Source organism: Streptomyces sp. NPDC001406 (assembly GCF_042895285.1).
Lineage (GTDB): Bacteria > Actinomycetota > Actinomycetes > Streptomycetales > Streptomycetaceae > Streptomyces.
This window is the reverse complement of record NZ_JBIAWG010000006.1, coordinates 30,306-87,976: the sequence shown is the minus strand read 5'-3', so window position 1 is coordinate 87,976 and position 57,671 is coordinate 30,306. Positions and strand designations below refer to the sequence as shown.

The window sequence follows — 57,671 nt, the reverse complement described above, 5'->3', positions numbered from 1 at the left end:
CGTCTGCGCGAACCCGACGCGGGGGACGGCTTCCTGCTCGACGGCTTCCCCCGGACCGTACGGCAGGCCGAACTCCTGGCGCTGGCCCTGGGGGAGGACGAGACCGTGCTCGACGCGGTGATCGCCCTCGACCTGCCGGACGAGGAGATCGTGCAGCGGCTGACGGGCCGGCGCATGTGTCCGGCGTGCGGGACGACCGTGCACACGGTGTTCTCCCCGCCCCGCGTCCCGGACCGCTGCGACGGGTGCGCGGGCGCCCTCGTCAGGCGCGCCGACGACACCGAGGAGACCGTTCGGCGGCGCCTCGCGGTGTACGCGGAGCAGACCGTCCCGCTGCTGCGGTGGTACGCGGACCGGGAACTGCTGTTTCCCGTGGACGCGACGGGCACGGTGCCGGAGGTCTCCGACCGGATGCGCTCGGCCCTGGCGGCGGTGACGCGGTGAATCCCTACCCCCGACCCGCCGCGCACCGCGAACCGGGCGGCACCCCGGCGACGGCGGCCCAGTCCGGGCCGCCGCCCGCGGACCTGCGCGAACTGCGCCGCCTCCGCCTCGCCTTCGGGATACCGGCCGGGGTCACCGTCGTGGGCAGCTATCTGCTCCTCATCCTGCTGTCCGGCTTCGCGCCCGGGTTGATGGCCGCTCGACTCTGGGGACATCTCACCTTCGGACTGACGCTGGGCCTGGCGCTGTTCGCCGCCCTGTTCCTCACCGCGTGGCGCTACGACCGGCACATGCGCACCCGGTTCGACCCGCTCGCCGGCGAACTGCGCGCGCACCGCGACCGGACGGGCGCCGGAGGGGGTGAGCGGTGACCCTCGCCTCGGGCGCCATGCCCCTCAGCCAACTGCGACTGCCGCTGGTGCTGTTCCTCGTCTTCCTCGCCGTCACCATGTTCACGGCCATCATCAACAGTCCCCACCGCGACGAGGTCGGCGAGTTCTACCTCGGCAACCGCAAGCTGTCGCCGCTGCGGTACGGCATGGCGATGTGCGGTGACTACATCTCGGCCGCGACGCTGCTGGGCAGCACCGGCCTGGTCTGCCTGACCGGCTACGACGGCCTGCTGTATCTGGTGGGCACCGCCATCGGCTGGATCATGGTGCTGCTGCTGATCGCCGAACCGCTGCGCAACACGGGCCTGTTCACCCTCGGCGACACCGTCGCCCTGAGGTTGCGGGACCGGCAGCGCCCGGTCCGGCTCGCCCTCGGGGTCTGTGCCCTCGTCGTGTCCGTCCTGTACCTGGTGGCCCAGCTGGTGGCGAGCGTCGCTCTGCTGGCGCAGTTCACCGGGATGCCCGGGAGCACGGCGCGTGTCCTGTGCGGGCTCCTCGTCGGCTGCCTCGTGGTCTTCTACGTCGCGGTCGGCGGGATGCCCGGCACCACGTTCATCCAGATCGCCAAGACGGTGCTGCTGGTGGTTGTGGTCGCGGTGGCCGTCGTCCTGGTGCTGAGGCACTTCGCCTGGAGTGGTGACGACCTGCTCGGTGCGGCCGCCGCGCACAGCGGGCACGGGGACGCCTATCTGCGGCCCGGTCTGCAGTTCGGGGGCAGCACCGCCAGCAAGCTGGACTTCTTCAGTCTCGCGCTGTCCATGGCCCTGGGCGTCGGGGGGCTCCCGCACATCGTCATGCGCCTGCTGTCGCCGGGTACCGCGCGCCAGTTGCGGAGGGCGGTGCTGTGGACGGTCGGCCTGGTGGGAGCCGTGTGCCTGGCGGTCGGCGTGCTGGGCCTGAGCGCGGCCGCGATCGTCGGCACCGACACCGTCAGGGCCGGTGACTCCACCGGCAACTCCGCGGTGCTCCTGCTCGCGCAGTCGGTGGGTGGGACCCTGCTGATGGCGGCCTTCTCGTGCCTCGTCTTCGCCACGATCCTCTCCGTGGCCGCCGGCGTCACGCTGGCGGCGGCCTCGTCGCTGGCCCACGACGTGTACGCGCACGGCATCCGCAGGGGCCGGGTGGAGGACCGTCAGGAGGTGGCCGTGGCGCGCATGTCGGCGGGCGCGGTCGGCGTGCTGGGAATCCTCATCGCCCTGCTGGCCGGGGACTGGAACGCGGCCTCGCTCGCCTTCCTCGCCTTCGCCATCGCCGCCTCCTCCCTCGTGCCGACCATCGTGTACACGCTGTTCTGGCCCCGCTTCACCGCGGGCGGTGCGCTCCTCGGTCTCTACGGCGGCCTCGGCTGCTCCCTCGTGCTGGTCGCCTTCAGCCCGCTCGTCTCCTCCACGCCGGCGTCCCTGCTGCCCTCGGCGGACGTCGCCTGGTTCCCCCTGCAGAACCCGGGCATCGTCTCCGTCCCGGTCGGGTTCCTGCTGGGATGGCTCGGCACCGTCCTGAGCTCCAAAACGACCGACGTCGCCGCGTACCGCGCGTTCGAGGAGCGCTGCCTGACCGCCGCGGAGTGACGCGGGGGACGACCCTCACCCGGACGGCGACAGGGCCCCGGGCACCGTCGAAGGGCTGGCGACGGCGCCCGGGGCCCTGTCCCCTTGCCGCAGGCCGGTTCGCTCCCAACAGCCGCTCCCGCACCCTCTTCAGATGCCGCTGGAACACGTCCCGTGCCTGCGGCGTCATGCGCCACCAGCGCCGTGAGCCACGTCGCACAGCTCCGCCTGCACGTCCTCCCAGCCGTGGGTGACGCCCTTGCGCGGGTTCTGGCCGGTTGCCCAGATCACCGCTTCCGCGACCTCGCCGACCTCTTCCGACAGCTTCAGGATGCGCAGGAGCAGGCCCCTCCCGGCCCGCGTGGGCGCGGGTGACCTCCAAGCGCGGCCAGAGCTCGTCGACGGTCGGCCAGAGGGCGGGGCCGGGGTGCTCATCGGGCATGCCCCAGAGCCGGCCATGCGGCCCAGGGCCGTACCGGCTACTCCTCGAACTCCTCTTCCCGTTCCGTGTCGACGTGCAGCCGCTCGGCCAGTCGGCGCGCGATCCCGCTCGGAGATGGTGAGCTCCTCCCGCTCACCGCGTACCTTCTGAAGCTGCTGGCTTCAACTCCTCTGCCTGCGCCTCCAGCTCGGCCCTGCGGGCCGTGATCAGCTCACGAAGGTCCGATTCCACATCCTGGGCCACCCGATGCACCTCCCGCCCGGATCACACGGACAGGTGCCTCGCGCAGGCCGGGGAATCCGCGGATCCGTGATCGCCGAGGAGGCAGACGATCTTGAGCTCCGACAACCACCCGCGACCAGCACAAGAACACGATCAACGACTGACGCCAGACCCATGACCAGCGATTTCACGATGGCGGATCTTCAATGGGCAGGCCAGGGGCGACCGGCTGTCCTGCACGCACAGCAGGTGGTGGGTGTGGCGGTTCGGCGAGGTAGCGGGCGTCTCGGTGCCGTGTTGAACTGAGCAGAGTGCGCGTCACTACGGCGCCGATCAACGCCGTCGTATGGTATCGGTCAAGTTCGGGTGTACGTCACAAAGCATGACATTGAGGATGTGGAGGCGGCTCATGGCGGAGTCGCGAGACGACGAGCAGCTCAGTCTGCGCCTGACGGCCGTAGCGGCGTTGGGGTTCGTGCTGATCGTTCCGCCGTTCCTGGCGGTGTTCGATCGCATGGGCATGGTCTTCGGCGTCCCCGTTCTCGCGGCTTACCTGTTTCTCGTCTGGGCGATCGTGATCGCTCTGGTCGCCGTGATCGGTGGCAGATCGAGGTAGGCCGTGCTCCAGACCTGGTTCATCGTCGCTGTTTCGGCCGGGTACCTGGGCCTGCTCTTCGCTGTGGCCTTCTACGGTGACCGGCGGGCGGATTCCGGTCGGAGCATCATCAACAATGCCACGATCTACGCGCTGTCCTTCGGCGTGTACGCCACCTCGTGGACGTACTACGGCAGTGTGGGCTGGGCCGCCAGGGCTGGAGTCGGCTTCCTGCCGATCTACCTGGGGCCGACGCTCATGCTCGCGCTGGGCTGGCTGGTGCTGCGCAGAATCATCCGGATAAGCCACCGGCACCGGGTCACCTCGCTGGCCGACTTCGTCTCCGCCCGCTACGGCAAGAGCACCGCGCTGGGTTGTCTGGTGACGATCATCGCTGTGGTGGGGGTTGTTCCCTACATCTCGCTGCAGCTCAAGGCGGTCTCCATCACCTTTGCGGTCATTCGGCGGCACCCCGAGGTCGCCTCCGGACCGAAGCTGAGCCATATCCCGCTGTTGCAGGACACCGGGTTGTACGCGGCGCTGGTGCTCGCCGCGTTCGCCATCGTCTTCGGCACACGTCATCTGGACGCCACCGAACGCCACGAGGGCATGGTCGCCGCCATCGCGTTCGAGTCCGTGGTCAAGCTCGTGGCGTTCCTCTCGGCCGGGATTTTTGTGGCCTTCTGGATGTTCGGGGGGCTCCACGACCTGTTCTCCCGGGCCGCGGACGCCGGCCTCACCACGCTGTTCACGCTGCGCGAGCAGACCGGCTACGGCATGTGGGTCTGGCTCACGGTGCTGTCCATGCTGGCGATCGTGCTGCTGCCCCGGCAGTGGCAGATCAGCGTTGTCGAGAACGTCGACGAGAGGCACCTCAAACGGGCGATGTGGCTGTTCCCTCTGTACCTGCTCGCGATCAGCATCTTCGTGCTTCCGATCGCAGCCGGTGGGCTTCTGCGGTTCGGAAAGGCCGTCGACGCCGACACCTATGTGCTGACCCTGCCGATGGCCGGAGGTCAGCAGGCACTCGCACTGCTCGTCTTCATCGGCGGCCTCAGCGCGGCCACCAGCATGGTCATCGTCGAGACGACCGCGCTCAGCACCATGGTGTCGAACTCACTCGTGATGCCGCTGCTGCTGCGCAGCAAATCCCGGCTGGCGCACCGGGACAACCTCGCCGGGCTGGTGCTGGGCATTCGCCGGGCGACCATCGTGCTGGTCCTGCTGCTCGGGTACGCGTACTTTCGGGTTGCAGGCGAGCAGACGGCATTGGTGTCGATCGGCCTGGTGTCGTTCGCGGCTGTGGCACAGTTCGCGCCCGCCATCCTGGGCGGCCTGTTCTGGAAGGGTGGTACCCGCCGGGGCGTGCTGGTCGGCCTGGTGGCGGGGTTCGCCGTGTGGGCGTACACCCTCGTGCTGCCGACCTTCGCCGATGCCGGGTTGCTGTCTGCTTCCTTCTTGCGGGAGGGCCCGCTCGGCATTGGGCTGCTCCGGCCACAGCAGCTGTTCGGCCTGGCGGGAATGGACCCGATCAGCCATGCGATGTTCTGGAGCGTACTGCTGAACTTCGGCGGGTATGTCGCAGTCTCCCTCGTGGACCGACCGGACGCTGCCGAGCGGGCGCAGGCGGAGCAGTTCGTCGAGATCCTCGAAGAGCCCGTCAGGGAGCGGCGCTGGCAGGTCCGTGCCACGGTCGGCGAACTGCAGACCCTGCTGGAGCGCTTCCTCGGGCGCGAGGGCGCCCAGCGGGCGTTGCGCTCCTACCCTGGAAGGAGGCCCGACTCACTGGCAGCCGAAGCGCCGCCGGAGCTGGTCCATCACGCGGAAGCCCAGCTCGCTGGTTCGGTAGGCGCTGCGTCCGCGCGGCTTGCGGTCGCCGCGGTGGCCGGAGAGGAGGAGGTCGGCACCGATGAAGTGATGGAGATGATCGGCGAGGCGTCGCAGCGGGTCGAGCTGGTCCGGTGGCGGCTGAAGTTGCTCTACGACGCGACCGGCGGCATCGGCACCACCCTCGATGTGACCCGTACAGCCGAAGAGCTGACGCAGGTCGCGGTTCCCCGCTTCGCCGACTACGTCACCGTCGACCTTGCCGAGTCCGTGTTGCGCCATGAGGAACTGGGGACGAACGGCACAAGCACCGGCAGTAAGCGGATGCAGCGCGCGGCCGTCAGCGGCATTCGCGACGACGCTCCCTTCTTCGCCGTCGGCGACCTGATCACTTTCGGGCCGTCCTCGCCACAGGCCCGCAGCGTCGAGAGCGGGCAGGCGGTCCTGGTGCCTCGACTGCGTGATGCCACGCGATGGCAGGAGGTGGACCCCGCGCGGGGCTCCCGCATCATCGACTACGGGATCCATTCACTCATCACGGCGCCGCTGTCCGCCCGGGGCGTGCTGCTGGGCGTCGTCCACTTCTGGCGCTCCGAGAAGCCCGAGCCCTTCGATCAGGACGATCTCTCCCTCGCGGCCGAACTGGCCACCCGAGCCGCCGTGTCCCTCGACAACGCACGCCGCTACACCCGCGAGCACGGCTTGGCCGTGGCGCTGCAGCGGAGACTGCTGCCCCGCGCGCTGCCCGAACAGAACGCCGTCGAGGTCGCTTCCCGTTACCTCCCCGCGCAGGCAGTCGGCGGCGACTGGTTCGATGTCATCCCGCTGCCGGGCGCCAGGGTGGCGCTGGTCATGGGCGACATCGTCGGGCACGGACTGCACGCCGCAGCCACCATGGGGCAGCTGCGCACCGCCGTGCACAACTTCTCCACCCCCCTGGACCTGCCGCCCGACGAACTCCTCAGCCACCTCGACGAGTTGGTCACCCTTATCGACCAGGACGCGATCGCGGCCGGCGACAAGACCACCGTAACCGGCGCCACCTGCCTGTACGCGGTCTACGACTCCGTGTCCGGCAACTGTGCCATCGCCAGCGCCGGACACCTGGCGCCCGCGCTCGTACAGCCCGACGGGACGGTGGAGTTCCTGGACGTGCCGTCCTGCCTTCCCCTCGGCATCGGCGGACTGCCCTTCGAGTGCGCCGAGTTGCATCTGCCCGAGCGCAGCAGGCTCGTCCTGTTCACCGACGGCCTCGTCGAGCGCCGCGACCTGGACGTCGACACCGGGCTCCGGCTGCTCCGCGAGACGCTGGCGCGCGCGGACCAGTCGCCCGAGGAGACCTGCGACGCCGTGCTCGACGCCCTGCTCCCGGAGCTCCAGAGCGACGACATCGCGCTGCTCGTCGCCCGTACGCGGGTGCTGGGGCCCGGGCAGGTCGCCGAGTGGGCCGTGGAGTGCGACCCTGCCGCCGTTCGCCGCGTACGCGCTGCCGTCTCCGCCCGGCTCATGGAGTGGGAGCTGGAGGCCCTCGTGGACACCACGGAGCTGATCTGCAGCGAACTGATCACCAACGCCATGCGCCACGCCACCGGACCCATCAAGGCGCGGTTGATCCGCGACCGTGCGCTCATCTGCGAGGTCTCCGACCACAGCAGCACCTCGCCGCATCTGCGCCATGCGGTCAGTACGGACGAGGGCGGACGGGGCCTCTTCCTCGTGGCCCAGTTCGCCGAGCGCTGGGGCACGCGCTACACCAAGGACGGCAAGGTCATCTGGGCCGAGCAGGCGACACCGGGGACGCTCGGCAGCTGACCGGCGCCGCCCACGGACCCGGCCGCCCGCCCAGCCGCCGGAACCGGTTGGAACTACGCGGTGACCGGTGGCCGGATGGCCGACCTGCCGGAGCAGATGGCCCAGGCGGCCACCCGCAGCCCCGAGTTGGTGACGGTGATGATCGGTGCGAACGACGCATGCCGCTCGTCGTCCCGGGGACCAGGGATCCTGATCGACCTGAGCATGGGGTGGCGAAGCATCTGTGGTGATCGTCACGGAGGCCCTCGGGGGCCGTTGCGTACGCTGTTCTCGGTAGTACGGAGGGGCGACCCGGGGAGTGACACCGATCCCGAGTAGCCCTTCCGGGCGTCTGACGCCCCACCAGGAAAGGCGCCATTCGGTCAGCATCAGTCCTGAGAAACCCGGGGAAAGCTGCCCGAACATACGACTGGCTGTAGTGTGTGGAAACAGCCCTTGACCTGCAAAAACGCAGGCAGGGAGCCTACTTTCAGGAGTACCCCGATGTTGCGTACCATGTTCAAGTCCAAGATCCACCGAGCCACCGTCACCCAGGCCGACCTGCACTATGTGGGATCGGTGACCATCGACGCGGACCTGCTCGACGCGGCGGATCTGCTGCCCGGCGAGCTCGTCCACATCGTCGACATCACCAACGGCGCCCGCCTGGAGACGTACGTCATCGAGGGCGAGCGCGGTTCCGGTGTCATCGGCATCAACGGCGCGGCCGCCCACCTCGTCCACCCCGGCGACCTGGTGATCATCATCAGCTACGCCCAGGTGACCGACGCCGAGGCGCGGGCGCTGCGGCCGCGGGTGGTGCACGTCGATGGGGACAACCGGATCGTGGCCCTCGGCGCCGACCCGTCAGAGCCGGTGCCGGGCTCTGACCAGGAGCGCAGCCCGCAGGCCGTCCCGGCCTGACCGGCGGACGGACGACCAGGAGCGTGCGTGGCCATGAGTGACATCGGGATCCGGGACGACCGGGCGGCGGGCCGCCTGGAAGCCGTCGGCGACGGCGAAGTGGTCGGACGGATCGAGTACTTCGTCCTCGAATCCCCCGAGCGCGCCCTGGTTCCCGTCCACACGATCGTGGAACCGGTCCACGAGGGGAAGGGCATCGCCGGCTCCCTGGCCCGTGAGCTGTACGCCCTCGCCGCGCGCGAGGGCGTACCGGTGGCGCCCCTGTGCCCGTACGTCACCAAGTGGGCCGAACGCCACCCCGACGTGGCCCCGACGCCCGATCCGGAGCTGCGGCGGGCCGCGAAGGAGTGGCTGGTGGCGCGGCCGGGCCGGTTCTGATGCCCGCGGCGCTCGCTCTTCTGCACACCTCACCCGTGCACGTCCCGGTCTTCGACGCCCTGCGTGACGAGCACCACCAGGGCCTGGAACTACGGCACTTCGTCGACGAAGGCCTGCTGGAGCGGGCCCGGCGGGACGGTCCGGAGGCGGTGGCGCCGGAAGTGGGTGCCCTGGTGGAGCGGGCCGTCGCCCACGGGGCACGGGCCGTGCTGTGCACCTGCTCGACCATCGGCGGGGTCGCGGAGGCGGCCGCCGCCGGGGCGAGGGTGCCGGTGCTGCGCGTCGACCGGCCGATGGCCGCCGCGGCCGTGGCGGCGGGCCCCCGCGTCGTCGTCCTGGCCGCCCTCGAGAGCACGCTCGGCCCGACCGCGGCCCTGGTCGATGAGGAGGCCCGCCGGGCGGGGCGGGACGTCACCGTGCGCACCCTGCTCGTCGAGGGTGCCTGGGCCCGCTTCGAGGCCGGCGACGACGCAGGGTACGTATGCCGGGTGGCGGCCGCCGCCGACGCCGTCACCGGCGCCGACGTGATCGTCCTGGCCCAGGCCTCGATGGCCCCGGCCCAGCGGCTGACGACGACCGCGCTTGCGGTGCTGTCGAGCCCGCGGCCGGGTCTGGCGGCGGGAGCCGAAGCGGTGGCGGCGGCCAGAGCCGGAGCAGCGGTCCGGGGCTACCCGAACTCCTGAGCGTTCTCTCCCCGGCAAGCCCACCCGGGCCCCCGCGGTGCCGCCCACGGGTGAGTGGCGGAGCGGGCGTCGGGTAGGTGGGGGATGAGTCCAGAGGCGATGTCGAGCGACTGGCCGGAGGACACCATGACGACCCCCTATCCGGAACCCGTCGGGCCCGGGCCCACCCCCGGCCCGGACCCCCAGCACCCGGAGCCGCCCCCCAACCCGGTCCCGGCCCCCGAACCACCGCCGGCGCCCCAGCCGCCGCCCCCGGAGCCCCCGCCCGGCCCCCGGCCGACCCCGCCCCCGGAGCCGTCCCCGTCGCCGATCCCCCCGGGCCCCGAACCGGTCCCGAACCCCGAACCGGGCCCACCGCTCACGTGAAACACACCCGGTCCCGTGAAACACACCCGGCCCCGCGCCCCGGAAGGGGGCACGGGGCCGGGACGCCGCAGGGCCGCGCCGGGCGGTCCCTACGCGGACACCTCGGACCGGTCCCCGCCCCACAGCGTGTGGAAGGAGCCGTCCCGGTCCACCCGCCGGTACGTGTGCGCCCCGAAGAAGTCGCGCTGCCCCTGCGTGAGGGCGGCGGGCAGGCGCTCGGCGCGCAGCCCGTCGTAGTACGCGAGGGCCGCGGCGAAGCCCGGGGTCGCCACGCCCTGGCGGGTGGCGGCGATCAGGACCTCGCGCCAGTCGTCCTGGGCGGCCGCGATCTCCTGCGCGAACGTCTCGTCGGAGAGCAGGCTCGGCAGGTCGGGCCGGGCGTCGTAGGCGGCGCGGATACGGTCCAGGAAGGCCGCGCGGATGATGCAGCCGCCCCGCCAGATCGAGGAGACCGCGCCGAGGTCGATGTTCCAGTCGTACTCGTCGCTGCCCGCGGCGATCTCGTGGAAGCCCTGGGTGTACGACACGATCTTCGAGGCGTACAGCGCCTGCTCCACCCGGTCGGCGAAGGCCGCCGCCTCGGACTCGGACAGTGCCGTGGGCTTCGGTCCGGCAAGGCCCCGCGAGGCCTCGCGCAGCGCCGCGTGGCCGGACAGCGAGCGGGCGAAGACCGCCTCCGCGATTCCGGAGACCGGGACGCCGAGGTCGAGGGCGATCTGGACGGTCCAGCGGCCGGTGCCCTTCTGCTCGGCCTGGTCCACCACGACGTCGACGAACGGCTTGCCGGTCGCCGCGTCCACGTGCGACAGGACCTCCGCCGTGATCTCGATCAGATAGGAGTCCAGACGGCCCGTGTTCCAGGTCCGGAAGATGTCCGCGATCTGTGCGGGGGAGTACCCGGCGACATCGCGCAGCAGCTGGTAGGCCTCGCCGATCAGCTGCATGTCGGCGTACTCGATGCCGTTGTGCACCATCTTCACGAAGTGACCGGCGCCGTCCGGGCCGACGTGCGTGACGCAGGGCGCGCCGTCCGCCGCCTTCGCCGAGATCTTCTCCAGCATCGGGCCGAGCGAGTCGTACGACTCCTTCGGGCCGCCCGGCATGATGCTCGGCCCGTGCAGCGCGCCCTCCTCACCGCCGGAGACGCCCATGCCGACGAAGTGGATGCCCTGCTCGCGCAGCGCCTTCTCACGGCGCCGGGTGTCCGCGAAGTGCGCGTTGCCACCGTCGATGATCATGTCACCGGGCTCCAGCAGCGGGGCGAACTCCTCGATCACCGCGTCCGTCGGGCCGCCGGCCTTGACCATGATGACCAGCCGGCGCGGCCGCTCGAGGGCCGCCACGAACTCCTCGGCGGTCTCGGCCCCGATGAAGTCCCCCTCGTTCCCGAACTCCTCCACCAGCGCCTTCGTCCGCGACACCGTACGGTTGTGCACGGCGACCGTGTAGCCGTTGCGTGCGAAATTCCGCGCGAGGTTGCGGCCCATGACCGCGAGACCCGTGACGCCGATCTGCGCTGAAGTGCTCATACCGCCTGCTCCTCAAAGATCCGGTGGATCCGCTGGATCCTGCAAAACAACAAGGGTGGTGCCGGGCGTGCTCGTCAGTATTGCCCTGCGACCATCCTGACGTGCCGGTACGGCGACCGCACATCCGACCCGCCAGGCTTGAGTACGCACGGAAGGCGCCCAGTGCCTCAGCCGGTTCGGCCGATCCGGCCAACGAGGGCCGATTCCTGGCCACTTGCGGTGACCAGTGGCCCGATTGCCGTCTTGTCATGGCCTGTTCGCCGCGCTTACTTTTGCCCCTCCTGACGCATGTCGAGGGGGCTCTCCATGGCCGCACGCGGCCGGCACCGCCGGTACCAGCCGAACAGGATCAACCGCGCCTCACTCACCGTCACGGCGGGCGGCGCCGGCATGGCGATCCCACTGGTGGCCGCCGGGACCGCCGGCGCGGCCGACGCGGCCACCTGGAACAAGGTCGCCGCCTGCGAGTCCAGCGGAAACTGGAGCATCAACACCGGCAACGGCTACTACGGCGGACTGCAGTTCACCGGGTCCACCTGGGAGGCGTACGGCGGCACCAAGTACGCCCCGCGCGCGGACCTGGCCACCAGGGACCAGCAGATCGCGGTCGCGGAGAGGGTGCTCGACGGGCAGGGCCCCGGCGCCTGGCCGGTGTGCTCGGTGCGCGCCGGACTCACCCGGGACGGCTCCGCCCCCGACGTCCACACCGAGAGCGTCTCGACCCGGCCCACCAAGAGCGCCCAGGGCGCCGGGAGCGCGGTGCGCGACGTACAGCCGCAGACCACGCCCCAGTCCCGGGCGGGCAAGGCCGAGATGTACACCGTCGTGCACGGCGACACGCTCTCCGGCATCGCCGAGGAGCGGCACGTACCGGGCGGCTGGCACCGGCTCTACGCCGCCAACCGCACGACCATCGGGTCCGATCCCGATCTGATCCTGCCGGGTCAGCGACTGAACCTGCGCGGCAAGGCCGCCCCGGCGGCGGGCAACGACACCCACACCCCGGCCAAGCCCTCGACGAAGAAGCCTGCTTCGAAGCACCCTTCGAGGTCGGCTCCGGGAACGAAGAAGTCCTCGTCCGAGGGCACCCGCACGACGTCCACGAGCGGCCACTCCCTGGTCGCCCCGGTCCACGCCGCCATGGGCACGCCCTACCACCAGGCAGGTTCCCACTGGTCGAAGGGCTACCACACCGGCGTCGACTTCCCCGTGCCCACCGGCACCTCCGTGCGGGCGGTCGCCGCCGGACACGTGGTCGCGGCCGGCTGGGGCGGCTCCTTCGGCTACCAGGTCGTCATCCGGCACGCCGACGGGCGCTACACCCAGTACGCCCATCTGTCGGCCATCTCCGTGAAGGCCGGGCAGCCGGTCTCCGCGGGGCAGCGCATCGGCCGTTCGGGCTCCACCGGAAACACCACGGGCCCGCATCTGCACTTCGAGGTGCGGACCGGACCCGGTTTCGGCACGGACATCGACCCGGTCGCCTATCTCCGGGCCGGCGGCGTCAGGATCTGACCCTGATGCGGTGCCGCTCCACGCCGGTGCGGTGCCGGTTCACGACGGGCAGCGGTACGTAGACGCCCGTGTAGAAGGGACTGTAGGCGGGCACGAGGAGGTAGGGGTCCGAGGGCTCCTCGGTGTTGTCGCCGCGTGTCCCGTCCGCCGCCGGCACGAGGACGTCGTCCAGGGCGGTGTCGTCCAGGATCTCCTCCAGGTCCGCCATCTCCTCCAGGTCCGCCATCTCCTTCAGCTCCTCCAGGGCCGACGTGACCCGCTGCTGGGGCAGGACGACCGACGGTGTCCCGGCGGGTGCCGGCTCGGCGAGGGCGAGGGCGGGCGCGGCCGGCGCGAGCGGGGCCGGTCCGGTCTCGGGCAGCGGCTCCGTCGTACGGGGGGCGTGCTCCAGCCGCTCCGTGGTCAGCAGGATCAGACCTCCCGCCGCCACCACACCGCAGCTCAGGGCGAGCGCGGTGCCCGTGGTGCCGTGGCGGAAGGTCTCGCCGAACATCGTGATGCCGACCGCGGCCGCGAGCACCGGGTTCACCACGGTCAGGGTGGCGAGCGGCGCCGCGAGGCCGCCGCCGCGGTAGGAGGCCTGCGACAGCAGCACGCCGGCGACCGCGAACACACCGATCACGGCCAGCGACGGCAGTTCCGCGAGGGAGACACCGCCGGTCCAGTCGACGGCCACGGTCTTGGTGAACACGGACGACATGCCGAACGCTATGCCGGACGCGGTGGCGAGCAGCACGCTGCGCACCGCCGGGTGCCGGTGCGCGGCCCGGCCCGCGAGCATCAACGCGACGACCGCGCCACCGGTGACCAGGGCCACGGCCACGCGCTGGGCGGCGTCGAGGGACGTGGCGTCGGACGAGCCGACCAGGGAGAGCAGACCGGCGAGGCCGACCGTCGCCATGATCGCGCCCCGCCAGGCGGTCGCCCCGGCCTTGCGGCCGACGAACAGGGCCGCCATGGGCAGCGCGAACACGATGGTCAGGGCGCCCAGCGGCTGCACCAGACTGAGGGGGCCATAGGCCAGCGCCACCACGTGGAGCAGCCCGCCGAGCCCGTTCAACGCCACGGCCGCCCACCAGCTGAGGCGGCGCAGCGGCGCATACTGCTCGTCGGGGGAGGACACCGCGACCTGCTCCTGCACGATCGCTCCGCCCGCGTACGCGACGGCAGAGACGAACGACAGCAGCACGGACACCGCGAGGGCGCTCATGAGCTGTTCCTCTGCGTGAGGCCGGGGCCCTGGGCCCGGTTCGACGAACGGTCTGCTTCCATGCCCAACACTCTGCCGTGTCGAGTTCTTCCCGTCGTCGTACCTGAGCAGGCAATGGGTCCTACTGCCGATGGAGTACGCCTGGACCCCGATCATCCCCAGGGTGGGCGACACAGGGTGGAGACCCTCGGGGACGCGCTGCCGGCGCCCCTGGTACTACTGCTGCTCGTGGACCACGCCCCGGATCTTGCCGCGCTCCGCCCGCTCGGCGGTTTCTTCGTCCTGCGCACCGCAGGAGGAGCGGCCGGGGCAACACCGGGAGGGCTGCCCACACTTGCCGAAACCTACGAAAAAGCGACGGCGGACGTCGATGACAACGCGCTGACGTTCCGCGTCGAGACGGTCGCACACCGCCTCCGCACCCGGGAGTCCCGGGTGGCGGCGTCGATCGCCCACCAGGCGCTCGCGGCCCGCCTGTGGTCGCCGGCCCTCGGCTGCGCCGCCCTGTACGGCCGCCTCCCCGACCTGGACCCCCACCTGCTGCGCTGGGACCCGGCCGCCGTCGCCCCCGACGACCTGTGGCTGACCGAGCCGGGCTCGCTGACCGGGAACCCCGGGGACGCCGCCACCCTCGCCGCCGCCGTGCTGCGGGGCCATCTGGAGCCCCTAGGGGAAGCCCTGAGAGCCCGGTACGGCCTCGCGGCCGGACTCCTGTGGGGCAACGCGGGCTCGGCGCTCGCCGGAGCGGCCCGCGAGCTCGACCGCTGGGCCCGCGGCAACGGCCGCGGCGACGTGGCCGACCGGGCCCGCACACTCACCGCCGAACTCTTCACCCACCCCCTCCTGACGGACACCGGCACCCTCACCGGCACCTCCTTCCGGCGCCGCAGCTGCTGCCTCTACTACCGGGTACCCGGCGGCGGGGTCTGCGGTGACTGTTGTTTCACGCGGCCACCGTGCTCTTCCCCGGGCGCCGCATCTGGGTGACCATGAGGGGACCGGCCGGTGAGACCAGGGGGTTGCAGGTGCGAGTGGGACTGCTGAGCCGGGAGTACCCCCCGGACGTGTACGGCGGCGCGGGCGTCCATGTCGAGTTCCTGGCACGGGAGTTGAGGCCGCTGGTCGACCTGGAGGTGCACTGCTGGGGCGAGGGCCGCGCAGTGGGCGTCGTACGCCACCGGCCCTGGTCCGCGCTCGACACTGCCAACGACGCGCTGCGCACCTTCTCCGTGGATCTCTCCATCGCCGCGGCCCTCGAAGGCCGCGAACTCGTCCACTCCCACACCTGGTACGCCAATCTCGCCGGCCACGTCGCCAAGCTCATGTACGGCGTCCCGCACGTGCTGACCGCCCACTCGCTGGAGCCGCTGCGCCCCTGGAAGGCCGAGCAACTCGGCGGCGGATACGCCCTGTCCGGCTGGGCCGAGCGCACCGCGATCGAGGCCGCCGACGCCGTGATCGCCGTGTCGGCTGCGATGCGCGAGGACATCCTCGGCTGCTACCCCGCGCTGGACCCGGCGCGGGTCCACGTCGTGCACAACGGTATCGACACCACCCTCTACCGGCCGGACCACGGCACCGACGTCCTCACCCGCCTCGGCCTGGACCCGGACCGTCCCTATGTGCTGTTCGTCGGCCGGATCACCCGGCAGAAGGGCGTGCCCCATCTGCTGCGCGCGGTGCGGAACATCGACCCGGCGGCACAGGTCGTGCTGTGCGCGGGCGCGCCCGACACCCCGGAGATCGACCGGGAGTTCCGCGACCTGTTCCAGGAGCTGAGCCGGGTCCGCGAGGGCGTGCACTGGATCCCGCAGATGCTGCCGCGCGCGGACGTCATCCAACTCCTCACGCACGCCGCCGTGTTCGCCTGCCCCTCGGTGTACGAACCGCTCGGCATCGTCAACCTGGAGGCGATGGCCTGCGGCACGCCCGTCGTGGCCTCCCGGGTCGGCGGGATTCCCGAGGTCGTCGAGGACGGTGTGACGGGCCTGCTCGTCCCCGTGCACAAGGAGGGCGAGGACGCCGGGGAGTTCGAGGCGGGCCTGGCCCGGGCGCTGGACGCGGTCGTCGGCGACCGGGAGACGGCCCGGCGGATGGGGGAGGCCGGACGGGAGCGCGCGGTGGGCGAGTTCGGCTGGGACGCGGTGGCCCGGCGCACGGTCCGGCTGTACGAGGAGATCCTCAAGCAGGCTTAGCCCGCGGCCTGTGGGGGCAGGCATGGGGCAACCAGGGTGAGGGGGAGCGGCCATGCGTCGTGGCGGACCTTCAGTTCTCGGAATCGTGCTGGCGGGCGGCGAGGGCAAGCGGTTGATGCCCCTGACCGCGGACCGGGCCAAACCCGCGGTCACCTTCGGCGGCACCTACCGGCTCGTCGACTTCGTGCTCTCCAACCTCGTCAACGCCGACATCCTGCGCATCTGTGTGCTGACCCAGTACAAGTCGCACTCGCTGGACCGGCACATCACCACCACCTGGCGGATGTCCAGCCTGCTCGGCAACTACATCACTCCGGTGCCCGCGCAGCAGCGGCTGGGCCCGCGGTGGTACCTGGGCAGCGCGGACGCGATCCTGCAGTCGCTCAACCTCGTCCACGACGAACAGCCCGACTACGTCGCCGTGTTCGGCGCCGACCACGTGTACCGCATGGACCCGCGCCAGATGCTGGCGCAGCACGTCGAGGGCGGCGCGGGTGTGACGGTCGCGGGCATCCGCGTGCCGCGGGCGGAGTCCTCCTCCTTCGGGGTGATCACCCCCGGCTCGGACGGGCAGAGTGTGGAGCGCTTCCTGGAGAAGCCCGCCGACCCGCCGGGACTGGCGGACGACCCGGAGTGCGTCTTCGCCTCGATGGGCAACTACATCTTCACCACCAAGGCGCTGATCGAGGCGTTGCAGCGGGACGCCGAGGACGAGCAGTCCGTGCACGACATGGGCGGTTCGATCCTGCCCCAGCTCACCGCCCGGGGCGAGGCGCAGCTGTACGACTTCAGCGACAACCACGTCCCCGGCGAGACCACCCGGGACAAGGGCTACTGGCGGGACGTCGGCACCCTCGACGCCTACTACGACGCCCATATGGACCTGATCGCCGAGCGCCCCGCCTTCAACCTCTTCAACCGCAGCTGGCCCATCTACACCCACTCGGGCCAGCTCTCCCCGGCCCGCTTCAGCGCCGGCGGCATGGCGAGCGAGTCCATCATCAGCTCGGGCTGCCTGATCCGCGGTCAGGTCACCCGGTCCGTCCTGTCACCCGGCGTGGTGGTCGACCCGGGCGCCGTCGTGCAGGGCTCGATCCTGCACGACAACGTCCACATCGGCCGGGGCGCGGTCGTGCGCGGTGCCGTCCTCGACAAGAACGTGGAGGTGCCGCCCGGCGCGGCCATCGGCGTCAATCCCGAGCGGGACACCGAGCTTTACACGGTCTCCAAGGGCGGGGTCATCGCGCTCGGGAAGGGGCAGCGGGTCCCGTAGGTCTCGTACGCCTGTTTGGTGGCTCCCTCTTCTGACGCGACGCGTTTTGTTCAATTAGCCCTGGATGCCCGGGTTTCGGATCTCCGACCCTCACGATGCAGACAGCGATGTCGAACCATCGGAGGTCATCCGACATGAGACGGACCCGGCACCCGCGGCTGTGCCTGGCCGGGGTGATGACAGCGTCCGCGCTGCTCGCCGCCCCTGCCGCAGGTGCCGCCGAGCCGACCGGCGATCACCTCACCGACCTGGTGAACCCGTTCATCGGGACCCAGAACGAGGGCAACACCTTCCCCGGCGCGGCCATGCCCTTCGGCATGGTGCAGCTCTCGCCGGACACCGGGCACAGCACCGGCTACGACTACTCCCAGAACCGCATCCGAGGCTTCTCCCTGGTCCACCTCTCGGGCGTCGGCTGCCGGATCGGCGGTGACCTGCCCGTCCTGCCGACCACCGGCGACGTCACACAGACGGACAACGCGAAGTACGCCGCCGCCTTCCGGCACGAGGACGAGACGGCGAGCCCCGGCTACTACCGGGTGGGCCTGGCGTCCGGCATCGGAGCCGAACTCACCGCGAGCGCGCGCACCGGCGTCCAGCGCTTCGCCTTCCCCGCCACCGACAAGGCCAATGTCCTGCTGAACGCGGGCCAGTCGCTGCACAAGAAGGTCTCCGCCAAGGTGGAGGTGCTGGACGACCGCACGGTGCGCACCGCCGTCACCGGCCACGGATTCTGCCGGGACACCCTGCCGTACACGGTCTACACGATCACCCGCTTCGACCGGCCCTTCACCGCGTACGGCACCTGGGACGGCAAGGCCGTCACGCCCGGCTCGCGGACCGGGAAGGACGGCGCCTACGTCCGCTTCGACGCGACCCGGGACCGTACCGTCACGGCGACCACCGCCCTGTCCTACGTCGACGCGAACGGAGCGGCGGTCAACCTCCGCGCGGAGGGCGGCCGTTCCTTCGACGCCGTACGCGACGCGGCCCGGCGGGCCTGGGAGGAGCGCCTCGGCACCGTCCGTGTCCAGGGCGGCGGGCAGACCCTGCGGCGCACCTTCTACTCGTCCCTGTACCGGTCCTTCCTGGCCCCGAACACCGGCAGCGACGCCGACGGCCGCTACCGGGGCTGGGACCTGCGCGTCCACCGCGCCCAGGGGTTCACCTACTACCAGAACTGGTCCCTGTGGGACACCTACCGCACCCAGTGCCAGCTCCTCGCCCTGCTCGCGCCCCAGGAGGCCCGCGACATGGCGCTGTCGGTGCTGAAGGTCGGTGAGGAGGGCGGATGGCTGCCCAAGTGGGGCTACGGCACGGTCGAGACGAACATCATGACCGGCGACCCGGTCACCCCGTTCCTGACCACCGCCTACCAGCAGGGCCTGCTGAAGGGGCATGAGGAACAGGCGTACCGGCTGCTGCGCCGCAACGCCGACGGTGTGCCGCCCGCCGGCCTGCCGATCGCGGGCCGCGAGGCGAACGCCGAGTACATCGCGAACGGCTTCGCGCCCTACGTCAAGGGCCGCCCGCAGACCAAGCTGGGCGACTCGGACTACCACCAGGGGGCGTCGGTCACCCTGGAGTACGCCCTGTCCGACGCCATGCTGGCGCAGATGGCGCGCGGCCTCGGCCATGTCGCGGACGCCGAGCGGTATGCGGCCCGCTCCCGCAACTACCGCAACGTCTTCGACCCCTCGACCGGGTTCTTCCGGGCCCGGGACGCCTCCGGTGCCTTCGCCGGACCGGACGACCCGGCCCTGAGCGTGGGCTTCCACGAGGGCACCGCCTGGCAGTACCAGTGGCTGGTGCCGCAGGACCTGCCGGGCATGATCGGACTGATCGGCGGCGAACGGGCGGCGAACGACCGGCTCGACGCGTTCTTCGCCTATGACCGGCTGCCGGCCGACCCCGAGCGCACCGCGCGCGAGGCGTGGGTGCACGGCAACGCGTACGCCTACTACAACGCGGCCACGTACAACCCGCAGAACGAGCCCGACCTCATCGCCCCGTACACCTATCTGTCGACCGGGCAGCCCTGGAAGACCACCGACGTGGTGCACGCGGCACTGACGCTCTTCACGGACTCGCCGACCGGCATGACCGGGAACGACGACCTGGGGACGATGTCCGCCTGGAACGTGCTGTCGTCGATCGGGCTCTTCCCGGTCCAGCCCGGATACGGCACCTGGGGTCTGTCCACGCCCGTCTTCGACCGGGTCGACCTCGCCCTGGACCGCCGCTACTGGCCGGGCGGCCGGCTGACCGTGACCGCGCCCGGCACCTCGGCCACCGACCGCTACGTCCAGTCGGCCCGCACGGACGGATCGCCCTACGGCCGGACCTATCTGACGACCGATGCGCTGCGCTCCCTGCGCCAACTCGCCTTTACCGTCGGCCCCGACCCGTCCGAGTGGGGTACGTCACGAGAGGCGGCGCCACCGGTGCTGAAGTGACCTCAGGCGGCTCTCGAGTCCCGCCCGTTTCACTGAGGGCGGGACTTAATCTGCTGTTAACTGAGCGTAGCGTGATCGTACTTGACCGTAATTGCTTGTGGGGGGTTGACTTCTTGCCCACCCACCGTCGACGCGAGGCAAGCCCTTGACTGCTGACCTGCTCGCTCCCCTCGACCTGGCGTTCTGGAACATCGAGTCCGACCGGCACCCGATGCATCTCGGCGCACTCGGTGTCTTCTCCGCGCACTCGCCCACGGCAGGCGCCCACGCGGCCGATCTGCTCGCCGCCCGTGCCGCGGCCGTGCCGGGACTGCGGATGCGCATCCGGGACGTCTGGCAGCCACCGGACCTGCGCCGGCCCCTGGCCTTCGGCGGCGCCACCCGCGAGCCCGACCCCGGCTTCGACCCGCTGAACCATGTCCGGCTGCACGCCCCGACCGCCGACTTCCACGCCGCCGCGGGCCGGCTCATGGAGCGCCCGCTGGAGCGCGGCCGGCCGCCGTGGGAGGCCCATGTCCTGCCCGGGGAGGACGGCGTCTCCTTCGCCGTGCTCTTCAAGTTCCACCACGCCCTCGCCGACGGCCTGCGCGCGCTCAAGCTCGCCGCCGGAGTCCTGGACCCGGTGGAGCTGCCGGCGCGCAGTCCCCGCCCGATCGAGCCGCCGCGCGGTGTGCTGCCCGATGTGCGCAAACTGCCCGGCCTGCTGCGCGGCGCGCTGTCCGACATGGGCCGGGCCCTCGACATCGGCGCCTCCGTCGCCCTGTCCACCCTCGGCATCCGCACCTCCTCCGCACTGACCGCCGAGCCCAGCGGCACCCGGCGCACCGCCGGAGTGGTCCTGGACCTCGACGATGTGCACCGGATCCGCAAGGCCGTCGGCGGGACCGTCAACGACGTGCTCATCGCCGTCGTCGCGGGCGCCCTGCGCCGCTGGCTCGACGAGCGCGGCGACGGCAGCGAGGGCGTCGCGCCCCGCGCCCTGATCCCCGTCTCCAGGCGCCGCCCGCGCACCGCGCACCCACAGGGCAACCGGCTCTCCGGCTATCTGATACGGCTTCCCGTCGACGACCCCGACCCCGTCAGCCGCCTCGGTACGGTCCGCACGGCGATGAACCGCAACAAGGACGCCGGCCCCAACCGGGGCGCGGGCGCCGTCGCCCTGCTCGCCGACCACGTGCCCGCGCTCGGCCACCGCCTCGGCGGCCCGCTGGTCGGCCAGGCGGCCCGGCTGTGGTTCGACATCCTGGTCACCAGCGTGCCCCTGCCCGGCCTCGGGCTGCGGCTCGGCGGCCACCCGCTGACGGAGGTCTACCCCTTCGCGCCGCTCGCCCCCGGCCAGTCCCTGGCGGTGGCGATCTCCACCTACCGCGGCCGGGTGCACTACGGGCTGGTCGCCGACGCACGGGCGGTGCCGGACCTCGACGTGCTCGCACGGGCGGTGACCGACGAACTGGAGTCACTGATCGTCGCCTGCGACCCCTGAGGGACCGGCCTGCGGACCGGGTTTGGCGGTTCGTCCCGGCGCTCCGTAAAATTCCCCGTTCGAAAGCGGGCGCGAGTCGGAGCGCCGCGCAGTGATCAGGGAAGCGGCAGCGCGATGACGGTGACACAGGACGGCCTGATGGCCGAGGACGAGGCGGTCCACGGCCCCGGCATCGACCCCGAGCGCCTGGCCGTCTGCCTCAGTGTGCTCGACGAGCTCGACCAGCTGGACGTCGACCACCCCGACGCCATCGCGGTACGCAGGGCCACCGCCGGCATCTACCGCACGGTCAAGCAGCGCCGCCGCCAGGAGCGCCGGGCCGCCAAGACCGCCCACGACAAGGCGGTCACCGAGGCCACCGCGACCGGCTCCGCCCAGCGTATCGACGACGAGACCGAGGGAATCCTGCCGTCGTCGATCACCGAGGAGGGCAGGATCGCGGGGATACTCCAGCGCCCGCGCTCCTGCTACACCTGCAAGGCCCGGTTCGTCGAGGTCGACTACTTCTACCACCAGCTCTGTCCGGACTGCGCCCGGACGAACCGGGCCAAGCGCGACGCCCGCGCCGACCTCACCGGCAAGCGCGCGCTGCTCACCGGCGGCCGCGCCAAGATCGGCATGTACATCGCGCTGCGGCTGCTGCGCGACGGCGCCCACACCACGATCACGACCCGCTTCCCCAAGGACGCCATCCGCCGCTTCAAGGCCATGGACGACTCGGCGGACTGGATGCACCGGCTGGAGGTCGTCGGGATCGACCTGCGCGACCCGGCGCAGGCCGTGGCCCTTGCCGAGCAGGTCGCCGAGGCGGGTCCGCTCGACATCCTGATCAACAACGCGACGCAGACCGTGCGCCGCCTGCCCTCCGCCTACGCGGCCCTGGTCGAGGGCGAGAGCGCCCCGCTGCCCGCCGGGGAACTGCCCGCCCACCACGTCATCGGCGCCTTCGGCTCCGGCGCCGTCGACGGCATCGCGGCACTGCCCCTGGGCACCGGCGGCCTGGACGCGCAGAAGGTCGCCGACCTCGCGCTCGTCGCGGGCAACGCCAGCGTCGCCCGGCACCTCGACGGCACCGCCATCGACGCGGGCGGCCTCGTCCCCGACGTCGTCGAGAGCAACACCTGGGTGCAGACCATCGACCAGATCTCGCCGGTCGAACTGCTGGAGACCCAGCTGTGCAACTACACGTCGCCCTTCATCCTGATCAGCGCCCTGCGCCCGGCGATGGCGGACGCCGCGAGGAAGGCCGCCAGCGGCCGTGCCTACGTCGTCAACGTCTCGGCGATGGAGGGCGTCTTCGGTCGCGGCTACAAGGGTGCCGGGCACCCGAACACCAACGCCGCCAAGGCAGCCATGAACATGGTCACGCGGACCAGCGCCCAGGAGATGTTCCAGACCGACGGCATCCTCATGACGTCCGTCGACACCGGCTGGATCACCGACGAGCGTCCGCACTACGACAAGCTGCGCCTGGCCGAGGCCGGCTTCCACGCCCCGCTCGACCTGGTCGACGGCGCGGCCCGCGTCTACGACCCGATCGTGCGCGGCGAGCAGGGCGACGACCTGTACGGCGTGTTCATGAAGGACTACGCGCCGGGCAAGTGGTGACACCCGCTCCCGGGCGGTGTTCCGGTGGCCGGTGTGCGGGTCACGCTCACATTCCACCGGGCGGGCCCGCGGCGGGTCCGTCGCCCTTCACGGGCGCCCGCGCGGCCGATTCGACCTCGGGCCCCCGCCGCAGCCGCTCGTGCACGGCGTACGCCCGGGCAAGTGGTGACGCCCGCTCCCGGGTGGTGATCCGGTGGCCGGTGTGCGGGTCACGCTCACATTCCACCGGGCGGGCGCGCGCCGGGTCCGTCGCCCTTCACGGGCGCTCGCGCGGCCGACTCGATCTCGGGCCCCCGCCGCAGCCGCTCGTGCACGGCGTACGCCCGGGCAAGTGGTGACGCCCGCTCCCGGGCGGTGATCCGGTGGCCGGTGTGCGGGTCAGGCTCACATTCCACCGGGCGGGCGCGCGCCGGGTCCGTCGCCCTTCACGGGCGCTCGCGCGGCCGATTCGACCTCGGGCCCCCGCCGCAGCCGCTCGTGCACCGCGTACGGCCCGGAGCCGGACGCGGCCCGCACCCGGGTCCCGCCGTCCACCAGCAGATCGGCGCCGGTGACCCAGGCGGCCGCGTCCGAGACCAGCCACAGCACCGCCCGCGCGACGTCCTCGGGCTCCCCGATCCGCCCGAGCGGCAGCCCCGCGGCGATCTCCTCCTCGCCCGCCTCCCACACGAACCGGGCCATGTCCGTGCGGACGAGGCCGGGAGAGACGGAGTTGAGCCGCACCCGGGGCGCGAGCTCACCCGCCAGTTGCTGGGTGAGATGGACCAGGGCGGCCTTGCTGGTGCCGTAGGCCCCCACATGCGGCCCGACGTGCCCCGCGCCCTCCGTGCAGATGTTGACCACCGCGCCGCCGTGCTCGCGCATCCACCCCCGCCACGCGCACTGCACCAGCCGCAGCGGTGCCTCGACATTCACCGTGAACGCCTCCCGCCACGCCTCGGGGTCGACGTCCATGAGCGGCCCGTACGGCTGGTTGGTCGCCGCGTTGTTGATCAGGACGTCGAGCCGGCCGAACTCCCGCAGGGCCAGCTCCGTCAGCCGCCGCGGCTGCTCCGGGTCGGCCACGTTCCCGGCCAGCCCGATGCCGCCCAGCTCGGCCGCCGTACGCCGCACCTCGTCCGGGTCCCGCGCGCTCACGCACACCAGCGCCCCAGCGGCGGCGAGCGCCCCGGCCACGGCGCGCCCGATCCCGCGCGTGCCGCCGGTGACGACGGCCGCCCTGCCCTTGAGCCCGTACGACGACGTCATCGCCGTACCGTCTCATGACGGACCGTCAGTCGACAGCCCCCAGCGGCGAGTTCCGGGCCGACACCAGTTCCAGCACGGTGCGCCAGTCCTCCAGGACCCCGGCGTCGAATCCGGCGGTCCGGCTCTCCTCGTCCGCCTGGCGCAGCCGATGCAGATCGTCGTCGGCGGGGCCGAGGGGCCCGCGGTGGTGGCGTACGAGGTGGGAGACGCGCTCGCCGAGCAGGGGACGTACCGCGTCGGCCGCGCGGTCCGCCTGACCGGTCTCGTGGCCCGGTCCCAGCAGCCGGCCGATGCCGTGCACCAGACCGGCCACCTGGAGCTCCTTGTCGGCGGGACGGCTGCGGCGCAGCAGGGCGGCGGTCCGCAGCGCGTGCTGGTGCCGGCCGGCATACAACAGGTCCATCAGCTCCTCGACGCTGCGCAGCTCCATGCGTCAGTCCTCCCGCGAGACAGCCGTTGCGGTACCTCAGCAGATCATGGCGAGCTTGCGGCGCGGCCAACGGCAACTGAACTGCACGACGTGGTCGCTCATGTACGCCAAGTGGGTGATCCGAACCAAGCAATATGTAATGAATAGTCCCAGAATGGTGCTGATGGAGTACCGAGCGACTCGAGATAGTTACACCTTGTTTGCACTCCCGATCGAGCGGACCCCCGCTCATTTGGTTACTCTGTACTCCGACGGGCAGCAGTACGGGGTCCCACCCACACCCACGGTCCGTCCCGGGACAAGCCGGTTCACCACGGCCTGCCCTTGCGAGTAACCGGCGCCACCGCGTCCGAACTGGCCTTCAATCCAGACCCGAGCGGGCGTCAGGCACCGGATCGCAGACTGACCGGTACGCCCCGAGGGTGACCCGACACATAAGGAGTGCGCGGTGACACCGGAGAAGACGAATCGCGATCAGCGCCCCAAGGAACGCACGGAGCGCGCGGGCCGCAGGCCCGGAGAGCTCGGCAGCCTCGACGTGTGGGCCCGGTCCGCCCCGATCCGCCTCGCGGGCTACGAGGACGACCTCGCCGAACCCCACATCCTGCCGAGCGTGGACTGACCCACCGGTCGGCCGCATCGCGTTCGCCTGGCATGGGCGTGCGAGACTCACGCCCATGCTGATCAGAGAAGCCGTGGCCGACGACTGGCCACGGATCTGGCCCTTCTGGCACCGGATCGTCGCCGCCGCCGAGACATACGCCTGGGACCCGGACACCTCGCAGGAAGCGGCCCGGTCCCTGTGGATGGGTCCGGGAAAGCGGGTCTACGTCGCCGAGGACGACACCGGCGCCGTGGTCGGCTCCGCGTATCTCACCCCGAACTACGGCGGCCCCGTCGCGCGCGTCGCGGGCGCCGGGTTCATGGTCGACCCGGACCGGGCCGGCCGCGGCATCGGCCGTGCCCTCGCCGAACACCTCCTGGCCGAGGCCGGGACGCAGGGCTATCGCGCGATGGTCTTCAACGCCGTCGTGGAGACCAATCCCGCCGTGAAACTCTGGACCTCCCTCGGCTTCACGATCCTGGGCACGGTGCCGGAGGCGTTCGACCACCCCCGGCACGGCCGGGTGGGGCTGCACATCATGTACAAGGCACTGGGCTGACGGCGCGGGACGCGTGCGCTAGTCGAGAGGCGCCGTGCGCTGCCACGGGTGCAGCTTCTCCAACTGCTCGGCCAGCTCCAGCAGGGCCGCCTCGGTGCCCGGCCGGCCCACCAGTTGTACGGCGCAGGGGGCGCCCGAGGGCAGGGTGCCGAACGGCACGGACATCGCGGGCCAGCCCGTGAGGTTCCACGGTGGCGTCAGCGGCGAGTAGTTGGTGTTGGCCAGGACGTTGGGCAGCCAGCCCCGCTCGTGCCAGGGCACGGACCGGGGGGAGCGGCGGGCCAGGGCCGGGGTCAGCAGAACGTCGTGCTCGGTGAAGAAGGGGGTCAGCCGGCTCCGGAGGCGTTCGCGCCGCTCGCCGGTGCGCACTCCGCGTACGAAGCGGCGGCCGACGGCGGCGTGCACCCGGGTCCGCCGGGCCAGCCGCGCCGGGTCGAGGCCCTCGGCGTCCACCGCCGTACCCGCCGTCCAGTGCTGGAGCGCGGTGACGCCGAGCGAGAGGGGGTACGGCGGATTCGCCCGCCGCACCTGGTGACCGGCCCCGGAAAGCACACCCGCCGCCTCGCGGACCGCGGTCGTATACGGCTTGGTGACGGTGACACCGGCGAGGGGGCTGCGCAGCGAGACCGCGATCGTGCGGGTGGTGGGCTCCTCCCGGCGGATGAACTCCTCCTGGGCCAGCACCGAGAGCACCAGGCGCAGATCCTCGACGGTGGTCGCCAGCGGTCCGTTCTCCGACATGCCGAACCAGTCGCCGTTGCCGATCCCGGCCGGCACCACCCCGTGGCCCGGCTTCAGCGTGACGAGGCCGCAGTTGGCCGCGGGTATGCGCAGCGAACCCATGCCGTCGTTGCCGAGGGCGACCGGGACCATCCCGGCGGCCACCGCGGCCGCGCTGCCGCCCGAGGAACCGCCCGCCGTGCGCGAGGTGTCCCACGGGTTGCGGGAGGTGCCGAGCACGCCCTCCGTGGTACCGAAGATGCACAGCTCGGGCACATTGGTCAGGCCCACGACCACCGCGCCCGCCGCCCGCAGCCGGGCCACGGTGACATGGTCGTCGTCGGCCGGTGTGTCCGGGGTCGCCATCGAGCCGATGAGGGTGGACTCGCCGCGCACGGCCAGATTGTCCTTGACCGCCACGGGCACGCCCGCCAGGGGGAGTTCGGCCAGATCGGAGCGGTTCGCCAGCTCGTCGGCGGCCGTGAGCGCCGAGTCGGCCAGCACCTTGCGGAACGCGCCGATGCGGCCGTCGAGGCGGTCGATCCGCGCCAGGTGTTCCGCCACCACCTCCCGGGGAGTGACCCGCTTCTCGCGTACGGCGGCGGCGATCTCGGCGGCGGTCCGGCCGATCCAGCTGGTCACGGGCGCTCCTAGGGAGGGTGCGGGGTGGTGCGCGGGCGCGTACCGGTCGGTACGTAGGGAGAACTGTGCACGGTTGCGCGCGGCGCGTCGAGAGGTCGTCGGGGCCGGGGTGCCTGTCGAGCCGCCGGTCATCCCCTGCGCTCGACGTACGCCCGCAGGTCGGCGGGCAGCAGGTCCGCGATGCGCGACCGTTCCTCCGGGGTCGCTTCCGGGGCCGGCGCCAGCCGCAGCAGCCCGACGTGCGCGTCGGCGGGCTCGTGGGCCGCGATCAGCTTCTCGGCCGCCTCGATCCGCACGGTGACGGGCACGTCCTGGTCGGCGAGCACCGAACGCAGGACTTCCCGCGCCCGGTTGCGTGCCGAACGCCACCTCATGAGCCCGTCCGCCGCCAGGACACGGTGGCGGGCGGGTGCGTGTCCGTCCTCCACGACCCGTCGGTAGGCGGCCTCCGCCTCGCACCCGACGTCCAGCTTCACCCAGGCGGCAGCCACGCCGAGATGGGCCTCGGGGTCCGTCGTGCCGGGACCGGAGAGCGAGCGCAGGACGACACGGCCCTGTTCGCCCAGGTCCTCGGCGAGCAGAGCGGCGGCCCGCGCGCGGACGTCGACCGGACAGGCCGTGTCCGCGGCCAGGGCACGGACGACGGGAATGCGGTTGAGGGCGCCGCTCGCGGGGAGGTGCTCGCAGATGGCGACCCGGAGTTCCGGTGGCGTGGTGTCCTCGGTGGCGAGGGTGTGGCAGGACTCGTCGAGGCTCGCGCCGAGGGTCGTCACCGCCGCGATCCGCTCGGCGAGGGGTGCCGCGGAGTCCCGCACCCACGAGATGAGCTGCTCCCGCACCCGCTCCGAGGTGCCCTCGTCGTGCACCAGTAGCCACAGATGGCCCAGTCGGGTGACCGCTTCCGGGCGCCGCCGCTCGACGGACTCGGTCCAGTACGCCGCGGCCGCCCGGGGATCGACGCCGGCCAGCGCGCCCACCGGGACGATCACAGCCTCCTCGCCCTGGGCGAATGCGAGGGTCTGCCACACCGCCGGGTCGTACGCGGAGGATCCGGTTCCGCCCAGGGTCAGATGGAGGCTCAGCACGTGCATGGGGTCCGGGCTGACCCCGGCCATGAGGTCCTTCCAGCGCGGGTACGGAACCAGCCCGAGCAGAGCGCCGGCGGCCCGGGTGCGTGCCCACGGCTCGGCCGCGGGATCCTCCGCGATCCGGGTCAGGGTGCCCCGGAGGCGGGGGACGACGACGGCGACCTGCAGCAGGGACTCGTCCTCGATGTCCAGGAGGGATTCCGTGGGCACCGTCACGTCGTCGATCAACGCGTCCAGGCGTCTGCGCAGCGTCACGTCCGGGGTCATGGCATCGGCCAGGGCGAGAAGTCGCCACAGGTGCTCGTCGGGCAGCCCTGCCTCGTCGAGGACGCGGTGCAGGGTTTCGGCGGCGGCTCGCAGGTCGACGTCGGCCAGGTGGTCGACGGCCCTGATGCGGTCGAGCATGCCGACGCCGGTGTCCTCGGCGATGCGGCGCAGCAGGGCCGAGGCGGCGCCCCGGTCACCGGTCTTGAGCAGTTGGGCTGCCGCGTCGCGGCGCACCCGTCCCGGCACGGCGTCGTCCGCCGCGATGCCGTGGAGCAGACCGGCGGTGACGGCAGGGTCGACGTCCCCCAGGGCCTCCACCGCTTCGAGCCGGTCCGCCACCGCGACACCGGCGTCCTCGGCCATGCGCAGCAGGGGCGTCCGCAGCAGGTCCGAGGCGCCCAGGCCGATGAGCGAGGAGACGTGTGCGAGACGGTCGGTGACCGTGTTGCGCGGATCCTCGAAGGCGTCGACCAGGATCTGCCGGGATCTGACCGACTCCCCGAGTTCGCGCAGGAGTTCGGAGACCCGCGTAAGGTGCCAGCGGTCGACCGAGAGAGCGCCGAGGCATTCGGCGGCGACGGCCGGCCGGTCGAGCCGGATCAGCCGCCCGACGGCCCGGAGCCGGGTGTACTGGCTCAGCCGGCCGTCGCGTGCCACGCGTTCGACGAGGGCCGCGTCGTGGATGCTGTCCACCGCGATGGCGATCGCGTCCTCGGACGACCCCGGGCTCTGTACGACCTGTGTGCACAGCAGACGCATCGTCTCCTGGTCCGGGTGTCCCCGGTGTCCGGGGAAGTACTGGGTGGCCCGGTGCCGCAGATACAGCGGAACCGTGGGGTCCGCGCACAGTTCCTCCAGGAGATCGGGCCAGGCGCGCACCAGCAGAACGCCGCTCAGATAGTCGATGATGTGCGGGTCCTCGGCCTGCAGGGGATGCCCGGCCAGGGCGTCGGTGAGCGCCACGCACGTCTGCGGCGGCAGGTCGTCGGGGAGCAGCCGCAGCAGGTTCTCGACGTACAGCCGGGGGAAGTCCGCGGTGCGCAGGAGCAGGGCGAGCGCGTCGGTTCCCGCGGCCTCGTCCAGTGCGAGGAGCGCGACGGCGGCCTCCTGCCGGGTCTCCGGCACATGGTCGCGATCCCCGGCCAGAGCCGTCAGGCGACGGCACGCGGCCTCGGGATCGCCCGCCCGCGCGAGGTGTGTGGCCGCCACGACCCGCAGGTCGGCCGGAAGATCCGGGTCGTCGGCGAGTTCGGCGGCGAGGGCCGCGGCCTGTTCCGCGCCGCGCCGCACGTAGTGCCTCAGCGCCCCGGAGCGCGCCCAGTGCGGGACGGTGGGATCGCCGATGACGTCGACCAGGCCCGGAGCATCGAGCACCGCGTACAACCGGTCCAGCACTGTGTCCACGTCGAGGTCGCCCACGGTGACGTCGCCGCCGTCGTACAGCTTGAGCACGGCCCGGGTGAACCGCACCGTGAGCCGCTCGTCCGTGACGAGTTCGTCGCTGAGGACCGTGGCGCACAGCAACAGGTCGCGCCAGCCGCCCCCGTCCACGACCGTGCGCAGGAACTCGGCGATCGGCGAGCCCTGTTCGTGCCAGCGGGCGGCCATGAACAGGGCCTGGTTGGGACGCTCGGCCGCGATCGCCTCGCGCACCGTGCGCAGGGCTTCCGGATCCTTCGGGTCGAGGCGGTCGGCCAGGGCATGGCCGGCCAGATACTCCTGGACCGTGTGGTGAAGGAAGTAGAGGTCCTCGCCGCGCTGTCGCACCAGACCGGTGAACGTGAGCGCGCGCAGCACGGTCTCCCGCGCCGCGGCATGGGGCGGGTCGTGGTCGGCGAGCAGTTCGAGGACCTGGTCGAGCAGTGAGCGGGTGTCCCCGCGCTGCCTCAGCTCCGCCACCGGATGCAGGGCGTCGTACACCCGCTCCAGCAGCAGGGGCGTGATGCCGTGGACGGCCGGGTCGCTCCGTACGAGCCGCTGGGCTCCCTTCTCCCGGAGGATGCCGATGAACCGCGCGTAGAGCCCGGCGGGGTTGCGCGGCAGGTCCCGCACGGCGGCGACCGCACAGATCATGGTCAGGTACAGCGGATTGCGCGCCACCTCGGCGAGCCGTCCGCGGCGCAGCTCGCCGGCCAGCGCGCCCGCCCGCCGCCCCGCGTCCTCGACGTCGAGCGCCTCGAACCACGCATGGGCGAGCTGCTCGATCTCGTCGTCGTCGAATTCGAGCAGGGCGTACCGCTCCAGCTCGTCCAGCCGGTTCATCTCCGCCGTCACCAGCGACCGGGTGGCCACCACGAAGCGCAGATACGGCTCACGCGCCCACCGCTGGATCAACCGGATGACCCTGCCGCGGTCCCCGGGGTCCAGCACTTCGTCGAGCCCGTCGACGCAGACGAGCCAGTCGACCGTCGGCATCGGCCCGTTCTCGAAGAGTTCCGGTGCCGGCGAGCGACGCAGACCCGGCAGATCCCGCGCCAGCGCGTCGGCCAGCGCCTCGGGCAGCGGGCGGTCCAGCAGTTGGTCGGCCGCGACCAGCACCGGGACGTACGAGGGTGCCGGGCCGGGGTCCCCGAGCCATGCGGAGGCGGCGGTGAAGACCAGACGGCGCAGCAGGCTCGACTTGCCGCTGCCCGCGCCTCCGGTGAAGAGCACATGGCGGTGCTCGGCGAGCGCACGCCCGGCGGCGGACCTGCCTCGGCCGGCCGGGCGGTGGCCGGGGCTCTCCTCGGCCCGGTCCTCGGTGTGCGAGGCCTCCTGGCGGACGTAGACCGTGGACAGCGGGATGCCGCCGGGATCGGTGAGCAGGGCGGCGTAGGGATGCTCGTCGGCGGCCTCCCGCGCCGCCTCCAGGTAGTCACGCAACAACGCGCCCGGATACCTGAACCCGCCCGCGCGCAGCTGTTCGTCCGTGAGCGTCCCCAGCCAGGCGACCGGCGCCTGCGGAACCGGGCAGCGGGCCACGACCTCGGAGATCGGGACCAGGTGCGCGCTGCCCGCCTTGTTGGAGCGCGCCAGCATCCCGCACACCGCGCCCGTGCGCTCGTTGACGACCGGGCTGCCGCTGAAGCCCTCGCCGACCGGTGTGCCGTAGCCGCGGGGCATCGGCATCGCGCCGTCGAAGGCGAGCCGGGAGTCGCCCTGGTACTCCAGGCCGGCCCACTGGCCCGCGCGGTAGTCGCCCCGGGGATGGCCGTAGGCCCACATGCGGTCGCCGAACTCGACGTACGGGGAGGTCAGGGCGCACGGCGCCGAGGACGCCTGCGGAGTGAAGCGCAGGAACGCGATGTCCAGGCCGTTCACCCCCCGGTACCGTTCGTCGTCCGACACCGTGAGCGTCAGTTCGGCGCCCGCGCCGATGCGCCCGCGCACGCCGCCCGGCCCTGACACCACATGGGCGCATGTCACCACCACGCCCGGGGCGATCACGAAGCCGGTTCCGCCGGAGCCCGCCTCCGGCAGGTCCAGCGCGACGGTCGCCGCCTCCAGCAACTCCCTCCAGCCGGCCACCCCTACGCTCCCGGAGCCTCCGGCGCGCTCCACTCCAGGGTCACCTTCCAGGTGGACCTGGACGACGCCTTGCCCACCACCGCCAGGAACTGTCCGGTGTCGAAGGAGACGTCGCAGCCGAACTCGACCGTGGCCTTCGACGCCCCCGTCTGCTGGAGTCGCGTGCCCATGGCACGGGCGACCGCCGTCAGGCCGTCGAGTACCGGTTCGAGACGCGGGCGGCGCCAGCCGATCTCCTGTTCCTCACCCAGGTCGAGCCCCGGCTGCCGTTCCCCGGGAGCGACCGACATCAGCACCGTCTGGCCGTCGATCTCGACCGGGACCATCGTCTCCGCGCCCTCGTCCAATCCCATGTTCCTTCCCCCGTGGCCGACTTCAGACGGACGGCTCATCGTAGCGAGCGGCGGCCGCGGTGCTGCCCCGGACCGTCAGGCGCGGCACCGGCACCCGCACCGCGCGCGCCGCGCCCCCGTCCAGCAGCGCGGTCAGCTCGCGTGCCGCCGTACGCCCGAACTCCCCGCTGTCCCGGGACAGCGCCGACAGCCACGGCTTGACCATGCGGCACAGCGCCGAGTCCTCCCAGGACACCACGGACACGTCCGCGGGTACGGAGAAGCCGAGTTCGGCAGCGGCGGCGACACCGGCGACGGCCATCACGTCGTTGTCGTAGATGAGGGCGGTCGGGGGAGGGGAGCCGCGCAGCACCCGACGGGTCACGGCCGCGCCCTCGGCGTCCGAGTAGTCGGTGGTCACCGACGTCACCCCGGTCAGGCCGCGCCGCTCGGCCTCGGCGCGCAGCGTGCGGATGCGGCGCTGGGTGTGCGCGAGCCCGGGCAGTCCGGCGATGTGGACGATCCGGCGATGGCCGAGGGCGGTCAACTCGTCGACGACCGAGGCCATCGCGCCCGCGTCGTCCGCCCACACCGTCGACAGCCCCGGGTGCCGCTCGTCGGGCGCGCCGCCGATCACCACGGCGGGCAGGCCGAGTTCGTCCAGCAGGTCGGGGCGCGGGTCGTCCGCGCGCGGGTCCACGACGAGCACACCGTCCACCCGGTGCTCGGCCCACCAGCGCCGGTACACCGCGCACTCGTCGGCGACGTCCTCCACCACCTGGAACAGCAGCCCGAGATGACGCTCCGCCAGCACCTCCTGGATCCCGGAGACGAGCTGCAGGAAGAAGGAGTCCACGCCGAGCGTGTGGGCGGGACGGGCCAGGACGAAGCCGACCGTGGCCGCGCCCTCCCCGGACAGGGCGCGGGCCGCCGTGCTGGGCCGCCAGCCCAGCTGCTCGGCGACCCGGCGCACCCGGTCGCGGGTGACCTCGGAGACGCCCGGACGGCCGTTGAGCGCGAAGGACACCGCGCTCTCGGAGACACCGGCGCGCTGCGCGATGTCCTTCATCGTCGGCCGGCGGGCGGGGGAACGCTTGGCTGTCACGTTGCTCCCATTTCTGCGGGGATTACAGCTAATGCGCTTGAGTGCAAGAACCCTAAAGCGCATTAGCGATCCGTCGCAAGTTTTCAGCCACACCGCATTGACCTGCACTAATGTCAGGGGAATTTCTTTAGCTGCGGCCAATCCATTGACTTCTTCCGAACGCCGCGGGCATGGTCGCTGGCGTCCCAGCCGCCGACGCCGCCAAGGGAGCCGTGTCACCGTGCCCACATCCCGCAGAGCCTTCGCCGCTGCCGCCGTCGCCGCCCTCGTCCTGCCGCTGAGTGCCTGCGGCTCCGGCGACGACGGCGGCGGATCTACCGACGCCTCCGGCAAGGTCGAGGGCGACATCACCTTCCAGACCTGGAATCTGCGCGCCAACTTCAAGTCCTACTTCGAGGGCGTGATCGCCGCCTTCGAGAAGAAGTACCCCGGGACCCACGTCAAGTGGATCGACCAGCCGGCCGAGGGATACGCCGACAAGATAAGCGCCGACGCCGCCGGCGGCACCCTGCCCGACGTCGTCAACGTCTCACCCGACCTCGTTGCCCCGCTGGCCAGGGCGGGCCTCGCGCTCGACCTCGACAAGGCCGCCGCCAAGTACAAGTCCGAGTATCTTGACGGGGCGTGGGCGAGCCACCGGATACCGGGGACGAGCGGGACGTACGCCTTTCCCTGGTATCTGAACACTGGCCCGCTGTTCTACAACAAGTCCCTGTTCAAGAAGGCCGGGCTCGACCCGGAACAGCCCCCGAAGACCTACGACGAACTCTTCGCCGACGCCCTGAAGCTGGCCGGGCAGAGCGACGGCAAGGTCGCCACCCTCGCCAACGTGCCCACGATCGAGGACTTCGGCCGCTACGGCGTCGAGCTCATGAACCGGCAGGGCACCGGCTTCGCCTTCAACGACGCGAAGGGCGTCGAACTCCTGGCCAAATACAAGGAGTTGTACGACGCCAAGGCGCTCGACCCGCAGGCCCTGACCGCGACCCCGGAGTCCTCCGGCAAGAAGTTCCTCACCGAGGCCGTCGCCATGAACCCCGGCAGCGCCCTCGACCTCGGCAACTTCAAGAAGCAGGCGCCGAACCTGTACCGGAACATCGGCATCACCGACCAGATCACCAGCACCGGCCACGTCAACATGTATGTGATGGGCGTGATGGTCAACTCCCGCACCAAGCACACGCCCGCCGCGGTCGCCTTCGCGCACTATGTGACCGACGCGCGGAACCAGATGTCCTTCGCCAAGAAGGTGGCCATCTTCCCGAGCACCGCCGGCTCCCTCGACGATGCGTACTTCACCAAGGAGGACGGGACCGACGAGACGAAGGTGCGGATCGCCGCCGCCAAGTCCCTGAAGAACGCGGTCAATTACACACCGGTGCTGTTCAGCGAGCAGATGAAGACCGCGCTGCGCAACGAGGTCGCCAAGGCGCTGCAGGGCAAGGAGAGCCCCAAGACGGCTCTTGACAACGCTGTCAAGGCCTGCGACCAGCTCCTTCAGCAGCAGGGCTGAACCGGCATGGCGGATCTCACGGTACGGTCCCGGGTGCGGCGCCAACTGCCCACCAGCCCCTGGCTGTTCGCGGCCCCGGGGCTCCTCGTCACGGGTGTCTTCGTGCTCTACCCCTTCCTCTCCACCCTGTACAACTCCCTCACCGACCGGCGCACCCTGATCCCGGGCCGCTTCGTGGGCCTCGCCAACTTCCGTGAGCTGCTCCACGACGGCATGTTCTGGACCGGGCTGCGCAACAGCTCCCTGTACGTCCTCGGCGTCGTACCGGCGCTGGTCGTCCTGCCCCTGCTGCTCGCCCTGCTGGTCCAGAAGAACATCCCCGGCATCACCTTCTTCCGGTCCGCCTTCTACACCCCGGTCGTCGCGTCGATCGTCGTGGTCGGGCTCATCTGGGTGTGGCTGCTGGACGAACGAGGGCTGGTCAACTCCCTCCTGGAGACGGCCGGGATCGGCCGGGTCGGCTTCCTCAGCGACCAGTGGCTGCTCTTGCTGAGCGCCATGGCCGTCACGGTCTGGAAGGGTCTCGGCTACTACATGATCATCTATCTGGCCGCGCTGGCGAACGTCCCCCGCGAACTGCACGAGGCCGCGGCGGTGGACGGCGCGGGCCCGGTGCGCCGCTTCCTCGCGGTCACCGTGCCCGCCGTGCGCCCGACCATGGTCCTGGTCGCCGCGCTCTCCTCGGTCGCCGCCTTCAAGGTGTTCTCCGAGGTCTATCTGATGGCGGGCCCGAGCGGCGGCCCGGCCGGCGAGGACACCACCCTCGTGATGCTCGTCCAGCGCACCGGTACCGGCCTGACCGGCCGCGTCGGCTACGCATCCGCCCTCTCGGTCGTCGTCTTCGCCGTGACCGTCGTACTGATGCTGCTGGTCCTGCGCGCCGACCGGAGGGACGAGACATGAGCGTCATGGAGAAGGTACGGCCCCCGCGGGCGCCCGCCGCCGCCCGGGAGACCCGGGTCACCGACGAGCACGGACGCCGCATCCGGGTGTGGGAACTGGTGCTGCGCTACACGCTGTTGCTCATCGTGCTCGCGCTCACCGTCGGACCGTTCCTGTGGCAGCTGTCCACCTCGCTCAAGGGCCCCACCGAGGACATCTTCAGCTCCCCGCCCACGTTCCTGCCCGGGCACCCGACACTGCACAACTACGCGCGGGTCGCCGACACCATCCCCGTCTGGGACTACGCCCTCAACTCGCTGAAGGTCGCCGGCGCCAACGTCGTGACCAACTGCGTCGGTTCGGCGCTCGCCGGGTACGCCCTGGCCCGGCTGCGCTACCGGGGCCGCGGGGTCGCCACCCTCGCCTTCGTCCTGGCGATGCTCGTGCCCGTCGAGGGCATCGTCATCGCCCAGTTCACCACCATGCGTGAACTCGGCCTCAACAACACCCTCGTCGGTGTCGTCCTGCCCGGCTCCATCGGCGCCATGAACGTCCTGCTGATGCGCAACGCCTTCCGCAACCTCCCGTACGAGATCGAGGAGGCGGCCTTCGTCGACGGCGCGAGCGCCTGGCAGCGGTTCCTGCGGATCGCCCTGCCCTCGGTCAAGGGGACCCTCGCCGTCGTCGCGATCTTCGCCTTCATGGGCGCCTGGGACGACTTCCTGTGGCCGCTCATCGTGCTCAGCGACCCGTCCAAATTCACCCTCACCATCGGACTCAACTATCTGCACGGCACCTTCGCGGGCGACGAACGGCTCGTCGCCGCCGGCACGGTCATCGCCGTGGCACCGCTCATCGCCCTCTTCGCCTGTCTCCAGCGGTACTTCTTCCGCGGGGTCGGCGAGGGCGCCGTCAAGGGGTGAACCCCGATCACCGCTCGCAAGGACACCGCATGCCTCCTGCCGTGCGCTTCGGCGTCAACTACACCCCGAGCGAAGGGTGGTTCCACCACTGGCTGGACTTCGACCCGGACTCCGTACGCGCCGACCTCGACTCGATCGCCGCACTGGGCCTGGACCACATCCGGGTCTTCCCGCTGTGGCCGTACTTCCAGCCGAACCGCACACTGATCCGGCCGCGTGCCGTGGAGCAGCTCGTCGCGCTCGCCGACGCGGCCGCCGAGCGCGGGCTCGACGTCAACGTGGACGGACTGCAGGGGCACTTGAGCAGCTTCGACTTCCTGCCCGCCTGGACGGGTACCTGGCACCGGCGCAACCTCTTCACGGACCCGGACGTGGTCGAGGCGGAGGCCGACTATCTGCGGACCCTCGCGGCCGCCCTCGCCGACCGGCCCAACTTCATCGGGATGACGATCGGCAACGAGGTCAACCAGTTCGCCGCCGGGCCCCACCCCGACCCCGACCGCATCACCTCCGAGCAGGCGGCACAGTGGCTGTCCCGGCTCCTCGCCGCCTGCGCCGAGGGCGCTCCCGGCCGGCTCCATCTGCACGCCTCGTACGACGCCGCCTGGTACCAGGACGACCAGCCGTTCACCCCGGAGCACTCGGCCCGCCTGGGCGACGTCACCGCCGTGCACTCCTGGGTCTTCAACGGCACCGCCCAGCGCCACGGCCGCGCCTCCGTGCCGACCGAGCACCACGCCGCGTATCTGATCGAACTGAGCAAGGCCTGGGCCGACGACCCGCACCGGCCCGTGTGGCTCCAGGAGGTCGGCGCGCCCGCACCGCTCGTCCCGGCCGCACACGCGGCCGCGTTCACCGAGGCGACCGTCGCGAACGCGCTGGACTGTCCCGATCTGTGGGGCATCACCTGGTGGTGCTCCCACGACGTCTCCCGCACCCTCGCCGACTTCCCCGAACTCGAATACACGTTGGGCCTGTTGACCAACGGCCGACGGCCCAAGGACATCGCGCGCGTGCTCGCGGCCGCGGCCCGCGAACCCCGGGCCGAACCCACCGCCCGCGGTACGGCACTCGTCGTACCGGCCGAACCGGCCCACCGCTCCCGGTGCGCCCCCGGCGGACCCGTCTTCGACGCCTTCTTCCGGCTGGCCGCGGACGGCGCCCGCCCCACCACCGTCCTCGACTCCCGCGCGGACGACAAGGACCACCTCGCCGCCCGCGGCATCACCGAAGTCGTCACTTCCGACCAGGTACTCCCCACCCCACAAGGAGGCACCCGCTCGTGAACCCCACCAGACGCACCGTCCTGATCGCCGCCGGCGCGGCGGCCCTGGCCCCGTCCCTGCCCGCCACCGCGGCCCCGGTGGCCACCCCCGCGACTCAGCCGTACGCCTCCTACTGGTACCCGGACTCGTTCCCCTCGGGCACCCCGGACACCGGCATCACCTGGCGCAGCCTGAAGAGCTGGCGGGCCGCCGACGACCCCGACCTCGCCTTCAACGCGGCCTCGGTGCCGCTCGCCGCCCGCTTCACGCCGACCCCGGCCAACACCACCGCCCGCTCGGGCCAGGCCCGCATCCAGGCACTGGTCTCCTTCGGGCCCACGTCGAGCAACCCGTCCCAGGGCTCCGCCACCGCCGACCACTACGCCCTCACCCACTGGGCGTACCTGGACGAACTCGTCTTCTGGGGCGGCTCGGCGGGCGAGGGGCTGATCCTCGCCCCGAACGCGCCGATCGTGGACGCCGCCCACCGGCACGGCGTCCCCGTCCTCGGCAACATCTTCCTGCCGCCCGTCGCCTACGGCGGACAGCTCCAGTGGACCCGCGACCTCGTCCAGAAGGACTCCGCCGGGCACTACCCGCTGGCCGCGCAGCTCGTCGCCGTGGCAGCTGCTTACGGCTTCGACGGCTGGTTCGTGAACGCCGAGACGGGCGGCGGGAACAGCGCCCTGGGCTCCGCCATGCTCGGTTTCGTACGGGAGCTGAAGTCCCTCGCCGCGGCGAAGGGGCAGCGGGTCACCTGGTACGACGCCATGACCGTGAACGGGAGCGTGAGCTGGCAGGGGGCGCTCGACAGCCAGAACCAGGCGTTCTTCCAGGCCGCCGACGACATGTTCGTCGACTTCCGGTGGAGCTCGGGCACGCTCGCCTCCTCGGGGCGCAAGGCCGTCCAACTGGGGCGCAACCGCTATGAGTTGTGGGCGGGGGTCGATGTCGAGTCCAACGGCTCGAACACCTCGGTGAACTGGGACGCGATCGTGCCGACCGGGAAAGCTCATGTCACCTCGATCGGCTTCTACCGGCCCGAGTGGACGCGCAACCATCTGCCGGCGGGGCGCACCCCGGGCGACTTCCACGCCGCCGACGACCGGTTCTGGACCGGGCGGTCGCTGGATCCGTCGCGGCCGGACGGGAGCGACCCGTGGCGGGCGCCGGCGGTGTCGGTCGCGGACCGCTCGACCGTGTCGTCGGTGCCGTTCGCGAGCGTCTTCAACACCGGGCACGGGCTGCGCTGGTACGAGGAGGGGGCGGTCACCTCGGACACACCGTGGAACCACCTCGGCCTCCAGGACCGGCTGCCGTCCCGTCGGTGGGCGGTGCGCACGACGGGGCAGCGGCCGACCGTCACCTTCGACTTCGCGGACGCGTGGCGGGGTGGCAGCAGTGTGCTGGTGGACGGTGAACTGGATCAACCGGTCGTGCTGGACCTGTATGCGACACGACTGCCGATCACTGTTGACACGGTTGTCGAGCTGACGCATCGGGCCGATGCAGGGGGTGTGAACGTCGAGCTCGCCGTCGCCACCGCCGAGCCGGGCACCGCCGGTGCGACACCGCCGTACACGTATCTGTCGGGTGGCTCCAGTGGATCCGGTGGCTCTGGTTTTTGTGGCTCGGCTGTGAACTCGGTCAACGGCTGGCAGACCACGACCGTACGGCTCACAGGCCTGTCCGGCACCCTCCACGCGATCGGCGTCCGGCTCACCGCGACCGACAGCCCCGTCCGCTGGCGGCTGGGCGGACTCGCCGTCCAAGACACGCCCCGGACCCCCGCCGCCCCCACCGACGCCCGGATCACCGCCGCTTCCGGGGGCGACCTGCGCTTCGCCTGGGGCGCCGCTCCCGGCGACGTACGCCACTACGAGCTGCACCGCCTGCTGCCCGACGGCACCCGCCGCTTCCTCGGCGGCACCTGTCAGCGGGCGTACTTCGTCCCCGGACTCCGGCCCGAACAGGGCGAGCAGACGGCACGGTTCGAAGTGCGGGCCGTGGGGGAGCTCTACACCGCGTCGGCCCCCGTGACCGTCACGCACACCTGGTAACCGCCCTCGACCCAGCAACGGAGCACCCCGCATGCATGACGACCGCAGCCTGGTCGAAGCCCGTCTCAGGCGCGTCCTCGACGAACGCGTCCGCCCCGCCGTGTACCCCGAGTCCGTGCCCCTCCAGGTGGCGGTGTGGCACGCGCCCGGCGAGCCCGTACCGGTCGACGAGGGGCTCGCGGCCGAGCCCGAGCCGATCGCGGTGGGCGCCCGGTGGGGTGCTCCCTGGGGCACCAGTTGGTTCCGGGTGACCGGGACCGTGCCCGAGGCCTGGGCCGGGAGGACCGTCGAAGCCCTCCTCGACCTCGGCTTCGACGAGAACATGCCCGGCTTCCAGTGCGAGGGCCTGGTCTACCGGCCCGACGGCACCCCGGTGAAGGGCCTCAACCCGCGCAACCAGTGGGTGCGCATCGGCGCGCCCGTCGAGGGCGGCGAGGAGGTACGGCTGCACATCGAGGCCGCCTCCAACCCCGTCATCCTCGACTACCACCCCTTCCGGCCCACACAGCTGGGCGACAGGGACACCGCGGGCAGCGAACCGCAGTACACCCTTGCCCGCATGGACCTCGCGGTCTTCGACGAGACCGTGTGGCAGCTGGTGATCGACCTGGAGGTGCTCGGCGAGCTGATGGCCGAACTGCCCGTGGAGTCGGCGCGCCGCTGGGACATCCTGCGGGCGCTGGAACGGGCGCTCGACGCCATCGACCTGCAGGACGTCAACGGGTCGGCGGCCGCGGCCCGTTCCTGCCTCACCGAGGTCCTCGCGGCCCCTGCCGTCCCCTCCGCCCACCGCATCAGCGCCGTCGGTCACGCGCACATCGACTCGGCGTGGCTGTGGCCGCTGCGCGAGACGGTCCGCAAGGTGGCCCGTACGACGGCCAACATGACCGCCCTCATCGAGGAGGAGCCCGACTTCGTCTTCGCCATGTCGCAGGCCCAGCAGTGGGCGTGGGTGAAGGAGCACCGGCCCGAGGTGTGGGCGCGAGTGAAGAAGGCGGTGGCGGACGGACGGTTCGTGCCGGCCGGTGGCATGTGGGTGGAGTCGGACACCAACATGCCGGGCTCGGAGGCGATGGCCCGTCAGTTCGTGCACGGCAAACGGTTCTTCCTCGACGAGTTCGGCATCGAGAACGACGAGGCCTGGCTGCCGGACACCTTCGGCTTCGCGGCCGGCCTGCCGCAGATCATCAGGGCCGCGGGCGCCAAGTGGCTGCTGACGCAGAAGATCTCCTGGTCGCAGACCAACAAGTTCCCGCACCACACCTTCCAGTGGGAGGGCATCGACGGCACGCGCATCTTCACGCACTTCCCGCCCGTCGACACCTACAACTGCTCCATGCGCGGCGCCGAGATCGCCCACGCGGCCCGCAACTTCAAGGACAAGGGGTCCGCCCGGCAGTCCCTCGCGCCCACCGGCTGGGGAGACGGAGGCGGTGGCACGACCCGCGAGATGGTCGCCAAGGCGGCCCGCCTGCGTGATCTGGAGGGCTCGGCGACGGTCGTCTGGGAGACACCCGCGGCCTTCTTCGAGAAGGCGGAGGCCGAGTACGCCCATCCGCCCGTCTGGGTCGGCGAGCTCTATCTCGAACTCCACCGCGCCACCCTCACCAGCCAGGCGCGGACCAAGCAGGGCAACCGCCGCAGCGAACACCTCCTGCGCGAGGCGGAGCTGTGGGCCGCGACGGCCGCCGTGCGCACCGGATTCCCCTACCCCTACGAGGAGTTGGACCGGATCTGGAAGACGGTCCTGCTGCACCAGTTCCACGACATCCTGCCCGGTTCCTCCATCGCCTGGGTGCACCGCGAGGCCCGCGCCACGTACGAACGTCTCGCCGCCGAACTCGGCGCGATCATCGACGCGGCCCAGCGGGCCCTGGCCGGCGAAGGCCCGGCCCTCCTCGCCTTCAACGCGGCCCCGCACACCCGGGCCGGCATCCCGGCGGGCGGCGCGGGCACCCCGGTGACCGAGGGCGCGACGACCCTGGCACCCGGCCCGGACGGCGGACACGTCCTGGACAACGGCCTGCTGCGGATCGTGATCGACGCCCACGGCCTGGTCGTGTCGGCGTACGACATCGACGCCGACCGCGAGACGATCGCCCCGGGCCGGGCCGCCAACCTCCTGCAACTCCACCCGGACTTCCCGAACATGTGGGACGCCTGGGACGTCGACGCCTTCTACCGCAACACGGTCACGGACCTCACGGACACCGACGAGGTGAATCCGGGGGAGGACGGCCGGTCGGTGCGGATCGTACGGTCCTTCGGTGCCTCCCGGGTCACCCAGGTGCTGTCGCTGCCGCCGGGCGAGCGGCGACTGGTCCTCGACACCGAGGTCGACTGGCACGAGACGGAGAAGTTCCTCAAGCTGGCCTTCCCGCTGGATCTGCACGCCGAACGGTACGCGTCCGAGACCCAGTTCGGGCACTTCCACCGCCCCACGCACACCAACACCTCCTGGGAGGCGGCCAAGTTCGAGGCCTGCAACCACCGCTTCGTCCATCTGGAGGAGCCCGGGTGGGGTGTCGCGGTCGTCAACGACTCGACGTACGGCCATGACGTGACCCGTACCGTGCGCACCGACGGCGACCGCGGTACGACCACCACGGTGCGCGTTTCCCTGCTGCGCGCCCCGCGCTTCCCCGACCCCGAGACCGACCAGGGCGTCCACCGCTTCCGGCACGCCCTGGTACCGGGCGCGGGCATCGGCGACGCGGTCCGCGAGGGCTGGCGGATCAACCTCCCGGAACGCCGGCTGACCGGCGCCCACGAGGTCGCCCCGCTGGTGACGGTGGACGACTCCGCGATCGTGATCACGGCGGTGAAGCTCGCCGACGACGGCAGCGGCGACGTCGTGGTGCGCCTGCACGAGGCCCACGGAGGACGGGCCGGGGCCACGCTGACGGCGGGCTTCGAGGTCGCGGACGTCACGGCCACGGACCTGTTGGAGCGCGCGTGGGACGAGGGGGAGCCGCCGCAGCGGGACGGCGACCGCATCACCGTACGGCTGCGCCCGTTCGAACTGCTGACGTTGAGGCTGCGCAGGGGATGAACCCGCGGTACGCACGGCCGGCGCCCGGTGTGTCCGGCCGTGCGTCCGCCCGGGGTTTCCCCGGCGCGGGCCCGGCCACGATGATGTGCCGATGAGACGAAGAAGGGTCCCCGACAACTCCTGGGCCGCGGAACCGGATCCCCTGCTCGCCCTCGCCCGACGGGAGTTGGCGTTCTACGCACGGACCTGTGACCGGGCCAGGAGGCTGCACCACGTCACCGAACTCGGCGCTCTCCTCACCACGTCGGTGACGGTGGTGGCCGCCGGTCTGCACGCTCCCGCCTGGCTGACCGCTCTGATCGCGGGTGGCGCCGTCTTCTTCACCGGCATGCGTCAGCTGTACGGCGCCGGTTCGCGCTGGGTGCTGGCCGCGCAGGCGCGCGAGACCCTGCGCCGGGCGATCGACCGCTACGTCCTCCTGCCCGAGCCCGAACGAGACACCACGGCCCGGCAGGCGTTGCAGACGGTGGTCGAGGAGGTCGGGGCCAATGAGCTACGTGCCTGGTCCGAGGCACGGGGAGGGCGTCCGGAGCCACCGGTGCCTGTGGTGGGTGGGTGACCGGGCGCGGGTGGGGTAGGGCCCCGGCAGGGTTTTGAGCTGCTCCTCGATCTTGCCTGCGTGCTGGCCGGTGCCGGTGGTGGGTGGCTGACTGGGTGCGCGTGGGGCAGGGCCCCGGCTGGGTCTTGGGTCGTTCCTCGATCTTGCCTGCGTGCGGGCCGGTGCCCGCGGCGGGAGGATGACCGGATGTGGGTGGGTCAGGGCCCCAGTTGGGCTCTGAGCCACTCCTCCACCTCGCCCACGTGCGCGGCCGCCGCCGCGCGGGCCGCCTCCGGGTCGCGGGCGGCCAGGGCGCGGTGGATCGCCGCGTGTTCGCGGCGGGTGCGGGCGAACGCGCCCTCCTCCTGGTAGCCGCGCCAGACGCGGGCGCGGAAGGTGCGGGAGGACAGGCCCTCCAGGATCGCCGCCATGGTGTCGTTGCCCGCGGCGGCCGCGATCTCGCGGTGGAAGGTGAGGTCGTGGGCGAGGATCTCCTCGGGGTCGTCGGTGGCGTTCATCGCCGTCAGGTGCTTCTCCACCTCGGCGAGCCGGTCCGGGGTGATGCGCGCGGCGGCCAGGGCGGTCGCCGTGGACTCCAGGATCCGGCGCACCTCCAGCAGTTCGACCAGACGCGGGCCCCGGGAGAGGTCGGCGACCACCCCGAAGGTCTCCAGGAGGTCGCCCGCCTCCAGCGCGGTGACATAGATACCGGATCCGTGCCGGGCCTCCAGGACGCCCAGCACCGTCAGCGCGCGGATCGCCTCGCGCATCGAGCTGCGGGAAATGCCCAGCTGGGCGGCCAGATCCCGCTCGGTGGGCAGACGCTGGCCCGGTTCGAGGCTGCCGTCGGCGATCATCGCCTTGATCCGCTCGATGGCGCGCTGTGTCACGGTGCCCTTCTGCGGGGCTGCTTCCTCCACGCCATTCCTCCAGTCGCCGAGTGCGTCGCAGTCTAACCACCAAGGTGGTCCGACCACTACGAGCAAGAAGCGGCGAAATCCGCGTTCGGAGGCTGTTGTATCGCAGGAGTGGTCTGATAAGTATGCGGGCATCTGCTCGAACACGCTCGATGAGGAGCTGCCAGATGCCCGGCAGAACACTGAGGAAGCGGAACAGGCCCCGGATCATCGGCGTGGCGGCCCTGGCCGTCGGCGCCTCGCTCGTACTCGCCGCATGCGGCAGCACCAAGGACGACGGCGCCGCGGGCGCCAAGGGCGGCGGCACCGGCAAGGTCGGGGTGATCCTGCCCCTGCTGACCTCGCCGTTCTGGCAGTCGTACAACGACTACGTGCCGAAGATGGCCAAGTCGGAAGGCGTCGACGCGCTGAAGACCGTCAACTCCAACAGCGACGCCTCGCAGCAGATCACCGACATCAACAACGAGCTCAACCAGGGCGTCAGGGGCCTGGTCGTCGCCCCGCTGGACAGCGCCGCCATCGAGGCCGGACTCGACCAGGCCGACCGCAAGGGAGTGCCGGTCGTCGCCGTCGACGTCGCGCCCGACAAGGGCAAGGTCGCCATGGTCGTCCGCGCCGACAACGTCGCCTACGGCACCAAGGCCTGCGACTACCTCGGCAAGCACATCACCGGCGGCAAGGTCGTACAGATCATGGGCGACCTCGCCTCGGTCAACGGCCGGGACCGCTCCGAGGCCTTCCGGACCTGCGTGAAGAAGAACTACCCGAAGCTCAAGGTGCTGGAGATCCCCGCCAAGTGGGAGTCCGACACCGCGGCCTCCAAGCTCGACACGCTCCTCAACGCCAACCCCGACATCAAGGGCATCTACATGCAGGCGGGCGGGGTGTATCTGGCGCCGACGCTGCAGACCCTCAAGTCGAAGAACATGCTCAAGACGGCCGGCCAGAAGGGCCACATCGCCATCGTCTCCAACGACGGCATCCCGCAGGAGTACGACGCCATCCGCAAGGGCGAGATCGACGCGACGGTCTCCCAGCCGGCCGATGCCTACGCCAAGTACGGCATGTACTACATCAAGGCGGCGATGGAGGGGAAGACGTTCCAGCCCGGCCCCACCGACCACGACTCGACGATCGTCAAGCTGCCCAGCGGCATCCTGGAGGACCAACTCCCCGCGCCCCTGGTCACCAAGGACAACGTCGACGACCCGAAGCTGTGGGGCAACACCGTCAAATGAGCGCACCCGAGAACGCGCCGCTGGTGGAGGCACGCGGCATCGTCAAGCGCTACGGCCCCACGGTCGCCCTCGCCGACGGCCGGCTCACCGTGCTGCCCGGCGAGTCCCACGCCCTGGTCGGCCGCAACGGCGCGGGCAAGTCCACCCTCGTGGGCGTCCTCACCGGCCTCCAGGCGCCGGACGAGGGCACCGTCCGCTTCGACGGCCGGCCCGCGCCCCCGCTCACCGACCGCGACGCCTGGCGGAGCAAGGTCGCCTGCGTCTACCAGAAGCCCACGGTCGTACCGGAGTTGACGGTCGCCGAGAACCTCTTCATCAACCGCCAGCCGCTCAACCGGGGCTTCATCAGCTGGCGCAGACTGAAGACCGAGGCCGCCGAGCTTCTCGACACCTGGGACGTCCATGTCGACCCCGAGGCCCGCACCGCCGACCTCAAGGTCGAGGACCGCCAAATGGTGGAGATCGCACGGGCGTTGAGCTTCGGTGCCCGGTTCATCGTGCTCGACGAGCCGACCGCCCAGCTCGACAACCATGAGATCGAGCGGCTGTTCAGCCGCATGCGGGCGCTGCAGGACTCCGGCGTCACCTTCCTGTTCATCTCCCACCACCTCCAGGAGGTGTACGAGGTCTGCCAGACCGTCACCGTGCTGCGCGACGCCCGCTGGATCACCACGGCTCCCGTCGCCGACCTGCCCAGGGCGGCCCTGGTGGAGGCGATGGCGGGGGAGACGGTCACCCGGTACGACCAGGTGCGCACCACGGTCGCCGCCGATTCCCCCGTCGTGCTCGACGTGCGCGGCCTCCACTCCGCCGCGTACCGGGACGTCGACCTCACCGTGCGCGCCGGTGAGGTCGTCGGACTCGCCGGGACCAGCGGCAGCGGCAAGATCGAGCTGGCCGAGTCGCTCGCCGGTCTGCACCCCCCGAGCGGCGGGTCGGCCCGGCTCGACGGGGAAGCGCTCCCCTTCGGCGACGTACGGGCCGCGCTGACGGCGGGCGTCGGCTGCGTCCCCCGCGACCGGCACGAACAGGGCCTCGTCCCGTCCATGACCATCGGCGACAACACGACCATGAGCGTCCTGGACCGGCTCGGCCGTCACGGCTTCGTCGGCACCCGGCGCAGGCGCGGCTTCGCCACCGAGCTGATCGAGCGCCTCGACATCCACACCGAGGGCCCCGAACAGCCCGTCTCCGACCTCTCCGGCGGCAACGCGCAGAAGGTCGTCATGGCCCGCGCCCTCGCCTCCGACCCCCGCCTCCTCGTCCTCATCAACCCCACCGCCGGCGTCGACGTGAAGTCCAAGGAGTCCCTGCTGGCCCGCATGGACGGCGCCCGCGAGGACGGCACCGCCGTGCTCGTCGTCTCCGACGAACTCGACGACCTGCGCCGCTGCGACCGCGTCCTCGTCCTCTTCCACGGCCGCGTCGTCGCCGAGCACCCGGCCGGCTGGCGCGACCACGAGCTGATCGCCTCCATCGAAGGAGTGGACCATGGCTGACACCAAGGCCCCACCGCTCACCCCGGTACGCTCCCCCGACCCGCGGGCGGCCAGGGCCGTACTGATTCGCCGGGCTCGCGAACTCGCCCTTGTGCCCGCCCTGTTGCTGCTCATGGTGCTCGGCGCGGTGGTCAACGACTCGTTCCTCACCGAGCGCAACCTCGTCTCCGTCCTCGGCGCCTGCGCCGCGCTGGCGATGGTCGTGCTCGCCGAGTCGCTGGTGCTCATCACCGGCAGGTTCGACCTGTCCCTGGAGTCGGTCGTCGGCATCGCGCCCGCCGTCGGAGCGCTTCTGGTGCTGCCCTCCGCCCAGTCCGGCTGGGGCACCGAACTCCCGGCACCGCTCGCGCTGTTCGCGGTCCTCCTCGTCGGCGCGGCCGTCGGTGCCTTCAACGGCATCCTGGTCGTCAAGTTCCGGCTCAACGCGTTCATCGTGACGCTCGCGATGCTGATCGTGCTGCGCGGACTGCTGGTCGGCGCGACCAAGGGCAAGACCCTCTTCGGCATGCCGGACAGCTTCTACTCGCTGGCGACCACCACCTTCCTCTCCGTCCCGATGTCGGTGTGGCTCGCCGCCGTCGCCTTCGCCGTCGCCGGGTTCGTACTGAAGTACCACCGCGTCGGCCGCGCCCTGTACGCCATCGGCGGCAACGCGGACGCGGCCCGGGCGGCCGGTATCCGGGTCGAGCGCGTGATGCTCGGCGTGTTCGTCGTCGCGGGGGTCCTCGCCTCGGTCGGCGGGATCATGCAGACCGGCTATGTCGGCGCGATCAGCGCCAACCAGGGCAACAACATGATCTTCACCGTGTTCGCGGCGGCCGTGATCGGCGGCATCAGCCTGGACGGCGGCAAGGGCACCATGTTCGGCGCGCTCACCGGCGTACTCCTGCTGGGTGTCGTACAGAACCTGCTCACCCTCGCCCAGGTGCCGTCGTTCTGGATCCAGGCCATCTACGGCGGAATCATCCTCGTCGCACTCATGATTGCCCGCGTGACGACGGGCCGGGCCCAGGACTGACCCCCGCCGCCCCCTCTTCACCGACCGAAAGGCCTTCCGTGTCCCCGACCCCCGCCCGCGTCACCGCGCTCGACACCTACGACATCCGCTTCCCCACCTCGCGCGAGCTGGACGGCTCCGACGCGATGAACCCCGACCCCGACTACTCGGCGGCGTACGTCGTGCTGCGCACCGACGCGCCCGACGGACACGAGGGGCACGGGTTCACGTTCACCATCGGGCGGGGCAACGAGGTCCAGGTCGCCGCGATCGACGCGCTGCGGGGCCATGTGCTGGGCCGCTCCGTGGACGAGCTGTGCGACGACCCGGGGTCGCTCTTCCGGGACCTGATCGGGGACAGCCAACTGCGCTGGCTCGGCCCCGAGAAGGGCGTGATGCACATGGCGATCGGGGCCCTGGTGAACGCGGTCTGGGACCTCGCCGCCAAACGCGCAGGCAAGCCGCTGTGGCAGCTGCTCGCCGACGCCGAACCCGAGTGGATCGTGCGGCAGATCGACTTCCGGTACATCACCGACGCGCTCACCCCCGAGCAGGCGCTGGACCTGTTGCGCCGCGGCCGGGAAGGAGCCGCGGGGCGCCGGGCCCGGCTGCTGGAGCGCGGCTTCCCCGCCTACACCACCTCCGCCGGCTGGCTCGGCTACGACGACGACAAGCTCACCCGGCTGGCCGCCCAGGCCGTCGCCGACGGCTTCCGGCAGATCAAGCTGAAGGTGGGCGCCGACCTCGACGACGACGTACGCCGCTGCCGGGTCGCCCGCTCGGTCGTCGGACCCGGCATCCGCCTGGCGATCGACGCCAACCAGCGCTGGAACGTCGACGAGGCGATCCGCTGGACCAAGGCGCTGGCCGAGTTCGACCCGTACTGGATCGAGGAGCCCACCAGCCCCGACGACGTCCTCGGACACGCGGCGATCCGCGAGGCCGTCGCCCCTGTGAAGGTCGCCACCGGCGAGCACGTCCAGAACCGGATCGTCTTCAAGCAGATGCTCCAGGCGGGCGCTCTCGACGTGGTCCAGATCGACGCGGCCCGGGTCGGCGGCGTCAACGAGAACCTCGCCGTCCTGCTGCTCGCGGCCAGGTTCGGCGTCCCGGTCTGCCCGCACGCGGGCGGCGTCGGACTGTGCGAACTCGTCCAGCACCTGGCGATGTTCGACTACCTCGCGGTCTCCGGCACCACGGACGACCGGGTCATCGAGTACGTCGACCATCTGCACGAGCACTTCCTCGCCCCGGTGGTGATCCGCCAGGGTCACTACACGGCACCCACCACGCCGGGCTTCTCGGCCACCATGCGGCCCGAGTCCATCGCGCGGTACACGTTCCCCGGCGGCACCTTCTGGGCCGCCGACCCCGCCACACAGAAGGGACGGGCGGCGTGAGCGACTTCGAGGGACTGAGCGCCCTGGTGACCGGCGGCGCCTCCGGGATCGGCCGGGCCACCTCCGCACTCCTGGCCGCACGCGGCGCCCGGGTCGCCGTCCTGGACGTCGACCCCTCGTCGGTGGACGAGCCACTGCTCGGCTACCGGGCCGACGTCACCGACGACACATCGGTGCGCGAGGCCGTCGAACGGGCGGCCGGGGAACTCGGCGGACTGGACATACTCGTCAACAACGCCGGCATCGGCGCCCAGGGCACCGTCGAGGACAACGACGACGAGGAATGGCGGCGCGTGTTCGACGTCAACGTCCTCGGGATGGTCCGCGCCGCCCGCGCCGCCCTCCCGCATCTGCGCCGGTCGCGGCACGCGGCGATCGTCAACACCTGCTCCATCGGCGCCACCGCCGGACTGCCGCGGCGGGCGCTCTACAGCGCCACCAAGGGCGCCGTGTACTCCCTGACCCTGGCCATGGCCGCCGACCACGTCCGCGAGGGCATCCGCGTCAACTGCGTCAACCCCGGTACCGCGGACACCCCGTGGATCGGCCGGCTGCTGGACGCGGCACCCGACCCGGCCGCCGAGCGCGCCGCGCTGGAGGCCCGGCAGCCCACCGGACGCCTCGTCTCCGCGGAAGAGGTCGCGGGCGCCATCGCCTACCTGGCGAGCCCGCTGTCCGGCGCCACCACCGGCACCGCCCTGGCCGTCGACGGCGGCATGCAGGGCCTCAGGCTGCGCCCGGCGGGCCGATGAGCGCCCTCGGCCGCAGCGGCGTCGAGGTCAGCGCGCTGGCCTTCGGCGCCGCCGGGATCGGCAACCTGTACACCGAGGTCGGCGAGGAACAGGCGCACGAGGCGGTGGCCGCCGCCTGGCAGCGCGGCATCCGCTACTTCGACACTGCCCCGCACTACGGGCTCGGCCTGTCCGAACGACGGCTCGGCGGGGCCCTGCGGAACTTCCCCCGGGCGCAGTACACGGTCTCCACGAAGGTCGGCCGGCGCCTGGAGCCCGCGGACCTCCCAGGCGACGACCTGGCCAACGGCTTCGCCGTGCCCGCCACGCGGCGCCGGGTGTGGGACTTCAGCGCCGACGGCATCCGCCGCACCCTGGAGGCCAGCCTGGAACGGCTCGGCCTCGACCGGGTGGACATCGTCTACCTCCACGACCCCGACGACCACGCCGAGCAGGCCTTCCGCGAGGGCTACCCGGCCCTGGCGAAGCTCCGGGACGAGGGCGTGGTCGGCGCGATCGGCGCGGGCATGAACCAGACCGCGATGCTCACCCGCTTCGTCCGCGAGACCGACGTCGACGTGGTGCTGTGCGCCGGCCGCTACACCCTCCTCGACCACAGCGCGCTCACCGACCTGCTGCCGGCCGCCCGCGAACGGGGCACGTCGGTCGTCATCGGCGGCGCCTTCAACTCCGGCCTGCTGGCGGATCCACGGCCGGGAGCGACGTACGACTACGGGGCGGCGCCGCAGGAACTGCTGGACCGCGCCCTACGCCTCAAATCAATCGCCGAGCGCCACGGCACCACCCTGCGCGCCACCGCCCTCGCCTTCTGCGCCGCACATCCGGCGGTCGCCGGCGTCCTGGTCGGGGCCCGCTCAGCGTCCGAAGTCCACGACTGTGCCGACCAGTTCGAGACCGCGGTCCCGGACGCCTGCTGGCGGGAACTGCGCGAGGCGGGCCTGTTGCCCGGCGAGGAGGCGTCATGAGAGTTGCCCTGCACACCAGGGTCCGCGCGGACCGCGTGGGCGCGTACGAGGCCGCGCACCGTGAGGTTCCGGCCGAGCTCACCGACGCCATCCGTGCCGCCGGTGCCACGTCCTGGACGATCTGGCGCAGCGGTACCGACCTCTTCCACCTCCTGGAGTGCGAGGACTACGGCCGCCTCCTCGCCGAACTGGAGAAGCTGCCGGTGAACGTCGCCTGGCAGACGCGGATGGCCGAACTCCTCGACGTCGTGCACGACTACTCCGCCGACGGCGCGGGCGCCGGTCTGCCCGTCGTGTGGGAGCTGCCGTGACCGTCGACGCCCACCACCACGTCTGGGACCTCTCGATCCGCGACCAGGACTGGATCACCGGCCCCGAACTCCGGCCGCTGCGCCGGAACTTCACCCTCGCCGAGCTGGCACCGCAGGCGCGGGCGGCCGGAGTCGACCGCACGGTCCTCGTCCAGACGGTCACCGTGCCCGAGGAGACCCCCGAGTTCCTCGCCCTCGCCGACGCGCACGACCTCGTCGGCGCGGTCGTCGGCTGGACGGACCTGACCCGCCCCGACGTCGCCGGTGAACTGGCCCGACTGCGCGAACTCCCCGGCGGCCGGTACCTGAAGGGCATCCGCCACCAGGTCCAGGGCGAGCCGGACCCGCAGTGGCTGCTTCGTTCGGATGTCCGCCGAGGGCTCGCCGCCGTGGCCGACGCGGGCCTGGTGTACGACCTCGTCGTCCTGCCCCACCAGCTCCCCGCCTGTGCCGAGGCGGCCGCATCACTGCCCGGGCTCACCTTCGTCCTCGACCACCTGGGCAAACCCCCCATCGCCTCGGGGGAAATCGAACCCTGGGCGACGGCCGTCCGGACCTTCGCCGCACTGCCCAACACCGTGGCCAAGCTCTCCGGCCTGGTCACCGAGGCCGACCACGCCTCCTGGGCGGCCGGCGACCTGCGCCCGTACACGGACGTGGCTCTGGAGGCCTTCGGCCCGCACCGCCTGATGTTCGGCTCGGACTGGCCGGTGTGCACACTGGCCGCCACCTACCGCGAAGTGCTCACCGTCACAGGCGAGTTCACCCCACAGCTCAGTGAGGCGGAGCGCGTCGCCGTCCTCTCGGGCACCGCCACCCGTGTCTACCGCCTCTGAATGGCCTCGGCGAGCCGTGTCGGCGGCAGATAGTCCCGCACATACGTCCGTTCCCAGCACGCGCCCGTCTCCCGCAGCTCCCGCCAGGTCGTGTAGCGATAGCGGAAGAGACGGGCGCGGATGTAGCGGGGCGGCTCGTCGAGCGGGAACGGGGAGCTGCGCAGCAGTTTCAGCGTGTCCCGGTCGTTCTCCAGCAGCCGCTCCACCAGCGCGCCGAACCAGGACCCGGCGTAGGCGGGCGAGAGCGCGGCGAACCACATCAGCCAGTCCAGCCGCAGGTGGTACGGCGCGAACTGGCGCGGCCAGCGCCGTGGATCGCCCGGCTTGCCCTTGAACTCGTACTCCCGCCACCGCGCGTCCTCGTGCAGGACGTCGTCGAGCGTGCCCTCCACCACCACCTCGTAGCGGATACGGCTGACGCTGCCGAACGCGCCGTAGGTGTTCACCAGGTGCAGCGGGTCGAAGGAGCGGTTCATGACCTGGCGGCGGGAGATCATGTTCATCACCGGGTGGTAGCTCAGCCAGACGATGAGCGCGGCCACGGCGAGGACCACGATCTCGTACCAGAGCGGCGCCGGCGGCACGGACGGCGCGGCGGCGGGGATCCGCAGCGCCGACAGGGCCAGCACGATCGTGATCCAGTTCAGCCAGGAGAAGTTGCCGGACAACACGAGCCACAGCTGGGTGACGATCATCAGGGACGCGGCGGCCGTCGCGATCGGCTGCGGGGTGAACAGCAGGACCGGCACCACGAGTTGGGTGAAGTGGTTGGCGGCCACCTCGACGCGGTGCAGCGGCTGCGGCAGATGGTGGAAGAACCAGCTCAGCGGGCCCGGCATCGGCTGGGTCTCGTGGTGGTAGTAGAGGCAGGTCAGCTTCCGCCAGCAGGCGTCGCCGCGCATCTTGATCAGACCGGCGCCGAACTCGACGCGGAACAGGATCCAGCGCAGCAGGAACAGCACCACGATGGGCGGCGCCACCTCGTCGTTGCCCACGAAGGCACCGAGGAAGCCGACCTCCAGGAGCAGCGACTCCCAGCCGAAGGCGTACCAGGTCTGGCCGACGTTGACGACCGACAGATACAGCGCCCAGGGCACCAGCCACAGCACCAGTCCGCCCCACAGGGGCAGTTGTGAGTCCATGCCCGCGAGCAGCGCCGCCGACACGGCACAGCCCGCCCAGCAGCAGCCCGCGAACAGACGGTCCGAGTAGCGGAGGTGGAACAGGCTCGGCGCGTCCCGGAAGCGCACCCGGCGCAGAAAGTGCGGGATCGGCAGCATGCCCCGCTCACCCAGCAGCGCACGGAACTGCAGGGCCGCGGTCAGGAACGCGACGAGATACACGCCGGCCAGAGCCCGCTGGAAGATCAGTCGGCTCCACCAGTACTCGGGTGCGGTGAACCAGTTCACGGCCGTGCGCTCCTGCCTCCATTGTGGCGCCGCGGGCACGGCGCGCCCCACGCGCTCGTCACCCTGTGTACCGCACCGCTCCACTTGCGTAACCCGAGCGAGTGAAGCAGACAATAGTGAACGAATTGCCCCAGCTGAAGTGGGAGAACGTGGTGCGGATACCCACCGGAACCACCGTCATGGCCTGTCTGCTCTCGGCGGTGCTCCTCGTCGCCGGCTGTGCCCGCGACGGCGCCGGGGACACCGGTCCGAGCGGCGAGGTCTTCCTGCAGCCGGTCGCGGCCCAGGGCCCCGACCCCTTCACCGGTTCCACGGCGACCGGCGGCCCCCACTCCGCGGACCAGATCACCCGGACGGCGCAGTCGGTCGGCCCCATCGGGAACATCGCCCTGCCCGTGAGCGGGGTGCGGTCCGTCTCCGGCGGCACGCCCGGCCTGTACGGCGGCACCGCACGGGTGGGCAGCTGCGACGTCGAGCGGCAGATCGGCTATCTGGCCGCCGACCCGGCCAGGGGCAGCGCGTTCGCCCGGGCCGAGGGCATCACCCGGACGGCGGTACCCGGATATCTGCGCGGTCTGACGCCGGTCGTGCTGCGCGCGGACACCCGGGTCACCAACCACGGGTACCGGGACGGGCAGGCGGCCGGATTCCAGTCCGTCCTGCAGGCCGGCACCGCCGTGCTGGTCGACGACCGCGGTGTGCCGCGTGTGCGCTGCGCCTGCGGCAACCCGCTGAAGCCGCCCACGGCGACCCACAGCGCCGCCGGCACCGGCGGGCAGGCCTGGTCGGGCTACCGGCCCGGCGAGGTGTTGGAGGTGACCCCGGCACCGCACGCCATCACCAGCATCACGATCATCGACCTCGGGTCACATGCCTGGATCGAACGCCCGACCGGTCACGATGTCTCCCACGACCACGTCGTACACCCGCCGGTGAGCGCGACACAGCCGCCGCGCACCGAGCAGCAGAAGCCGCACGAGCACGAGAACCGCCCCAGTGCCTCCCCCGGCGAGAGCGGCAGGGCGCCGGTCACCGCCCCCTCCGCCGTCCCGGCCGGCTGCGCCACCCCGACGCCCACGCGCCGCCCGAACTCCGGCGGCGCGACGGCCCCGGTCGCCGCGGACGCCGGCGGTGCCGTGGCCCCGGTACGGCCGCAGGCGTCGGGCTGTGCCACCGCGACGCCGTCCGCGACCGTCCCCCGAACCCAGCAGGCTCCCGTCGGCGGCCGGCCCACCCCCGGCATCTCCAAGTCCTCCCCGGACTCCGCCGCCACCGGGACCGCCGCCTCCCCGGACACCGCCGACGAGACCGGCCCCGGCACCGTCCCTGACGTGCCCGACCTGCCCGACGGCGGCGGACTCGTCCCCGACGACGGCACGACCGTCACCGACAGCATCTTCGACAGCCCCACCGGCGTCTTCGGCGACTGAGCCCCACCGTGCCCTCGATCCCGGTCGAAGAATCGGACGAATCCTGGCAAGGTGGCCCCATGGCTGATCAGGGGGCGCCGGCCCTGTCAGTCCCGGACGACCGGCCCGCCCACCCGGATCCGATTCTTGCGCTCAACCGCATGGGCTCGTTCGACTGGGACCTGGACAACGGCCGCTTCCACATGGACGCCCAGGCCCACGAGGTGTTCGACATCCTCCCCGAGGAGTACGACGGACGCCCCGAGAGCCTGTCGCTCCGTGTGCCCCAGCCCGAGAGCAGCCGGCTCGACGCCGTGGTCGCCCGGGCCATCAAGGACGGCAGCGAGAACTACGGCGCCTACTTCCGCATCCGCTGCCGCGACGGCACGCTGCGCTGGACCCACACCCAGGGCTACATCCGGCGGGACGAGACGGGCCGGCCGCGGCGGGTCATCGGCATCGTCCGGGACGCCACACAGGAACTGCAGGACAGCGAGGCGCGCAGCCTGCGGGCGGCCCAGGACGAGGCGGTCCGCAGACAGACCAACGTCGTGCAGGTCATCACGGCGGCCCTGTCGCACGCCCGCAGCGTCCAGGACGTCATCGACGTCCTCAAGGACACCCACGGCGTACGGCACCTGGGCGCGACCAGTCTGGTCATGGGCCTGGTGGAGGCCGGGCGGATCCGGCTGGTGGCCGAGGGCCCCGAGGGCAGCTTCGTACCCGGCACCCGGGTCACCCGGATCGACGAGCCCTACCCGATGAGCGAGGTCGTACGCACCCTCAGCCCGCGCTTCATCGAGTCCCGGGAGGAGTTCGCCCAGGGGTACCCGATCCTGTGGCCGCACATCACCGACCTGAACATCACCTCGGCCGCCTATCTGCCGCTCATCGCCCAGGCCCGCCCGATCGGTGCCATGGGGCTTCTCTACAACGACCGGCAGGGCTTCTCCGACGAGGAGCGCACCGTCATCGTCGCGCTCGGCAGCAGCATCGCCCAGAGCCTGCAGCGGGCCATGCTCTACGAGCAGGAGAAGGACCTCGCCCAGGGCCTGCAGCAGGCGATGCTGCCGCGCACCATCCCCAGCGTGCCCGGCGCCGACGTCGCCGTCCGCTACCGCTCCGCCTCCGCCGGGGGCTCCCTCGGCCGGGACATCGGCGGTGACTGGTACGACCTCATCCCGCTGCCGAGCGGCCGGGTCGGGGCCGTCATCGGCGACGTCCAGGGGCATGACACGCACGCGGCGGCCGTCATGGGCCAGCTGCGTATCGTGCTGCGCGCCTACGCCGCCGAGGGGCACACGCCGGCCACCGTGATGGCCCGTGCCTCCGTCTTCCTGCACGAACTCGACACCGACCGCTTCGCCACCTGCCTGTACGCGGAGGCCGACCTGTCCACCGGCGTGGTGCAGGTGGTCCGCGCCGGTCATATCGACCCGCTGGTGCGACGGACGGACGGCAGCTGCCACCGGGTCTGCGTGGAGGGCGGGCTGCCGCTCGGTCTTTCCGCCGAGTTCGGCCGGCTGGAGTACCCGGTCTCCACCCTCGAACTCGACCCCGGCCAGACCCTGCTGCTGTGCACCGACGGACTCGTCGAGCAGCCCGGCGCCGACCTGGACGACGGCGTGCAGACCCTCACCTCGCTGATCGCCGCGGGCCCGGACGACGTGCGCAGCCTCGCCAACCGGCTGATCCAGGTGGCCGAGGCGCGCGGCGGCGACGACGACGTGGCCCTGCTCCTGCTGCGCCGCCGGGTCCTGGACAGCGTGCGGACCCCCGCCCGGCTCCAGCAGCACGTGGCCCCCGGCGACCCCGAGGCGCTGACACTGGCCCGGCACATGATCCGCGCCGCGGTCCGCGCCTGGGGCGCGGGCGACCGCGCCGACGAGATCGAACTGGTCGCCGACGAGTTGATCACCAACGCCCTGATGCACACCGAGGGCTCCGCGGTCGTCACCCTCAGAGTCCTCACCGGCAGCGACCGGCGCCTGCGCGTGGAGGTCGAGGACTCCTCCAGCGCCCTGCCACGCCGCCGGGAGGCGGGGGAGTCGGGGGTTTCCGGGCGCGGGCTGCTGCTGGTCGACATGCTGACCGACGTGTGGGGCGTGGAGGCCCGGGGCGGCGGCAAATGCGTGTGGTGCGAGTTCCTGGTACCGGAACGCGGCTGACCGGTGCTCCAGCGCCGTGGCGCGCCGCGCCGGGTCGCGGGTGCCCGTGGGCGGCTGACCGGGGCGGCCTCGGATGGCACTCTGGAGCCTCACCGGCAGCGACCGGCGCCTGCGCGTGGAGGTGGAGGATTCCTCCGGCGCTCTGCCGCGCCGCG

General features: G+C 71.7%; 44 protein-coding genes and 2 pseudogenes (1 of these 46 only partly in view). 35 read left to right on the top strand and 11 right to left on the bottom strand.

Annotation, left to right across the window (positions count from 1 at the left end; translation table 11 throughout):
* The 3 genes in view from ACFY1J_RS15840 to ACFY1J_RS15830 are tightly spaced (each overlapping or abutting the next) and all read left to right on the top strand, a layout consistent with a single transcriptional unit that may run on beyond the window.
* A protein-coding gene (locus tag ACFY1J_RS15840; protein ID WP_390705690.1) for an adenylate kinase crosses the window boundary here: on the top strand, positions 1 to 444 show its 3' portion. Its footprint begins 210 nt before the window's first position; only the last 444 of its 654 coding nucleotides appear in the window; the start codon falls outside the window, past its left edge; its stop codon occupies positions 442 to 444.
* On the top strand, positions 441 to 815 hold the full coding sequence (locus tag ACFY1J_RS15835; protein ID WP_390705691.1) for a DUF485 domain-containing protein: 375 nt from the start codon (positions 441 to 443) through the stop codon (positions 813 to 815). The genes ACFY1J_RS15840 and ACFY1J_RS15835 overlap by 4 nt, the downstream gene beginning before the upstream one ends.
* Positions 812 to 2,404, top strand: a complete 1,593-nt coding sequence (locus ACFY1J_RS15830; protein ID WP_390731348.1) for a cation acetate symporter — start codon at positions 812 to 814, stop codon at positions 2,402 to 2,404. Before ACFY1J_RS15835 ends, ACFY1J_RS15830 begins: the two co-directional genes overlap by 4 nt.
* A gap of 94 nt (positions 2,405 to 2,498) precedes the next feature.
* On the opposite strand, the pseudogene ACFY1J_RS15825 reads toward ACFY1J_RS15830, so the two are convergent.
* Positions 2,499 to 2,825, bottom strand: a pseudogene (locus tag ACFY1J_RS15825) (MazG-like family protein); the annotation flags it as partial.
* 631 nt (positions 2,826 to 3,456) lie between these two features.
* Here ACFY1J_RS15825 and ACFY1J_RS15820 point away from each other — a divergent pair.
* The 6 genes and pseudogenes from ACFY1J_RS15820 (at position 3,457) to ACFY1J_RS15795 (ending at position 9,245) form a co-directional block, all read left to right on the top strand.
* Positions 3,457 to 3,663 (top strand): hypothetical protein, encoded by a 207-nt coding sequence (locus ACFY1J_RS15820; RefSeq protein ID WP_390705694.1) that lies wholly within the window; start codon positions 3,457 to 3,459, stop codon positions 3,661 to 3,663.
* Positions 3,664 to 3,666: 3 nt separating this feature from the next.
* Positions 3,667 to 7,281, top strand: a complete 3,615-nt coding sequence (locus ACFY1J_RS15815; protein ID WP_390731347.1) for a SpoIIE family protein phosphatase — start codon at positions 3,667 to 3,669, stop codon at positions 7,279 to 7,281.
* A gap of 33 nt (positions 7,282 to 7,314) precedes the next feature.
* Positions 7,315 to 7,455, top strand: a pseudogene (locus ACFY1J_RS15810) (SGNH/GDSL hydrolase family protein); the annotation flags it as partial.
* A 309-nt stretch (positions 7,456 to 7,764) separates the two neighbouring features.
* A complete protein-coding gene (panD, locus tag ACFY1J_RS15805) occupies positions 7,765 to 8,184 on the top strand; it encodes an aspartate 1-decarboxylase (protein WP_390705696.1) in 420 nt (139 codons plus the stop codon).
* A 33-nt stretch (positions 8,185 to 8,217) separates the two neighbouring features.
* On the top strand, positions 8,218 to 8,562 hold the full coding sequence (locus tag ACFY1J_RS15800; RefSeq protein ID WP_390705697.1) for a GNAT family N-acetyltransferase: 345 nt from the start codon (positions 8,218 to 8,220) through the stop codon (positions 8,560 to 8,562).
* The gene (locus ACFY1J_RS15795; protein WP_390705698.1) at positions 8,562 to 9,245 is read left to right on the top strand and encodes an aspartate/glutamate racemase family protein; all 684 of its coding nucleotides are present in this window, start codon (positions 8,562 to 8,564) and stop codon (positions 9,243 to 9,245) included. Before ACFY1J_RS15800 ends, ACFY1J_RS15795 begins: the two co-directional genes overlap by 1 nt.
* A gap of 455 nt (positions 9,246 to 9,700) precedes the next feature.
* On the opposite strand, the gene gndA is transcribed toward ACFY1J_RS15795, so the two are convergent.
* Positions 9,701 to 11,140, bottom strand: coding sequence for an NADP-dependent phosphogluconate dehydrogenase (gndA, locus tag ACFY1J_RS15790; protein WP_390731346.1), 1,440 nt, complete (start codon positions 11,138 to 11,140; stop codon positions 9,701 to 9,703).
* Positions 11,141 to 11,446: 306 nt separating this feature from the next.
* Here gndA and ACFY1J_RS15785 point away from each other — a divergent pair, with 306 nt between their 5' ends.
* Positions 11,447 to 12,655, top strand: a complete 1,209-nt coding sequence (locus ACFY1J_RS15785; protein WP_390705700.1) for a transglycosylase family protein — start codon at positions 11,447 to 11,449, stop codon at positions 12,653 to 12,655.
* Here ACFY1J_RS15785 and ACFY1J_RS15780 read toward each other — a convergent pair.
* Positions 12,645 to 13,865, bottom strand: a complete 1,221-nt coding sequence (locus tag ACFY1J_RS15780) for a DMT family transporter (RefSeq protein WP_390731345.1) — start codon at positions 13,863 to 13,865, stop codon at positions 12,645 to 12,647. The two genes, ACFY1J_RS15785 and ACFY1J_RS15780, sit on opposite strands and share 11 nt — an antisense overlap.
* 210 nt (positions 13,866 to 14,075) lie before the next feature.
* On the opposite strand from ACFY1J_RS15780, the gene ACFY1J_RS15775 reads away from it, so the two are divergent.
* The 6 genes from ACFY1J_RS15775 (at position 14,076) to ACFY1J_RS15750 (ending at position 22,880) form a co-directional block, all read left to right on the top strand.
* Positions 14,076 to 14,852 carry a (2Fe-2S)-binding protein gene (locus ACFY1J_RS15775; protein WP_390731494.1) on the top strand — a complete coding sequence of 259 codons (777 nt, stop codon included), beginning with the start codon at positions 14,076 to 14,078 and terminating at the stop codon, positions 14,850 to 14,852.
* Between the two features lie 38 nt (positions 14,853 to 14,890).
* Positions 14,891 to 16,060: a glycogen synthase gene (gene glgA / locus ACFY1J_RS15770; protein ID WP_390705702.1), complete on the top strand. Its 1,170-nt coding sequence runs from the start codon at positions 14,891 to 14,893 to the stop codon at positions 16,058 to 16,060.
* 52 nt (positions 16,061 to 16,112) lie between these two features.
* On the top strand, positions 16,113 to 17,333 hold the full coding sequence (gene glgC / locus ACFY1J_RS15765) for a glucose-1-phosphate adenylyltransferase (protein ID WP_390705703.1): 1,221 nt from the start codon (positions 16,113 to 16,115) through the stop codon (positions 17,331 to 17,333).
* Positions 17,334 to 17,467: 134 nt separating this feature from the next.
* Positions 17,468 to 19,789, top strand: a complete 2,322-nt coding sequence (locus tag ACFY1J_RS15760) for a GH92 family glycosyl hydrolase (protein WP_390731344.1) — start codon at positions 17,468 to 17,470, stop codon at positions 19,787 to 19,789.
* 145 nt (positions 19,790 to 19,934) lie between these two features.
* Positions 19,935 to 21,272: a wax ester/triacylglycerol synthase family O-acyltransferase gene (locus tag ACFY1J_RS15755; protein WP_390705705.1), complete on the top strand. Its 1,338-nt coding sequence runs from the start codon at positions 19,935 to 19,937 to the stop codon at positions 21,270 to 21,272.
* Between the two features lie 114 nt (positions 21,273 to 21,386).
* Positions 21,387 to 22,880: an SDR family NAD(P)-dependent oxidoreductase gene (locus tag ACFY1J_RS15750; RefSeq protein WP_390705706.1), complete on the top strand. Its 1,494-nt coding sequence runs from the start codon at positions 21,387 to 21,389 to the stop codon at positions 22,878 to 22,880.
* Between the two features lie 384 nt (positions 22,881 to 23,264).
* Here ACFY1J_RS15750 and ACFY1J_RS15745 read toward each other — a convergent pair whose 3' ends face one another.
* On the bottom strand, positions 23,265 to 24,128 hold the full coding sequence (locus ACFY1J_RS15745; RefSeq protein WP_390705707.1) for an SDR family oxidoreductase: 864 nt from the start codon (positions 24,126 to 24,128) through the stop codon (positions 23,265 to 23,267).
* A gap of 25 nt (positions 24,129 to 24,153) precedes the next feature.
* A complete protein-coding gene (locus ACFY1J_RS15740; RefSeq protein ID WP_390705708.1) occupies positions 24,154 to 24,558 on the bottom strand; it encodes an HD domain-containing protein in 405 nt (134 codons plus the stop codon).
* 448 nt (positions 24,559 to 25,006) lie between these two features.
* Between ACFY1J_RS15740 and ACFY1J_RS15735 the strand changes: the two genes are divergently transcribed.
* Complete coding sequence (locus ACFY1J_RS15735) at positions 25,007 to 25,180, top strand: hypothetical protein (RefSeq protein ID WP_110633937.1); 174 nt, start codon at positions 25,007 to 25,009, stop codon at positions 25,178 to 25,180.
* Positions 25,181 to 25,235: 55 nt separating this feature from the next.
* Positions 25,236 to 25,721 carry a GNAT family N-acetyltransferase gene (locus ACFY1J_RS15730; RefSeq protein WP_390731343.1) on the top strand — a complete coding sequence of 162 codons (486 nt, stop codon included), beginning with the start codon at positions 25,236 to 25,238 and terminating at the stop codon, positions 25,719 to 25,721.
* A gap of 18 nt (positions 25,722 to 25,739) precedes the next feature.
* On the opposite strand, the gene ACFY1J_RS15725 is transcribed toward ACFY1J_RS15730, so the two are convergent.
* The 4 genes from ACFY1J_RS15725 to ACFY1J_RS15710 all read right to left on the bottom strand — a co-directional run bounded on the left by ACFY1J_RS15725 (position 25,740) and on the right by ACFY1J_RS15710 (position 33,382).
* Complete coding sequence (locus ACFY1J_RS15725; protein ID WP_390731342.1) at positions 25,740 to 27,083, bottom strand: amidase; 1,344 nt, start codon at positions 27,081 to 27,083, stop codon at positions 25,740 to 25,742.
* 128 nt (positions 27,084 to 27,211) lie between these two features.
* Positions 27,212 to 31,945: a trypsin-like peptidase domain-containing protein gene (locus ACFY1J_RS15720; protein ID WP_390705711.1), complete on the bottom strand. Its 4,734-nt coding sequence runs from the start codon at positions 31,943 to 31,945 to the stop codon at positions 27,212 to 27,214.
* A gap of 2 nt (positions 31,946 to 31,947) precedes the next feature.
* Positions 31,948 to 32,298, bottom strand: coding sequence for a CU044_2847 family protein (locus ACFY1J_RS15715; RefSeq protein WP_390705712.1), 351 nt, complete (start codon positions 32,296 to 32,298; stop codon positions 31,948 to 31,950).
* A gap of 22 nt (positions 32,299 to 32,320) precedes the next feature.
* Positions 32,321 to 33,382: a LacI family DNA-binding transcriptional regulator gene (locus tag ACFY1J_RS15710; protein WP_390705713.1), complete on the bottom strand. Its 1,062-nt coding sequence runs from the start codon at positions 33,380 to 33,382 to the stop codon at positions 32,321 to 32,323.
* Positions 33,383 to 33,602: 220 nt separating this feature from the next.
* On the opposite strand from ACFY1J_RS15710, the gene ACFY1J_RS15705 reads away from it, so the two are divergent.
* The 7 genes from ACFY1J_RS15705 (at position 33,603) to ACFY1J_RS15675 (ending at position 43,636) form a co-directional block, all read left to right on the top strand.
* Positions 33,603 to 34,895, top strand: coding sequence for an ABC transporter substrate-binding protein (locus ACFY1J_RS15705; RefSeq protein ID WP_390731341.1), 1,293 nt, complete (start codon positions 33,603 to 33,605; stop codon positions 34,893 to 34,895).
* A gap of 6 nt (positions 34,896 to 34,901) precedes the next feature.
* A complete protein-coding gene (locus ACFY1J_RS15700) occupies positions 34,902 to 35,798 on the top strand; it encodes a carbohydrate ABC transporter permease (protein WP_390731340.1) in 897 nt (298 codons plus the stop codon).
* Positions 35,795 to 36,700 carry a carbohydrate ABC transporter permease gene (locus tag ACFY1J_RS15695; RefSeq protein WP_390705716.1) on the top strand — a complete coding sequence of 302 codons (906 nt, stop codon included), beginning with the start codon at positions 35,795 to 35,797 and terminating at the stop codon, positions 36,698 to 36,700. Before ACFY1J_RS15700 ends, ACFY1J_RS15695 begins: the two co-directional genes overlap by 4 nt.
* A 29-nt stretch (positions 36,701 to 36,729) precedes the next feature.
* Positions 36,730 to 37,986, top strand: a complete 1,257-nt coding sequence (locus ACFY1J_RS15690; protein WP_390705717.1) for a glycosyl hydrolase — start codon at positions 36,730 to 36,732, stop codon at positions 37,984 to 37,986.
* A complete protein-coding gene (locus tag ACFY1J_RS15685; RefSeq protein ID WP_390731339.1) occupies positions 37,983 to 40,025 on the top strand; it encodes an endo-beta-N-acetylglucosaminidase in 2,043 nt (680 codons plus the stop codon). The genes ACFY1J_RS15690 and ACFY1J_RS15685 overlap by 4 nt, the downstream gene beginning before the upstream one ends.
* Positions 40,026 to 40,056: 31 nt before the next feature.
* Positions 40,057 to 43,077, top strand: a complete 3,021-nt coding sequence (locus ACFY1J_RS15680) for an alpha-mannosidase (RefSeq protein ID WP_390705719.1) — start codon at positions 40,057 to 40,059, stop codon at positions 43,075 to 43,077.
* Positions 43,078 to 43,168: 91 nt separating this feature from the next.
* Complete coding sequence (locus ACFY1J_RS15675) at positions 43,169 to 43,636, top strand: DUF4231 domain-containing protein (protein WP_390705720.1); 468 nt, start codon at positions 43,169 to 43,171, stop codon at positions 43,634 to 43,636.
* 197 nt (positions 43,637 to 43,833) lie between these two features.
* Here the strand turns inward: ACFY1J_RS15675 and ACFY1J_RS15670 are convergent, their stop codons facing one another.
* The gene (locus ACFY1J_RS15670; protein ID WP_390731338.1) at positions 43,834 to 44,535 is read right to left on the bottom strand and encodes a FadR/GntR family transcriptional regulator; all 702 of its coding nucleotides are present in this window, start codon (positions 44,533 to 44,535) and stop codon (positions 43,834 to 43,836) included.
* Between the two features lie 164 nt (positions 44,536 to 44,699).
* On the opposite strand from ACFY1J_RS15670, the gene ACFY1J_RS15665 reads away from it, so the two are divergent.
* From ACFY1J_RS15665 to ACFY1J_RS15630, 8 genes are read left to right on the top strand one after another with little or no spacing between them, the layout of a single operon-like run.
* A complete protein-coding gene (locus ACFY1J_RS15665) occupies positions 44,700 to 45,770 on the top strand; it encodes a sugar ABC transporter substrate-binding protein (RefSeq protein ID WP_390705722.1) in 1,071 nt (356 codons plus the stop codon).
* Positions 45,767 to 47,269 (top strand): sugar ABC transporter ATP-binding protein, encoded by a 1,503-nt coding sequence (locus tag ACFY1J_RS15660; RefSeq protein ID WP_390705723.1) that lies wholly within the window; start codon positions 45,767 to 45,769, stop codon positions 47,267 to 47,269. The genes ACFY1J_RS15665 and ACFY1J_RS15660 overlap by 4 nt, the downstream gene beginning before the upstream one ends.
* A complete protein-coding gene (locus tag ACFY1J_RS15655) occupies positions 47,262 to 48,287 on the top strand; it encodes an ABC transporter permease (RefSeq protein WP_390705724.1) in 1,026 nt (341 codons plus the stop codon). Before ACFY1J_RS15660 ends, ACFY1J_RS15655 begins: the two co-directional genes overlap by 8 nt.
* A 38-nt stretch (positions 48,288 to 48,325) precedes the next feature.
* Complete coding sequence (locus ACFY1J_RS15650) at positions 48,326 to 49,666, top strand: L-fuconate dehydratase (RefSeq protein ID WP_390731337.1); 1,341 nt, start codon at positions 48,326 to 48,328, stop codon at positions 49,664 to 49,666.
* Positions 49,663 to 50,418 (top strand): SDR family NAD(P)-dependent oxidoreductase, encoded by a 756-nt coding sequence (locus tag ACFY1J_RS15645; protein ID WP_390731336.1) that lies wholly within the window; start codon positions 49,663 to 49,665, stop codon positions 50,416 to 50,418. The genes ACFY1J_RS15650 and ACFY1J_RS15645 overlap by 4 nt, the downstream gene beginning before the upstream one ends.
* On the top strand, positions 50,415 to 51,383 hold the full coding sequence (locus tag ACFY1J_RS15640; RefSeq protein ID WP_390731335.1) for an aldo/keto reductase: 969 nt from the start codon (positions 50,415 to 50,417) through the stop codon (positions 51,381 to 51,383). The genes ACFY1J_RS15645 and ACFY1J_RS15640 overlap by 4 nt, the downstream gene beginning before the upstream one ends.
* Positions 51,380 to 51,694 (top strand): L-rhamnose mutarotase, encoded by a 315-nt coding sequence (locus ACFY1J_RS15635; protein WP_390705728.1) that lies wholly within the window; start codon positions 51,380 to 51,382, stop codon positions 51,692 to 51,694. The genes ACFY1J_RS15640 and ACFY1J_RS15635 overlap by 4 nt, the downstream gene beginning before the upstream one ends.
* On the top strand, positions 51,691 to 52,530 hold the full coding sequence (locus ACFY1J_RS15630) for an amidohydrolase family protein (RefSeq protein WP_390705729.1): 840 nt from the start codon (positions 51,691 to 51,693) through the stop codon (positions 52,528 to 52,530). The genes ACFY1J_RS15635 and ACFY1J_RS15630 overlap by 4 nt, the downstream gene beginning before the upstream one ends.
* Here ACFY1J_RS15630 and ACFY1J_RS15625 read toward each other — a convergent pair.
* Positions 52,518 to 53,939 carry a lipase maturation factor family protein gene (locus tag ACFY1J_RS15625; RefSeq protein ID WP_390705730.1) on the bottom strand — a complete coding sequence of 474 codons (1,422 nt, stop codon included), beginning with the start codon at positions 53,937 to 53,939 and terminating at the stop codon, positions 52,518 to 52,520. The two genes, ACFY1J_RS15630 and ACFY1J_RS15625, sit on opposite strands and share 13 nt — an antisense overlap.
* A 125-nt stretch (positions 53,940 to 54,064) precedes the next feature.
* Between ACFY1J_RS15625 and ACFY1J_RS15620 the strand changes: the two genes are divergently transcribed.
* Positions 54,065 to 55,369: a DUF6777 domain-containing protein gene (locus ACFY1J_RS15620; protein WP_390731334.1), complete on the top strand. Its 1,305-nt coding sequence runs from the start codon at positions 54,065 to 54,067 to the stop codon at positions 55,367 to 55,369.
* Between the two features lie 59 nt (positions 55,370 to 55,428).
* On the top strand, positions 55,429 to 57,516 hold the full coding sequence (locus ACFY1J_RS15615; RefSeq protein ID WP_390705732.1) for a SpoIIE family protein phosphatase: 2,088 nt from the start codon (positions 55,429 to 55,431) through the stop codon (positions 57,514 to 57,516).
* Positions 57,517 to 57,671: the final 155 nt, after the last annotated feature.

What these genes read in the sequence shown, in the direction of transcription:
- ACFY1J_RS15820 (WP_390705694.1), top strand. Translation starts at nt 3,457, where the DNA reads ATGGCGGAGTCGCGAGACGACGAGCAGCTCAGTCTGCGCCTGACGGCC.
- panD (WP_390705696.1), top strand. Translation starts at nt 7,765, where the DNA reads ATGTTGCGTACCATGTTCAAGTCCAAGATCCACCGAGCCACCGTCACC.
- ACFY1J_RS15800 (WP_390705697.1), top strand. Translation starts at nt 8,218, where the DNA reads ATGAGTGACATCGGGATCCGGGACGACCGGGCGGCGGGCCGCCTGGAA.
- ACFY1J_RS15795 (WP_390705698.1), top strand. Translation starts at nt 8,562, where the DNA reads ATGCCCGCGGCGCTCGCTCTTCTGCACACCTCACCCGTGCACGTCCCG.
- gndA (WP_390731346.1), bottom strand. Translation starts at nt 11,140, where the DNA reads ATGAGCACTTCAGCGCAGATCGGCGTCACGGGTCTCGCGGTCATGGGC.
- ACFY1J_RS15785 (WP_390705700.1), top strand. Translation starts at nt 11,447, where the DNA reads ATGGCCGCACGCGGCCGGCACCGCCGGTACCAGCCGAACAGGATCAAC.
- ACFY1J_RS15780 (WP_390731345.1), bottom strand. Translation starts at nt 13,865, where the DNA reads ATGAGCGCCCTCGCGGTGTCCGTGCTGCTGTCGTTCGTCTCTGCCGTC.
- glgC (WP_390705703.1), top strand. Translation starts at nt 16,113, where the DNA reads ATGCGTCGTGGCGGACCTTCAGTTCTCGGAATCGTGCTGGCGGGCGGC.
- ACFY1J_RS15760 (WP_390731344.1), top strand. Translation starts at nt 17,468, where the DNA reads ATGAGACGGACCCGGCACCCGCGGCTGTGCCTGGCCGGGGTGATGACA.
- ACFY1J_RS15750 (WP_390705706.1), top strand. Translation starts at nt 21,387, where the DNA reads ATGACGGTGACACAGGACGGCCTGATGGCCGAGGACGAGGCGGTCCAC.
- ACFY1J_RS15745 (WP_390705707.1), bottom strand. Translation starts at nt 24,128, where the DNA reads ATGACGTCGTCGTACGGGCTCAAGGGCAGGGCGGCCGTCGTCACCGGC.
- ACFY1J_RS15740 (WP_390705708.1), bottom strand. Translation starts at nt 24,558, where the DNA reads ATGGAGCTGCGCAGCGTCGAGGAGCTGATGGACCTGTTGTATGCCGGC.
- ACFY1J_RS15730 (WP_390731343.1), top strand. Translation starts at nt 25,236, where the DNA reads ATGCTGATCAGAGAAGCCGTGGCCGACGACTGGCCACGGATCTGGCCC.
- ACFY1J_RS15715 (WP_390705712.1), bottom strand. Translation starts at nt 32,298, where the DNA reads ATGGGATTGGACGAGGGCGCGGAGACGATGGTCCCGGTCGAGATCGAC.
- ACFY1J_RS15700 (WP_390731340.1), top strand. Translation starts at nt 34,902, where the DNA reads ATGGCGGATCTCACGGTACGGTCCCGGGTGCGGCGCCAACTGCCCACC.
- ACFY1J_RS15695 (WP_390705716.1), top strand. Translation starts at nt 35,795, where the DNA reads ATGAGCGTCATGGAGAAGGTACGGCCCCCGCGGGCGCCCGCCGCCGCC.
- ACFY1J_RS15690 (WP_390705717.1), top strand. Translation starts at nt 36,730, where the DNA reads ATGCCTCCTGCCGTGCGCTTCGGCGTCAACTACACCCCGAGCGAAGGG.
- ACFY1J_RS15680 (WP_390705719.1), top strand. Translation starts at nt 40,057, where the DNA reads ATGCATGACGACCGCAGCCTGGTCGAAGCCCGTCTCAGGCGCGTCCTC.
- ACFY1J_RS15675 (WP_390705720.1), top strand. Translation starts at nt 43,169, where the DNA reads ATGAGACGAAGAAGGGTCCCCGACAACTCCTGGGCCGCGGAACCGGAT.
- ACFY1J_RS15665 (WP_390705722.1), top strand. Translation starts at nt 44,700, where the DNA reads ATGCCCGGCAGAACACTGAGGAAGCGGAACAGGCCCCGGATCATCGGC.
- ACFY1J_RS15660 (WP_390705723.1), top strand. Translation starts at nt 45,767, where the DNA reads ATGAGCGCACCCGAGAACGCGCCGCTGGTGGAGGCACGCGGCATCGTC.
- ACFY1J_RS15655 (WP_390705724.1), top strand. Translation starts at nt 47,262, where the DNA reads ATGGCTGACACCAAGGCCCCACCGCTCACCCCGGTACGCTCCCCCGAC.
- ACFY1J_RS15640 (WP_390731335.1), top strand. Translation starts at nt 50,415, where the DNA reads ATGAGCGCCCTCGGCCGCAGCGGCGTCGAGGTCAGCGCGCTGGCCTTC.
- ACFY1J_RS15635 (WP_390705728.1), top strand. Translation starts at nt 51,380, where the DNA reads ATGAGAGTTGCCCTGCACACCAGGGTCCGCGCGGACCGCGTGGGCGCG.
- ACFY1J_RS15615 (WP_390705732.1), top strand. Translation starts at nt 55,429, where the DNA reads ATGGCTGATCAGGGGGCGCCGGCCCTGTCAGTCCCGGACGACCGGCCC.